At 65.1% G+C, this 56580-nt stretch carries 52 protein-coding genes, 1 tRNA gene, 1 other RNA gene and 1 pseudogene (2 of these 55 cut by a window edge); 40 read left to right on the top strand and 15 right to left on the bottom strand.

The window, feature by feature from the left end:
- Positions 1-21, bottom strand: partial view of an EamA family transporter RarD gene (gene rarD, locus F7P65_RS03270; RefSeq protein WP_275897544.1) — the 5' portion only. It extends 882 nt beyond the left edge of the window; 21 of the gene's 903 nt are visible here — the first part of the coding sequence; the start codon lies at positions 19-21; its stop codon lies beyond the left edge, outside the window.
- Positions 18-239 (bottom strand): hypothetical protein, encoded by a 222-nt coding sequence (locus F7P65_RS22275; protein WP_240334191.1) that lies wholly within the window; start codon positions 237-239, stop codon positions 18-20. Before F7P65_RS22275 ends, rarD begins: the two co-directional genes overlap by 4 nt.
- Before the next feature lie 157 nt (positions 240-396).
- Between F7P65_RS22275 and F7P65_RS03265 the strand changes: the two genes are divergently transcribed.
- The gene (locus tag F7P65_RS03265) at positions 397-1065 is read left to right on the top strand and encodes a hypothetical protein (RefSeq protein WP_150290325.1); all 669 of its coding nucleotides are present in this window, start codon (positions 397-399) and stop codon (positions 1063-1065) included.
- Between the two features lie 78 nt (positions 1066-1143).
- On the opposite strand, the gene F7P65_RS03260 is transcribed toward F7P65_RS03265, so the two are convergent.
- Complete coding sequence (locus F7P65_RS03260; protein WP_150290324.1) at positions 1144-3807, bottom strand: coiled-coil domain-containing protein; 2664 nt, start codon at positions 3805-3807, stop codon at positions 1144-1146.
- Between the two features lie 80 nt (positions 3808-3887).
- On the opposite strand from F7P65_RS03260, the gene F7P65_RS03255 reads away from it, so the two are divergent.
- From F7P65_RS03255 to F7P65_RS03240, 4 genes are all read left to right on the top strand, one after another.
- Entirely contained in the window at positions 3888-4190 is a 303-nt protein-coding gene (locus F7P65_RS03255) for an Hpt domain-containing protein (protein WP_150290323.1), read from the top strand.
- A 77-nt stretch (positions 4191-4267) separates the two neighbouring features.
- Complete coding sequence (locus F7P65_RS03250; RefSeq protein ID WP_150290322.1) at positions 4268-5434, top strand: hypothetical protein; 1167 nt, start codon at positions 4268-4270, stop codon at positions 5432-5434.
- A 45-nt stretch (positions 5435-5479) separates the two neighbouring features.
- On the top strand, positions 5480-6574 hold the full coding sequence (locus F7P65_RS03245; RefSeq protein WP_150290321.1) for a DUF2336 domain-containing protein: 1095 nt from the start codon (positions 5480-5482) through the stop codon (positions 6572-6574).
- Positions 6574-7953, top strand: a complete 1380-nt coding sequence (locus F7P65_RS03240) for a sensor histidine kinase (protein ID WP_150290320.1) — start codon at positions 6574-6576, stop codon at positions 7951-7953. The genes F7P65_RS03245 and F7P65_RS03240 overlap by 1 nt, the downstream gene beginning before the upstream one ends.
- Positions 7954-8007: 54 nt before the next feature.
- Here F7P65_RS03240 and F7P65_RS03235 read toward each other — a convergent pair whose 3' ends face one another.
- Both F7P65_RS03235 and gltX read right to left on the bottom strand, forming a co-directional pair.
- Positions 8008-9294, bottom strand: a complete 1287-nt coding sequence (locus F7P65_RS03235; RefSeq protein WP_150290319.1) for a citrate synthase — start codon at positions 9292-9294, stop codon at positions 8008-8010.
- 18 nt (positions 9295-9312) lie between these two features.
- Positions 9313-10767, bottom strand: coding sequence for a glutamate--tRNA ligase (gltX, locus tag F7P65_RS03230; protein WP_150290318.1), 1455 nt, complete (start codon positions 10765-10767; stop codon positions 9313-9315).
- A gap of 48 nt (positions 10768-10815) precedes the next feature.
- Here gltX and F7P65_RS03225 point away from each other — a divergent pair.
- Positions 10816-12945, top strand: a pseudogene (locus F7P65_RS03225) (ComEC/Rec2 family competence protein); the annotation flags it as partial.
- Between the two features lie 5 nt (positions 12946-12950).
- Here F7P65_RS03225 and lexA read toward each other — a convergent pair.
- Positions 12951-13622 carry a transcriptional repressor LexA gene (gene lexA, locus F7P65_RS03220; protein ID WP_150290316.1) on the bottom strand — a complete coding sequence of 224 codons (672 nt, stop codon included), beginning with the start codon at positions 13620-13622 and terminating at the stop codon, positions 12951-12953.
- Positions 13623-13777: 155 nt separating this feature from the next.
- Between lexA and F7P65_RS21940 the strand changes: the two genes are divergently transcribed.
- Positions 13778-13936 (top strand): hypothetical protein, encoded by a 159-nt coding sequence (locus F7P65_RS21940; RefSeq protein ID WP_162854519.1) that lies wholly within the window; start codon positions 13778-13780, stop codon positions 13934-13936.
- Between the two features lie 89 nt (positions 13937-14025).
- Here the strand turns inward: F7P65_RS21940 and F7P65_RS03215 are convergent, their stop codons facing one another.
- The 4 genes from F7P65_RS03215 to trpD are packed head-to-tail and all read right to left on the bottom strand — an operon-like array spanning position 14026 to position 17448.
- Positions 14026-15207 (bottom strand): molybdopterin molybdotransferase MoeA, encoded by a 1182-nt coding sequence (locus F7P65_RS03215; protein ID WP_150290315.1) that lies wholly within the window; start codon positions 15205-15207, stop codon positions 14026-14028.
- Complete coding sequence (moaC, locus tag F7P65_RS03210) at positions 15204-15671, bottom strand: cyclic pyranopterin monophosphate synthase MoaC (RefSeq protein WP_150290314.1); 468 nt, start codon at positions 15669-15671, stop codon at positions 15204-15206. Before moaC ends, F7P65_RS03215 begins: the two co-directional genes overlap by 4 nt.
- The gene (trpC, locus tag F7P65_RS03205; RefSeq protein WP_150290313.1) at positions 15668-16459 is read right to left on the bottom strand and encodes an indole-3-glycerol phosphate synthase TrpC; all 792 of its coding nucleotides are present in this window, start codon (positions 16457-16459) and stop codon (positions 15668-15670) included. The genes moaC and trpC overlap by 4 nt, the downstream gene beginning before the upstream one ends.
- Positions 16456-17448 (bottom strand): anthranilate phosphoribosyltransferase, encoded by a 993-nt coding sequence (trpD, locus tag F7P65_RS03200; RefSeq protein ID WP_150290463.1) that lies wholly within the window; start codon positions 17446-17448, stop codon positions 16456-16458. Before trpD ends, trpC begins: the two co-directional genes overlap by 4 nt.
- Before the next feature lie 138 nt (positions 17449-17586).
- Between trpD and F7P65_RS03195 the strand changes: the two genes are divergently transcribed.
- On the top strand, positions 17587-19341 hold the full coding sequence (locus tag F7P65_RS03195; RefSeq protein WP_150290312.1) for a chloride channel protein: 1755 nt from the start codon (positions 17587-17589) through the stop codon (positions 19339-19341).
- Here F7P65_RS03195 and F7P65_RS03190 read toward each other — a convergent pair.
- Positions 19338-19928: an anthranilate synthase component II gene (locus F7P65_RS03190; protein ID WP_150290311.1), complete on the bottom strand. Its 591-nt coding sequence runs from the start codon at positions 19926-19928 to the stop codon at positions 19338-19340. The two genes, F7P65_RS03195 and F7P65_RS03190, sit on opposite strands and share 4 nt — an antisense overlap.
- A 76-nt stretch (positions 19929-20004) precedes the next feature.
- The gene (locus F7P65_RS03185; RefSeq protein WP_150290310.1) at positions 20005-20766 is read right to left on the bottom strand and encodes an NRDE family protein; all 762 of its coding nucleotides are present in this window, start codon (positions 20764-20766) and stop codon (positions 20005-20007) included.
- Positions 20767-20788: 22 nt separating this feature from the next.
- Here F7P65_RS03185 and ssrA point away from each other — a divergent pair.
- From ssrA to F7P65_RS03160, 5 genes are all read left to right on the top strand, one after another.
- Positions 20789-21133: a transfer-messenger RNA gene (ssrA, locus tag F7P65_RS03180) on the top strand.
- Positions 21134-21418: 285 nt separating this feature from the next.
- Entirely contained in the window at positions 21419-21802 is a 384-nt protein-coding gene (locus F7P65_RS03175; protein ID WP_150290309.1) for a tetratricopeptide repeat protein, read from the top strand.
- Positions 21803-22091: 289 nt separating this feature from the next.
- A complete protein-coding gene (locus F7P65_RS03170) occupies positions 22092-23684 on the top strand; it encodes a hypothetical protein (RefSeq protein WP_150290308.1) in 1593 nt (530 codons plus the stop codon).
- Positions 23685-23773: 89 nt separating this feature from the next.
- Positions 23774-26458, top strand: coding sequence for a TonB-dependent receptor domain-containing protein (locus F7P65_RS03165; RefSeq protein WP_150290307.1), 2685 nt, complete (start codon positions 23774-23776; stop codon positions 26456-26458).
- A gap of 153 nt (positions 26459-26611) precedes the next feature.
- Complete coding sequence (locus F7P65_RS03160) at positions 26612-28063, top strand: CYTH and CHAD domain-containing protein (RefSeq protein WP_150290306.1); 1452 nt, start codon at positions 26612-26614, stop codon at positions 28061-28063.
- A 9-nt stretch (positions 28064-28072) separates the two neighbouring features.
- Here the strand turns inward: F7P65_RS03160 and F7P65_RS03155 are convergent, their stop codons facing one another.
- Entirely contained in the window at positions 28073-28720 is a 648-nt protein-coding gene (locus tag F7P65_RS03155; RefSeq protein ID WP_150290305.1) for a prolyl hydroxylase family protein, read from the bottom strand.
- A gap of 185 nt (positions 28721-28905) precedes the next feature.
- On the opposite strand from F7P65_RS03155, the gene F7P65_RS03150 reads away from it, so the two are divergent.
- From F7P65_RS03150 to trxB, 19 genes are all read left to right on the top strand, one after another.
- Positions 28906-29736, top strand: a complete 831-nt coding sequence (locus F7P65_RS03150; protein ID WP_150290304.1) for a type II secretion system protein N — start codon at positions 28906-28908, stop codon at positions 29734-29736.
- A complete protein-coding gene (gene gspD / locus F7P65_RS03145; RefSeq protein WP_150290303.1) occupies positions 29733-31919 on the top strand; it encodes a type II secretion system secretin GspD in 2187 nt (728 codons plus the stop codon). Before F7P65_RS03150 ends, gspD begins: the two co-directional genes overlap by 4 nt.
- A complete protein-coding gene (gspE, locus tag F7P65_RS03140) occupies positions 31916-33463 on the top strand; it encodes a type II secretion system ATPase GspE (RefSeq protein ID WP_420853298.1) in 1548 nt (515 codons plus the stop codon). The genes gspD and gspE overlap by 4 nt, the downstream gene beginning before the upstream one ends.
- Positions 33456-34673, top strand: coding sequence for a type II secretion system inner membrane protein GspF (gene gspF / locus F7P65_RS03135; RefSeq protein WP_150290302.1), 1218 nt, complete (start codon positions 33456-33458; stop codon positions 34671-34673). Before gspE ends, gspF begins: the two co-directional genes overlap by 8 nt.
- A 10-nt stretch (positions 34674-34683) precedes the next feature.
- On the top strand, positions 34684-35163 hold the full coding sequence (gene gspG / locus F7P65_RS03130) for a type II secretion system major pseudopilin GspG (RefSeq protein ID WP_150290301.1): 480 nt from the start codon (positions 34684-34686) through the stop codon (positions 35161-35163).
- 52 nt (positions 35164-35215) lie between these two features.
- Positions 35216-35671, top strand: a complete 456-nt coding sequence (locus F7P65_RS03125; RefSeq protein WP_150290300.1) for a GspH/FimT family pseudopilin — start codon at positions 35216-35218, stop codon at positions 35669-35671.
- A complete protein-coding gene (gene gspI, locus F7P65_RS03120) occupies positions 35664-36026 on the top strand; it encodes a type II secretion system minor pseudopilin GspI (RefSeq protein ID WP_150290299.1) in 363 nt (120 codons plus the stop codon). The genes F7P65_RS03125 and gspI overlap by 8 nt, the downstream gene beginning before the upstream one ends.
- Complete coding sequence (gspJ, locus tag F7P65_RS03115; RefSeq protein WP_150290298.1) at positions 36023-36664, top strand: type II secretion system minor pseudopilin GspJ; 642 nt, start codon at positions 36023-36025, stop codon at positions 36662-36664. The genes gspI and gspJ overlap by 4 nt, the downstream gene beginning before the upstream one ends.
- Positions 36657-37646 (top strand): type II secretion system minor pseudopilin GspK, encoded by a 990-nt coding sequence (gene gspK, locus F7P65_RS03110; protein WP_150290297.1) that lies wholly within the window; start codon positions 36657-36659, stop codon positions 37644-37646. The genes gspJ and gspK overlap by 8 nt, the downstream gene beginning before the upstream one ends.
- Positions 37643-38758, top strand: coding sequence for a type II secretion system protein GspL (gene gspL / locus F7P65_RS03105; RefSeq protein ID WP_150290296.1), 1116 nt, complete (start codon positions 37643-37645; stop codon positions 38756-38758). The genes gspK and gspL overlap by 4 nt, the downstream gene beginning before the upstream one ends.
- Positions 38755-39243 (top strand): type II secretion system protein GspM, encoded by a 489-nt coding sequence (gene gspM, locus F7P65_RS03100; protein WP_150290295.1) that lies wholly within the window; start codon positions 38755-38757, stop codon positions 39241-39243. The genes gspL and gspM overlap by 4 nt, the downstream gene beginning before the upstream one ends.
- Entirely contained in the window at positions 39240-39962 is a 723-nt protein-coding gene (gene gspN, locus F7P65_RS03095; RefSeq protein ID WP_150290294.1) for a type II secretion system protein N, read from the top strand. Before gspM ends, gspN begins: the two co-directional genes overlap by 4 nt.
- On the top strand, positions 39959-40714 hold the full coding sequence (locus F7P65_RS03090) for a prepilin peptidase (protein WP_150290293.1): 756 nt from the start codon (positions 39959-39961) through the stop codon (positions 40712-40714). The genes gspN and F7P65_RS03090 overlap by 4 nt, the downstream gene beginning before the upstream one ends.
- Before the next feature lie 101 nt (positions 40715-40815).
- Positions 40816-40892: transfer RNA gene (locus tag F7P65_RS03085), tRNA-Met, on the top strand.
- Positions 40893-41002: 110 nt separating this feature from the next.
- A complete protein-coding gene (locus tag F7P65_RS03080; protein WP_150290292.1) occupies positions 41003-42412 on the top strand; it encodes a circularly permuted type 2 ATP-grasp protein in 1410 nt (469 codons plus the stop codon).
- Between the two features lie 4 nt (positions 42413-42416).
- Complete coding sequence (locus F7P65_RS03075) at positions 42417-43349, top strand: alpha-E domain-containing protein (protein ID WP_150290291.1); 933 nt, start codon at positions 42417-42419, stop codon at positions 43347-43349.
- 11 nt (positions 43350-43360) lie between these two features.
- Positions 43361-44230, top strand: a complete 870-nt coding sequence (locus tag F7P65_RS03070; protein WP_150290290.1) for a transglutaminase family protein — start codon at positions 43361-43363, stop codon at positions 44228-44230.
- 23 nt (positions 44231-44253) lie between these two features.
- Positions 44254-44991, top strand: a complete 738-nt coding sequence (locus F7P65_RS03065) for a proteasome-type protease (protein ID WP_150290289.1) — start codon at positions 44254-44256, stop codon at positions 44989-44991.
- Between the two features lie 98 nt (positions 44992-45089).
- Positions 45090-46052 (top strand): thioredoxin-disulfide reductase, encoded by a 963-nt coding sequence (trxB, locus tag F7P65_RS03060; protein ID WP_150290288.1) that lies wholly within the window; start codon positions 45090-45092, stop codon positions 46050-46052.
- Positions 46053-46125: 73 nt separating this feature from the next.
- Here trxB and F7P65_RS03055 read toward each other — a convergent pair whose 3' ends face one another.
- Positions 46126-46416, bottom strand: coding sequence for an acyl carrier protein (locus tag F7P65_RS03055; RefSeq protein ID WP_150290287.1), 291 nt, complete (start codon positions 46414-46416; stop codon positions 46126-46128).
- 28 nt (positions 46417-46444) lie between these two features.
- Complete coding sequence (locus F7P65_RS03050) at positions 46445-47452, bottom strand: GNAT family N-acetyltransferase (protein ID WP_150290286.1); 1008 nt, start codon at positions 47450-47452, stop codon at positions 46445-46447.
- Between the two features lie 76 nt (positions 47453-47528).
- On the opposite strand from F7P65_RS03050, the gene F7P65_RS03045 reads away from it, so the two are divergent.
- From F7P65_RS03045 to F7P65_RS03010, 8 genes are all read left to right on the top strand, one after another.
- A complete protein-coding gene (locus F7P65_RS03045; protein WP_420853297.1) occupies positions 47529-49043 on the top strand; it encodes an acyl-CoA ligase (AMP-forming), exosortase A system-associated in 1515 nt (504 codons plus the stop codon).
- Entirely contained in the window at positions 49040-50272 is a 1233-nt protein-coding gene (locus tag F7P65_RS03040; protein ID WP_150290284.1) for a pyridoxal-dependent decarboxylase, exosortase A system-associated, read from the top strand. The genes F7P65_RS03045 and F7P65_RS03040 overlap by 4 nt, the downstream gene beginning before the upstream one ends.
- Before the next feature lie 133 nt (positions 50273-50405).
- Positions 50406-51050: an XrtA/PEP-CTERM system exopolysaccharide export protein gene (locus tag F7P65_RS03035; protein WP_150290283.1), complete on the top strand. Its 645-nt coding sequence runs from the start codon at positions 50406-50408 to the stop codon at positions 51048-51050.
- Position 51051: 1 nt separating this feature from the next.
- Positions 51052-52563 (top strand): XrtA system polysaccharide chain length determinant, encoded by a 1512-nt coding sequence (locus tag F7P65_RS03030; protein WP_150290282.1) that lies wholly within the window; start codon positions 51052-51054, stop codon positions 52561-52563.
- Between the two features lie 12 nt (positions 52564-52575).
- Positions 52576-53511 (top strand): P-loop NTPase family protein, encoded by a 936-nt coding sequence (locus tag F7P65_RS03025; protein ID WP_150290281.1) that lies wholly within the window; start codon positions 52576-52578, stop codon positions 53509-53511.
- Positions 53508-55094, top strand: coding sequence for a hypothetical protein (locus tag F7P65_RS03020; RefSeq protein WP_150290280.1), 1587 nt, complete (start codon positions 53508-53510; stop codon positions 55092-55094). Before F7P65_RS03025 ends, F7P65_RS03020 begins: the two co-directional genes overlap by 4 nt.
- A gap of 30 nt (positions 55095-55124) precedes the next feature.
- Positions 55125-56354 (top strand): XrtA/PEP-CTERM system-associated ATPase, encoded by a 1230-nt coding sequence (locus tag F7P65_RS03015; RefSeq protein WP_150290279.1) that lies wholly within the window; start codon positions 55125-55127, stop codon positions 56352-56354.
- A 3-nt stretch (positions 56355-56357) separates the two neighbouring features.
- Positions 56358-56580, top strand: partial view of an XrtA system polysaccharide deacetylase gene (locus tag F7P65_RS03010; RefSeq protein WP_150290278.1) — the 5' end (the start) only. 623 nt of this gene lie beyond the right edge of the window; 223 of the gene's 846 nt are visible here — the first part of the coding sequence; the start codon lies at positions 56358-56360; its stop codon lies off the right edge, out of view.

Raw genomic sequence — 56580 nt, 5'->3', positions numbered from 1 at the left:
CCGGGCGGCTTCTTCGGTCAAAATATGCCTCCGCCCAGAAACAGCCGGAACGCACCGAAGCCCGCCACCATCAGGCAGAAATTGCGCCCGCCGCTTTTGGAGGAAAACAGGCCGACAAAGGCGCCGAACAGCGCCACCGGCACGAGCAGCCAATTGAGCGCGCCCAACAGCGGAAACACCGCCGGGATCATGCAGATCAGCGTGACAAGTCCGATCAGGGCTGACAGGATGTTGAACATGGCCGCACAGATGGAGGTTTCGCCGCGTCGCGGCAAGCCGGACGGCAATGCCAGTTGGCGGAGACTGGCCCCACTGCATTAAGGCGATGATTCACCAAATTCCCTAACGGAAAATTAACCTTTGCTCTTCATCCCTTGTTTACGAAGGAGTGAAGTCATGGCGTCCGTTCGATCTTTCTGTGCCCTCGCGCTTGTGCTGACCCTGCCGCTGACGGCTTGCGGCAAGGGGCAGAAGGAGGCCGATCTGAACGCACTGGACAATGCGCTGACCGGCAATGTGGAAGAGGGGGCGATCGTTGGGGAACGGCAAGCGAAGCTACCCCTGTTGAAGGGCGATGCGGCAAGGGCGCTGGCGCAATCGGTCAAGCTGGCCGGCGGCAAGTTGATTGCGACGCCTGCGCCGACGCAGGGCGAGACGCCGGAATCGGCGGATAGCCTGGCCGCCGTCGCCCGCGAGCAGCAAAAGCCCGGCGGCAACGCTTTCTGTCGCAAGCAGTTGGTTTATGGCGCGCAATGGGCGAGCCGTCTGCCCGAACCCTTCACCCCCTATCCGGGCGCGCAACTGACCGAAGCGGCGGGCGCGGAGAAAAATGGCTGCACTTTGCGGGCGGCGACCTTCGTAACGCCGGTGCCGCGTCAGAGCGTGATGGATTTCTATTACACCCAGGCCCGCCGCGCCGGTTTCGATGCCGAACATAAGGTCATGGGCGCCGACCATGTGCTGGGCGGCACGCGCAAGGACGACGGCAGCGCCTTTCTGTTGCTGTTCTCTGACGCGCCGGGGGGCAGGACCAGCGTGGATGTGATTGCCGATAACGGGCGATAGCGAATTTTCCGTGGAAGACCCGCGTCCCCTGGCCCCCATTGCGCGTAGCGAGGGGGCAAGACGCAACGGGAAACCGCTTTATTGCCGCAGCCGCTCGATGGCCTGAGCCAGCGCGACATAGAGCTTGCCCATGTCGGACGACAGGATCGCCACGCCCAGCGCATTGCCGTCGCGGGCGGAAAGAATGATCCGCAGCATCGATTCGAAATCGTGAATGTAGCGGTTCACATGCTCCTGAAATTCGGGATCATTGTCGTAATGCAGCGCGATTTCGCGGGATTCTCCGGCGTCCAACAGCTTAACCGCGCGGCGGGTGAAGACGCCGCGGTCGCCCTTCAGATAAGATGACCAGGCGGAATCGGTGACGTCGTTGGACAGGATCTTGGTGACGTCGATGGCAGTGCTGTTGAGTGATTCGATGATAAGGGCGGAGCGGCGCGCGAAATGGTCGCGGTCGCGGTCCTCGGCGGCGCGTTCTGCTTCCTCTATCCGGGCTTCGACCGTGGCGCTGGTGTCGGCGATGGTCAGCAACTGTCGGGTGAGGCGATCGGATGCCTGATGGGCGGCCTTGACGGCTTCCTCGGCGACCTTCGCGACCTGTTCGATCTGCGCGGTGATCTTGTCGCCGATGACGCGCTCCATCGCTTCCTCGCTGGCGTCGGCGAGCGACTGGGCAGCGTCGGGTATGGCGCGACTGAGCGCCTGACGCGCGCGTTCGGCGGCCTGATCGGCGGTGTCCTTGACCCGCAGCAGGGCGGTGACGAGCAGCGGACCTGCCCCTTCGGTGATGCGCGTCGCGTCCTGGTGCGCATTGTCGAGCGCGGTGCGCAGCCGTTCAACCAGTTCGCGATTGGCATCCACGCCGCTTTGCGTGCTTTCCAGCCATTCGCTGAGGCGACGGCCCTGACCGCGCAGCAACTCTTCCGCCTCCTGCGTGCGGCCGACCAGCGCTTCGGAGATCGCCTCCAGCCTTTCGATTTCGGGCGCCGCGCTGTCGAGCAGGGTGCGGCTGGTCTCGATCCGCCCGTTGAAGCGGTCCAGCGCGGCGGGGAAGGTTTCGTCCAGTTCGCGCACGCTGGAATCGAGCGCGACCATCAGCGTCTCGGCGCTGCCGATCAGCTTTTCGGCGGTCAGGCCACCGGAGGCGAGGGCGCTGTCGATGCGCTGGGTTTCGGCGGTCAGACGGGTCAGCGCCTCGGCCAGCCGTTCGTTGCGGGCGAGGGCGGATTCCTCCATCGCGGTAAAGCGGGTTTCGGCCGCGATGACCGCGTCGTGGAGGCTGGTTTGCAGCCCGGCGACCAAAGTGCGCTGGCCCTCGACCAGATCGTTGATCTGGTGCAGGCGGCTTTCGACCTCGCCCACATGATCGGCAAGATTGGCGACGGTTTCTTCGCCGATCGCCGCTATGCCGCTGCGGGAACGGGCGATCAGCGCATCGAGCGCCTCGCTCTGGCGGGCGATGCCTTCATCGGTGATCGCCATGCCATCGCGGGCCTGCGCCACGGCGGTTTCGATCCGCTGGCGCAACTCGGCCTCGACCGTCTCCGCATCGCGGGACAGGGCGGTAAGCGCGGAGTGGCTGGTGGCGGCGATGCCGCTCTGCGCGCCTTCGATCAGCGATTTGAGCGACAGCGCCTGGGCCGTCAGATTGGCATCGACCGCCGCCATGGTTTCCTGCGCGCGGCCGTGGGTGGTTTCAAGGCGGTGAAGCACGTCGATCTCGACCCGGTTCAACTCTTGCGTCAGCAGCGCGATGACCGACTGGGTGGTCTCGGTCACCTCATCCTTGGTGCGGCTGGTCAGGCCGCCGAGCGCGACGGATTTCTGTTCAAGATCCTGCCAGCTTTCCTCCATCGCCCGGCGCGCGCTTTCCATCGTCGCGTCGATCCGGGCGGCGGCGATGTCGGCCATGCCGTTCACTTCCTGCGTCGTGGAGCGCGTGGCTTCCTGAAGCTGGGTCAACTGGCTCGACAGGCTCTTGGTGGCGGAAAGGGTGCGGGCGCGGGCATCGTCCGACAGCTCGCCCAGCGCATGCAGCCGCGCCTCCAGCATGTCGATCCGTTCCGACAGCGCATGACCGTTATCGACCATCTGCGCCGACATGCGCGTCGCGCGCTCCTCCAGTTCCGGGATGGAGCCGATCAGCGTTTCCATGCGCTGGACAAGGGCCAGGGTCGCGCGTTCAGCGGCTTCGGCGCGCTCGGCGGTGCTGTGTGCCCGGCCTGCGATCAGTTCGGCCGACGCCTCCATATTGCTGCTGGCGGCGGCGCCATAGCTGTCGAGCAGTTCCGCCTGGTCCTGCATGGCCTGACGCGACGCGTCCAACTGCCCGGCGATTCGACCCAGGCGCAGTTCCAACAGTTCCGCCTCGGCCCGCAGGGCGCTGGCGGTGTCGAGATAGCGGCGCGCTTCGCTGCGGCTGTTGCGCAGCAGCAGGAGATAGCAGACGCCGAGCAGGATCAGCGGGATGAGGATCGTCGCGACCAACCCCGGCCAGGCGGCAGGACCGCCGCGCCATTGGCCGGACGAAACCGTCGCCCAGCCGGCAAAGCCGATCCACAACAGCCCCCCGCCGATCAAGGCCCACGTCGTGCCGCCCATGCCGCCGTCCGGCTGTTCGGCGGGATCTTCCAAATCCATGACGGCCCGTTTCAACAGAAGGCTGTCATCCTCCTGCGATGAGATGTCTGCCGCGCGGTCCTTGTCCCGCCAGAATTCCACTATGGTGCTGCCCCCGGTCATGCTGCTTATCCTAGCAGCTTTTGCGCCCACGAAAATGCCCTGTTACCAAAACTTAACGCAAGCGAGATAGCGTTGACCCCATGTCCTATGATCCAGGCGCCCTGAATACGGCTTTGTCCGCCGCTGTCGGTGAAGACCGGCTGTTGATCGAGGATCTGCGCATTGCCTTCATGGAAAGCGCGGAACGGCAGCTCGATCTGCTCGACCGCGCCCATTGCGACGCCAATTGGCAGCTTGCGGCCTGGCGGCTGAAGGGGCTGGCGGCGAGCTTCGGGTTGACCAGCCTGATGGCGATGGCCGATGAAGCCGCCGATGCGGTACCCGGCGATCCCCGGATTTTGCGCCGGCTGCGTGCCATGCTCAGCGATCTTGCACGGGATTGATGGATAGTCGGCTTGCGTGATCGCATCCGCCTTGCGACAAGGTGGTCTGAACAAAAATCGGGTCGGTTTCATCACGCATGACATTTGCGGCAATTCTGAGCGCCAGCCGGGCATCCCATGATGCGGCTGGATCGCTGCGCGCCAGCCTGCATTTCGCGGGGCAGACGCTGGTGGAATATCAGGCGCGTCAGGCGGCGCGGGCGGGCGCTGACCGAATCATGATCCTGGTGAGCGTGATTACGCCAGCGCTGTCGCAGGCGGTCGACCGGCTTTCGGCGGACGGCATCGCGGTCGCGCTGATCCGTGACATGGTGTCGATGGTGCGCGATGCGCCTCGTCATGCCGATACGCTGCTGGTCGCCGATGGCGCGATTGTCGGTCAGGCCTATTTCGAAGCGATGGCGAGCAGCGAGGGCAATGCCCTGCTGGTGGCGGACGACAGCCGGGCGAGCGCGCCGTTCGAGCGGATCGACGCGGGGCAGCGCTGGGCGGGATTGGCGCGGATCGGCCCGGACCTGCTGTTCAACACGCTGGACATGATCGGCGACTGGGACCTGTCGCTGACCCTGGTGCGCGCGGCGGTGCAGGCGGGCGCGCGGCGGGTCACCGTGCCGCAGGACGATCTGATGGAAGGCCGGGTGGCGCTGGTCGAGGGGCAGGATCAGGCGAATCTCGCGGCGCAGGCGGCGATGGCGCATGGCCCGCGCGGCCAGCGGGTGCGTGGCGCGGCCGAACATTATCTGCTGGCTCCGGCGGCGCGGCTGATTGGACCGGCGCTGATGCGGATGCAGGTGCCTGCCTTGCAGGTGCGGATCGCCGCCATGGCGCTGGGCGCGATTGCGCTGGTGCCGATTGAACTGCTCTGGACCGGAACGGGCTTTTGCCTGCTGCTGATGTCGCTGCTGTTGGCGGAGACGGCGGACCGGCTCGATGAAATGGCGCTGCGGCCCTTGCCCATGGGGTGGCTTGCCTTTGTCGCGCCGGCCTTTGCGGTCGGAGGGATTGCGCTGGCGGGGGAGGGGACGGCGCCTGCCTATCTGGCGCTGTTGCTGGCCATCGTCCAGATGGCGGACCGCTGGCGCCGGGCGGGCCATGCCCGGCCGTGGATGATTGTCACGCCGGCCGGCGCGCTGATCCTGCTGCTGGCGGGATCGTTGCTGGGCGCGCTGGCGCTGGCGGTGGAGGTGGCGATGGTCTGCGTCATCGCCTCTGTCGGAGCGATGATTTTGCTGCGGCGCGATTGAGCGATTTCCTCGTTACGGTTTAGTGCATTTTAACGACGTGGCATTATGCTGACCTGCATGAGCGCCTTTTCGTCCCTGATCGGACCGACCGTGGCGGACAGTTGGCCCATGGCGCAGGTCATGGCCGGCATGTCCGCCGTTCCTGTTGGTCATGCCATTGATCTGGCGTTTTTCTTTCCGGACGAGGGGCGGGGACGGCATGATGCGCTGCTGGCGGAAACGCGGCGGCATCTGGGCGGATGCCTGACCGGGATCGAGATCGGGTTGCGCCTGGCGCTGGAGGACACGCCCGCAATTGCCGCAGCGCTGGAGCCCTGGCCGCAACCGATCTGCTGGCCGACCCTGTGCGCGCAGCCGACGCTGCTGGGACCGGCTTTGCTGGCGCATATGCAGATGCGCGGCGGGATCAGCCTGATGCTGCGGCAGTTCGGGCGGCCCGACGGCGACCATGGCGAGGCGGAGGCCGAGCCGTTGTTCCCCGCCGATGATGCGGCGGTCGGCGATGCCTTGGCCGCGCTGGCGTTGGCGGAAGGGCGCTGGTTGATGACGGGGGCGGAAGAGCAGCCGATGCAGCCCGACCTGCCGGTCGAGCATTTTGCGGAATTGCTGTGGACGGCCACCGCCTGTCTCGCGGCGGCGGCGCAGCGGAGCGGGCTGGTCGAGCCGGAGGCGGCGCTCCCTGCGTTCGAGGCGGCGGGGCGGGTCCTGCTGGCGCGTCATGACGAGGCGGCGGGACCGGTTGCGGCGGCGGACCGGCTGGTCGGGCTGTTGAGCGACCGCGCCGATGGGGCGGAGTTGATGGGCGCTGCGCTGGGGCGGCGGCAGTTCCTGCTGTTCGCAGCGCTCGCCGGGCGGCAGCTGCGCATGGAGAGCGCGCGGGTCGCGGATATTCTGGTGATGGGGCCGGTCGGGCAGGTGGCGGCGCTGTGCCGCGCGCTGGGCGGGTCGGATTCGGATTACCGCCATCTGCTGCTGGCGTTGCGCCCGGTGCGGCCTTCGCTATCCGACGCCCGGATCGTGGAGGAGGCCCTACGCTATCAGGATTTGACCGTGGCGCAGGCCGATGCGGCGATTGGAGCCTTGCGCGCGCCGGCGGCATTGCGCGCGAAGCTGGATCATTTGCGACGGATCGCCGGCTGATGAACATGCCGGCGCATCCTGCCGTCATCCGGGCGACGGTCGCCGCCGACGGCCGGCTGCTGAGCGCGGATGCGCCCTTGCTCGCCTTGCAGCAGGAGGCGGGCGGCGATCTGGGCGAGATGATCGCGATCCCGCAACTGGCGGCGATGGCGCGGCTGGCGGCGAGGCTGGGCGTCACCCTGTCGCGTCCCGTGGCTGCGGCGGCCGAGCGCGGCGATATCGACATGTGGGTGCGTGCCAAGCCGGATGGCCAGAATGTTCAGATGGCCGTCATCGATTGGCATGAGCGCTCTCCGGTCTCCGCGAATATCGACCTGGCGCAGCGGGATATGGACATTGCGGCCCTGTCCGAAGGCTGGACATGGCAGATCGACACGCAATTGCGGTTCCAGATGGTGCTGGAGGGGCAGGGCGGACAGGGCGTTCTGCCCGGCGCGCCGCCGGTGCCGGGAAGCCCCTTCACCAGCTATTTCGAACTGCGGCCGAACGGCGAGGGCGATCTGCCCATCCTGCGCGGCTTTGCCCAGCGGCGGGCCTTTCGCGGGCAGTTGGCCGCGCTGACCGGGGATGGGGAGCAGCATTTTGCCCTGTCCGGCTTTCCGATGTTCGATTTGGGCGGTCAACTCGTCGGGTATCGTGGCAAGGCTCTGCCGATGGATCGGGCGATCATGGCGCCGCTCGCCGCGCCTGAACCGACGGTGCTTTATCCCGCCGAGTTCGGAAAACGACTGGACCGGTCGCTGCGCCAGCCTCTGGGGCGGATCATCGCCAATGCCGATTCGATCGGGAGCCAGTTCGAAGGGCCGCTGCGGCCGGACTATGTCGGCTATGCCCATGACATCGCGTCGGCGGGGCGACACTTGATGGCGCTGATCGACGATCTGGCCGATCTTCAGGCCATTGACCGGCCCGATTTCGCGGTGGTGGCGGAAGAGGTGGATCTGGCGGACATAGGACGCCGCGCGGCGGGGCTGTTCCTGGTCAAGGCGCTGGACCGTGGCATTTGCGTGGTTGCGCCGGAAGCGGAGGTGTCGGAGCTTGCGGTTGGCGAGTTCCGTCGGGCCTTGCAGATCTTGATGAATCTCGTCGGCAATGCCGTGCGCTATGCGCCCGAAGGGTCGACCGTGCGGATCGAGACGGGACGAGACGGCGAACAGGCATGGATCGCCGTGCTGGATCAGGGCGACGGCGTTCCCACCGACAGCCGGGAACGGATATTCGACAAGTTCGAACGATTGGGCCGCAGCGATGCGGGCGGGAGCGGCCTTGGCCTCTATATCTCGCGGCGATTGGCGCGGGCGATGGGCGGCGACATCCGTGTCGACGATGCGCCCGAGGGCGGTGCCCGGTTCGCGCTTCTTCTTCCCGCCCTGGGCTGAAACGAAAACGGCGCCCCATGGGGCGCCGTTTCCTGTTTGGCCTGTCAGCGCCGCTTAGCGCTTGTCGACCGGAACATAGTCGCGCTTGGCGGGACCGGTATAGAGCTGGCGCGGACGGCCGATCTTCTGCGCTGGGTCAGAGATCATTTCGTTCCACTGCGCGACCCAGCCGACGGTACGGGCCAGGGCGAAGAGCACCGTGAACATCTCGGTCGGGAAGCCGATCGCCGAAAGAATGACGCCCGAATAGAAGTCGACATTCGGGTAGAGCTTCTTCTCGATGAAGTAAGGATCGTGGAGCGCGATCTGCTCCAGTTCCTTCGCCACGTCGAAGATCGGGTCGTTGACGCCCAGCTTGGCCAGAACGTCTTTCGCGGTCTTCTGCATGACGGTCGCGCGCGGATCGTAATTCTTGTAGACGCGGTGACCGAAGCCCATCAGGCGGAACGGATCGTCCTTGTTCTTGGCGCGGGCGATATATTCCGGGATACGGTCGACGGTGCCGATTTCGCGGAGCATGTTGAGCGCCGCTTCGTTCGCGCCGCCATGCGCCGGACCCCAGAGGCAGGCGATGCCGGCCGCGATGCAGGCGAAGGGGTTGGCGCCCGAGGAGCCGGCCAGACGCACGGTCGAGGTCGAGGCGTTCTGCTCATGGTCGGCATGGAGCGTGAAGATCTTGTCCATCGCGTCGACGATGACCGGATCGATCACATACTCTTCCGCCGGGACCGAGAAGGTCATGTTCAGGAAGTTGGCGGTGTAGCTCAGGTCGTTGCGCGGATAGACGAAGGGCTGACCCACCGTATACTTATAGGCCATGGCCGCGATCGTCGGCATCTTGGCGATCAGGCGGTGGCTGGCGATCCGGCGCTGTTCGGGATCGTTGATGTCGGTCGAGTCGTGATAAAAGGCCGACAGGGCGCCGACCACGCCGCACATCACTGCCATGGGATGGGCGTCGCGGCGGAAACCGCGATAGAAGGCGGTGAGCTGTTCATGCACCATGGTGTGGCGCGTGATGGTGCGGGTGAAGTCCTCCAGTTCGGCCTTCGACGGCAGTTCGCCGTTCAAGAGCAGATAGGATACTTCCATGAAGCTCGACTGCTCGGCCAGCTGGTCGATCGGATAGCCGCGGTGCAGCAGCACGCCTGCGTCGCCGTCGATATAGGTCAGGCCGGAATCGCAGCTCGCGGTCGAAGTGAAGCCGGGATCGTAGGTAAACATGCCGGTGTTGGCGTAGAGCTTGCGAACATCGATGACCTGCGGGCCGACCGTGCCATTCAGAATGGCATAGTCTTTCGTGTCGCCCGCGACAGTCAAAGTGGCATTATTATCCGACATGGGTGTTCTCCTGATACTTCAATTGGCCGATGCGTGCCTCACAGCGGCCAATCGTTCCAAGCTCTCCGTCTTTCCCAAAAGGAAAAGGACGTCGAAAATTCCCGGCGAAACCGTACGTCCGGTCAGCGCCGCGCGCAGAGGTTGCGCGACCTTTCCCAGCCCAAGGCCGGCATCCTCCGCCACGCAGCGTATTGCATCTTCGATCGCTTCGACCGTCCAGGACTGAACGGGGGCAAGAGCGTCGGCTGTCTGTCCCAGCAGCGCACGCGCGGAGTCGTCTAGCAGAGAAAGCGCCTTCTCGTCAAAATCGAGAGGGCAATTTTTGAACAAAAATTCGGCGCCTTCCGCAATTTCATTAAGCGTCTTGGCGCGCGGCTTCAGCGAGGGCATGGCCTGCGTCAGCAATTTTTCGCCGCTTTCCGCTAGGTTGCGGCCAAGGCGAGCAGCCACGCGCGGCGCCACGAGCGCGGCCAGGCGCGCATCGTCCGCCTCGCGCATATAATGGCCATTCAGATTTTCCAGCTTCTTGATGTCGAAGCGCGAGGGGGAACGGCCGACGCCTGCTATGTCGAACAACTCGATGGCGCGGTCGCGGGAAATGATCTCCTCGTCGCCATAGCCCCAACCGAGTCGCAGCAGATAATTGAGCACCGCTTCGGGCAGCATGCCCATATCGTCGCGATAGGCGTCGACACCCAACGCGCCGTGCCGCTTGGACAGCTTGGCGCCATCGGAACCATGGATCAGCGGGATATGGGCGTAGATCGGCTCTTCCCATCCCATCGCCTTGATGATGCCAAGCTGGCGGAAAGCGTTGTTGAGGTGATCGTCGCCGCGAATGACATGGGTGACGCCCATGTCATGATCGTCGACCACCACGGCCAGCATATAGGTGGGCGTGCCGTCGGAACGCAGCAGGATCATGTCGTCCAACTCCGCATTCTGGACGACGACGCGCCCCTGCACAGCGTCCTCGATCACGGTTTCGCCTTCGCGCGGAGCCTTCAGGCGGATGACATAGGGGGCGCCTGCGGGCGCTTCCTCAGGCGAGCGGTCGCGCCAGCGTCCGTCATACCGCATCGGCTGCTTGGCCGCGCGCTGCTGTTCGCGCAGTTCCGCCAGCTCTTCGGGGGTGGCGTAGCAACGATAGGCATGGCCGCCTTCCAGCAGCTGATTGGCAACCTCGGCATGACGAGGGGTGCGCTCGAACTGGAACACGGCAGGCTCGTCGCCGGCGAGGCCCAGCCATTCCAGGCCATCGAAGATCGCGGCCACCGCCTCCTCAGTCGAGCGGGCGCGGTCGGTATCCTCGATCCGCAGCAGGAACTTGCCGCCATGATGACGCGCGAACAGCCAGTTGAAGAGCGCGGTGCGCGCTCCGCCGATGTGAAGAAAACCGGTAGGCGACGGCGCAAAACGGGTTACTACCTGCTTATTCGAACCCATGGCACTTACCGCTTCATTCCCTGACATTCGGCCTGATATCCACCTTGCCTATCCATGATCGCGACGCCCCCTAGCATGGCTTTCGAGCCACGACAAACGTCCGTTGTCGCTTCTGTCCGGCAAAGGGCGCAGGCGCTTTTGGAGCGCGTGGAAGATTGGCTGGAGCAGGAGCGCGAGCAGCTTCCGCTCTGGGTGCCGGTGGCCTTGGGGGCGGGAATCGCGGCTTGGTTCTTCTTGAATAATCGTTTGGAATGGCTGGTTTTTTCCTGCGTTTCTTTGGCTGTCGCGTGCGGGGCGGTGCTTCTGCCCGCCGGCGGACGGTTGCGACAGGGGCTTGTCATGGGCGGTCTTCTCGCCTGCTTCGGGTGCGTCCTGATCTGGGGCAAGGCGATGCTTTTGGGGACGCCGCCGCTCGCCCAGCCGGTTTTCGTCACGCTGACAGGAGAGGTGCAGGGGGTTAATCCGGTACCCGCGCAGAAGATGAGTCGCGTTCTCGTGCGACCGCTCGACGGATCGGGCCTCCCGTCACGGATCAGGATCAATTTCGATGAGACCTTGCTGCCGGCCGGGGTTGGGAAAGGTGCGATCATCCGTTTCCGCACGCGGTTGATGCCTCCCGCCCCGCCGAGCCTGCCGGGCGGATATGATTTTGCGCGGCGGGCTTATTTCGATGGCATCGGCGCGACCGGACGCGCCTTGCGGCCGATCGCGGTGTTGCGCTCGTCGCGCGGGGCGTCCCCGCTGAGGGGACGGCTGTTCGCGCATATATTGGAAAAGATGCCGGGGCCGGGTGGCGGCATTGCCGCCGCTCTGGCGACGGGCGATCAGGGCGCCATTGCCGAGCGGGATGCGGAGGCGATGCGCCGCAGCGGCCTGGCGCATCTGCTGTCGATCAGCGGGTTGCATGTGACGGCGCTGATCGCGGCGGTGGTGTTCCTGTTGATGCGCGCGATGGCGCTGAGCCAGCGGGCGGCGCTGGATTGGCCGTTGATGTTGATCGCGGCTGGCGGCGGAGCGCTGGCGGGTATCGGTTATACGCTGTTGACGGGGGCGGAGGTCCCGACAGTGCGGTCCTGCGTGGCTGCCTTGCTGGTACTGGGCGGGCTGGCGCTGGGGCGGGATGCGATCACGTTGCGGCTGGTCGCGGCGGGGGCGTTGGTGGTGTTGCTGCTCTGGCCGGAGGCATTGGTCGGCCCGAGTTTCCAGATGAGCTTCGCTGCCGTGACCGCGCTGGTCGCGCTGGGCGAGCATCCGCGTTTCCGGGCGTTCATTGCGGTGCGGGAGGAAGCGGGCTGGCGGCGGATGGGACGCCATCTTGGGGCTCTGCTGGCAACGGGGCTGGTGGTGGAACTGGTGCTCGCGCCGATTGCGATATTCCATTTCCACAAGGCGGGGATGCTGGGATCGATCGCCAATCTGGTGGCGATTCCGCTGACCACGTTCGTTGTCATGCCCTTTGAGGCGCTGGCCCTGTCGTTCGATCTCGTTGGGTGGGGCGCGCCCTTCTGGTGGCTGACTGCGCGGGCGCTCGACCTGTTGCTGCTGGTCGCACATGGGGTGGCGTCCAGTCCTTGGGCGGTCATGCGTTCTGCCGCGCAGTCCGTGGGGATTTTCGCGTTGCTCCTGACCGGCCTGCTCTGGTGCCTGCTGTGGCGGAGCCGCTGGCGCTGGATAGGATTGATTCCGGTGGCGACGGGTGTGGCGATGATCCTGAAAAGCGCGCCGCCGGCTCTGCTGGTGACCGGAGATGGCCGTCATGTCGCGGTTCGCACCGCCCATGGAGGCCTGGCTATTTTACGGGAGAGGGCGGGCAGTTATGTCCGCGATGCACTTGCTGAAACCGCGGGCTATGACGGCGTGCTGGAAACGATGGCAGCGATGCCCGAAGCGCGCTGTTCGGTTGATCTATGCGCGGTTCGGCTTGCAGGCGGGGGACGGAACTGGACCGTGCTGGTGACGCGGAGCAGTGCCGTGATCGGCGGCGATGTGCTGGCGCGAGACTGCGCCCGAGCGGATATCGTGATCAGCGACCGGCGTTTGCCATGGGCCTGTCGTCCGCGTTGGTTGAAGGCGGATCGCAGCCTGCTGGCGCGGACCGGCGGCCTCGCCATCGACCTCGACCGCCTGACCGTGCGCACGGTCAGGCAGGCGGGCGATCAGCATCCCTGGATCGCGCGGCCTGCAACGAGACCGCGCCGACCCAAGGCGGTTCAATTATAGCGGCGCAGCAATCCGGCGAGCTTGCCCTGGATGCGGACCTGCTGCGGATCGTAGATTTGCGGTTCATAGGCGCTGTTGGCGGGATCGAGCCGGACGTTCGGACCTTCGCGCCGAAAATATTTGAGCGTCGCCTCGCTCTCGTCGATCAGGGCGACGACGATCTGTCCTTCGCGCGCGACATCGGTACGCTGGATCAGCGCGAAGTCGCCGTCGAGAATACCTGCCTCCATCATGGAATCGCCCGCAACCTCCAGCGCATAATGATCGCCGGCGCCCAGCAGGGCAGCGGGCACGGAGAGCATATTCTGTCCCTCCAGCGCTTCGATCGGCACGCCCGCCGCGATCCGTCCGTGCAGGGGAATTTCCAGCACGTCATTGGCGGCGATGGGGGGGCTGGCGACCAGTTGCGGCTTGGGCGGAACGACCAGCTTTTGTGGACGATGCATGGCGTCGGGAAGCTTCAGCACCTCCAACGCGCGCGCACGGTTGGGCAGACGGCGAATGAAGCCGCGCTCTTCCAGTGCATTGATCAGGCGATGAATGCCGGATTTGGACCTGAGATCCAGGGCTTCCTTCATTTCCTCAAAGGAAGGGGAAACGCCCCCTTCCTCCAAACGGATCTGAATGAAGCTCAGCAATTCCTGTTGCTTGGGTGTCAACATGCCTGCTTGCCCTCTTTGGAACGGATGAAGAACGCATAGGAAACGAAAAGGGGCAAGTCAAGCGCCGCCAACCATTGGCCGCATTTACGGGAACGCGGGCGCGGACAGGCCGTTTTAACCTCCGCCTTCCCCAAGGAGGTGAATAGGAGAGTCAGATGGCCAACCAGAACAGTCAGGACAAGAACCAACGCCGCGATCAGCAGGGCAGCGACCGCTCGGGCCAAGGCGGCCGGCAGCAGCAGCAGGAGAATAAGCAGGGTCAGATGGGCGATGAACGCCGTCGGGACAAGGCACCTGACAAGCAACAGCGCTGAAGGGTTGGCTGTCATTCAGCCTATCGTCTGAATGTCGGCGAATTTGCATCAGGACTGCACTGGAAGGGGTCGCTTCGCGGCCCCTTTCCTTACGAAAGCGGCAGGACCGTGACGGCATCGCCGGCAGTGGCGGGGGGAGATCCGGCGGGGCGCAGGATCAGGCAGTCGGCCATTGCCATGGCGGCGGTCGCCGCGCTGTCCTGCGACGTGACGGAGACGATGCCCGCCTCGCTGCGATAGGCGCGAAGATAATCGTCGCGCGCTCCGGTCGCGGGAAGGGGCGAGGCAAGCGTCGCGGGCACCGTGCGGGGCAGGGGAGACGTCGAGCCCATGATGTGACGCACTAGCGGCAGCAGGAACAGCGTCGCCGTGACGAAGGCCGACACCGGATTGCCGGGCAGGCCAAGGAAGACGGTGGAACCCAATGTGCCTGCCATCAGCGGTTTGCCGGGCCGCATCGCGATCTTCCAGAAATCGAGTGAGCCGCCCGCACGGGCGAAAGCCGGGCGAACAATATCGTGGTCTCCGACCGACGCGCCGCCGGTCGAGACGATGATGTCGGCTTGCGCGGCGCGGCCGAAGGCGTCGACCATATCGTCCAGATCGTCCCGCACAATGCCGAGGTCGATGATCTCGCAAGGCAGGCTGCCGAGCAGCGCGGCCAGCATCGGCGCGTTGGAGGCGGGGAGCTGGCCGGGTTGGGTCATTGCGCCGGAGGCCACCAATTCGTTGCCGGTCGAAAGCAGCGCAATGCGGGCCGGTCGGGCAACCGGCAGGGTGCCATGACCGCCCAGCACGGCCAGGGCGATCCGGGCGGGTCCCAGCGCGGCGCCCGTCGGCAGAAGAAGGCTCCCTTCCCGGAAATCGGACGCGGCTGGGCGCACATTGTGGCCCTGGGTCAGCGGCCCATCCACGGCGCGAAGGATATCGCCATCCCGCGCCGCATCCTCCTGGATCAAAATGCTGTCCGCGCCCTGCGGCAGCGGCGCTCCAGTGAAGATGCGGCAGGCCTGGCCGGGGGGCAGGGGGTACGGCAGGGGGCCGCCTGCCGCGCTTTCGCCCGTCACATGCCAGGGCCCGGGCCATTCGACGGCGCGGACGGCATAGCCGTCCATGGCGGAAAGATCGGCCCATGGCTGATCGCGCAGCGCTGGAATGTCGCGGGCAAGCCAGCGCCCGGCACAAGCGGGGATCGGGATATCCTCGGTCGGGAGCAACGTGCCCAGCGCCATCAGGCGGCGTTGCGCCTCCGCGACCGGGAGCAGGCTCATGCCGTCCAGTCGCCGGATTTGCCGCCGCGCTTGGCGAGCAGACGGACCTCGCCGATGACCATCGCCTTGTCCAACGCCTTGGCCATGTCATAGACGGTGAGCAGCGCGACCGTCGCGGCGGTGAGCGCTTCCATCTCCACGCCGGTCTGGCCTGCGGTTTTCGCCGTGGCGGTGACGGTGACGCTCGTCGCGTCGAGATCGAAATCTACCGTCACGCTGCTGAGCGCGATCGGGTGGCAGAGCGGAATGAGGTCAGCCGTGCGCTTGGCGGCCATGATCCCGGCGACGCGGGCGACGGCTAGGACGTCGCCTTTCTTCACCAGCCCCTGAGCGATGGCGGCGGCGGCGTCCCCGCTCATGGCGATGTGGCCGGTGGCGACCGCTTCGCGGGCCGTCACCGCCTTGGCCGAGACATCGACCATGCGCGCTGCGCCAGCCTCGTCCAGATGGGTGAGCCCGTTCATTCGCCTGTCAGCAGATTGTGGGTCGCGGCCTCGACATCGGCCTGCCGCATCAGCGTTTCGCCCACCAGGAAGCAGCGAACCCCATGTTCCGACATGGCGAGCAAATCCGCATGGCTGCCGATGCCGCTTTCCGCGACGAAGGTGCAGCCTTCGAGCGCCTGCCCCACCAGTTCATAGGTACGCGCGAAGTCGACGGTGAAATCGCGCAGGTCGCGATTATTGACGCCGATCAGCCGCGAGCGCAGCTTCATCGCGCGCTCCAGTTCCTGCGCATCATGCACTTCGATCAGCGCGTCCATGCCAAGGCCGAGGGCCGCATCCTCGATCTCCGCCATTTGAACGTCGTCCAGCGCGGCAGCAATGATGAGGATGGCGTCCGCGCCAAGCGAGCGGCTTTCCAGCACCTGCCAGGGATCGACCATGAAATCCTTGCGCAGCACCGGCAGGGCGCAGGCCGAACGCGCGGCCATCAGATAATCGTCATGGCCCTGGAAATAGGGCACATCGGTCAGCACCGAAAGACAGGCCGCGCCGCCCGCCGAATAGGCCTGGGCATGGGCGGGCGGGTCGAAATCGGGGCGGATCAGGCCCTTGGAGGGGCTGGCTTTCTTGATTTCCGCGATCAGGCCGAAGCCGGAGCGGGCGGCGTCGTCCAGCGCCTTGCGGAAGCCGCGCGGGGGCGTCTGCTCGGCGGCGCGAGCGTGGAGCGTGGAGACGGTGATCGCGGCCTTGCGGCGGGCGACTTCCTCTTTCTTCACATCGCAGATTTCGATCAGCTTGTTCGTCATGAATAGGCAATCCAGCAATTGAGGAGCGCGTTGGCAAGGCCGCGATCGATGGTTTCGGCAGCTTCTTCAACGCCTTCGCGGAAATCGGACACAGCATCCGCAACAACAAGAGCGGCAGCCGCGTTCAGCAGCACCGCGTCCCGATACGGCCCCGCTTCGCCTTGCAGCAGCGCACGGAGGGCAGCGGCATTATGGGCCGGGTCCCCGCCCCGGATCGCTTCGACCGGGTGGGTGGAGAGGCCGATTTCGGCGGCGGTCAGGCGGCGCATGGCGACCAGGCTGTTGCCCTTCACCTCCGCCAGGTCGTTGCCGCCGGCGAGCGAGAGTTCATCGAGGCCTTCGTCGCCGGAGATGATCATGGCGTGGTCGACGCCCAGTTCCGCCAGCGCTTCGGCATAGATGGGGACATAGGCGGGGCGCGCAATGCCGACCAGCTGGCGGCGAACGCGGGCCGGATTGGCAAGTGGCCCCATCAGGTTGAAGATGGTCCGCTCACCGATCGCCTTGCGAACGGGACCGAGACGTTTCAGCGCCGGATGGTAGTTTTGCGCGAAGAGGAAGCAGATGCCGAGATCGGCCAGCGTCGCTTCGGCGGTCCGCGCCGCGCGGTCGAGGTCGAGGCCGAGCGCTTCCAGCGTATCGGCGGCACCCGCCTTGGAGGAGGCGGCGCGGTTGCCATGCTTGGCGACAGGAACGCCGGCGGCGGCGACGACGAGCGACACGGCGGTCGAGACATTGAGCGTGTGATGGCCGTCGCCGCCCGTGCCGCAGACGTCGATGGCGCCCGCAGGCGCACTGACCGGGATCATGCGGGCGCGCATGGCGCGGGCGGCGGCGGCGATTTCCGTGGCTGTTTCGCCGCGGCGGGCCATGGTGACGAGGAAGGCCGCGATCGCCGTTTCGGGAAGATCGGCATCGAACAGCAGGTCGAAGGCCTCTGCGGCTGCTGGCGCGCTCAGCGGCGTGGCGGGGTCGGGCAGGCGGGTCATCGCGCCTGCCTTAATCATGCCGGGGGCGATGAGTCGAGATCGGGATGCGGGAAAGTCGAATTAAGCTTGCTCGGTTTCTCGGAAACTCTTGAACACACCCCCTTGACGGCGGCGGCAAACGAGCGTTGTCGGGTTGGGATGCGTCGTGGGTGGAAATCGCTATTCTGGTCGTTCGCCATCCGGCAGCGCCGCCGTTTGCGGGAAAGCGAAGCGGCGTTCATCCTGTTGGCGGTGCTGGCCGGCGTCGCCGCCGGGTTGATGACCAATGTGCAGCAATGGCTGGCGCATGGATTGCAGCAATTCTTCTACGGCGTCACGGCCAACCGGCTGAGCGCGCTCAGCGCCATCCATCATCCCTGGCGATTGTTGGCGCTGCCGGCGGGCGGGGTCATGCTGATGCTGTTCGCGTTGTTGCTGAAGGGACGCAAGCGCGCGCCGATCGACGTGGTGGAGGCCAATGCGCTGCATGGCGGTCGAATTCCGGCGAGCGACAATCTCGTCATCGCGGCGCAGACCGTCATTTCCAACGGCATGGGCGCTTCGGTCGGGCTGGAGGCGGCCTATGCGCAGATGGGGGGCGGTTTCGCTTCGCTGCTGGGGCAGTGGCTGAAGCTGCGGCGCAACGATTTGCGGACGCTGGTCGGCGCGGGTGCGGGCGCAGCGGTGGGCGCAGCCTTCGGGGCGCCGCTGACCGGCGCCTTCTATGCTTTCGAGATCGTGATCGGCCATTACACGCCCTCGGCCATTGCGCCGGTGGTCGCTGCGGCGCTGGCAGGAGTGTTCGTGACGCGGGCGCTGGGCGTGGAGCCGTGGCTGATCGCCACCACGGCGGACCGGGTGGTGACGACGGGCGACTATCTGCTCTTTGCGCTGCTCGGCTTGCTGTGCGCGTTTCTGGGCATAGTGATCATGCGCCTGGTGACATTCGCCGAAATTCGGGTGCAGGGTTGGGCGCGGTTGGGACGCTGGAAGCCGCTGATCGGCGGGCTGTTGCTGATGCCCTTGGCTCTGGCCTCGCCGCAGACCCTGTCGGCGGGGCATGGTGCTCTGCACCTCAACCTCGTCCTGCAACCGGCCTTTACGGCGCTGGCGCTGGTGTTGGCCCTGAAGATCGCCGCTTCGGTGATTTCGCTGAGCTTCGGATTCAGGGGTGGACTGTTCTTCGCTTCGCTCTTCCTCGGGTCGCTGGCCGGGCAGATTTTTGCAGGCGCGATCAATGCGGCGCAGATCGGCATATGGGTCGATCCCAATGATGCGGCGCTGGTCGGCATGGCGGCGCTGAGCGTGTCGATTGTCGGCGGGCCGATGACGCTGGCGCTGTTGATGCTGGAAACGACGCACGACTTCGCGCTGATGGGCGTGGTGCTGACCGCGTCGCTGCTGTCGAGCGCGGTAACGCGGGAGATGTTCGGCTACTCCTTCTCAACCTGGCGGCTGCATATGCGGGGATCGAGCATCCGCAGCCCGCGCGACATCGGCTGGGTGATGAACCTGACGGCCGCGCGGATGATGCGGCGCGACTGGGTGTCGGTGCGGGATGATTATACCGTGGCGGAGTTTCGCACGCGCGTGCCGCTGGGGTCCGCGAGCAAGGCGGTGATGATCGACGCCGCAGGGCGCTATGGCGGGATCGTGCCGACAGCGGCCGCCTATGCGCCGGAACTGGAGGGCGACGCGCCGATAGCGCCGCTGGCGGTGCTGCGCGACACGGTGCTGGACCCGGGGGCGGACATCCGCGCGATCCTGCCCTTGTTCGACCGGGCGAGCGCGGATGAACTGGCGGTGGTGGATGTCAGCGGGCTGGTGCTGGGGGTGCTGACCGAGAAACATGCGCGGCGGCGGTATTTCGAGGAAGTCGAAACCTCCCAGCGCGAACTGTTCGGCGAAAGTTAAGCCGGTTCGCGTTCCTTGACCGGGATGCCGGCGATCCTGAGGAAATTCGCCAGCATGTCATGGCCATGTTCGGTGGCGATGCTTTCCGGATGGAACTGGACCGAGTGGATCGGCAGGTCGCGATGGCGGAAGCCCATGACCGATCCGTCCTCGCTGGTGGCGTTGACGATAAGGGTCTCTGGAATATCCTCGACGATCAGGGAGTGATAGCGCGTCGCGATGAAGGGCGAAGGCAAACCTTCGAACAGGCCGCTGCCGTCATGGCTGACCGGGGATGTCTTGCCGTGCATCAGGCCGCCGCGCACCACCTTGCCCCCGAAATGCTGGCCGATCGACTGATGGCCCAGGCAGACGCCCAGCAACGGCGCTTTCGCATCGGCACAGGCGGCGACCAGATCCAGGCTGACGCCCGCCTCATTGGGGGTGCAGGGGCCGGGAGACAGCAGGAAGGCGCTGGCGCCGCTGGACAGGGCCTGGCCCGCGGAAATGGCGTCGTTGCGCACCACCTCCACCTGAGCGCCCAGTTCCATGAGATAATGGACCAGATTCCAGGTGAAGCTGTCGTAATTGTCGATGACAAGGATCATGGCGGGAGGCTTTAGCGCGGGATGCGGGCGGGGGAAAGGGGAGATGGGGGCGGCGGCTGACGGTCCTCCACGATCTTCACGCCGGCCAGCGGAAGCCGATGCTGTCTTCGCCCGCCCGTTCTCCGTCTGGATCGAAGCGGCGTTCCGTGATCGTGCCGTGGCCCTGCGCGTCTATGGCGATGATGGTGCTGCATCGCGTCCCGTAAACCGGATTGCGAATGAAGATCGGAGAGATCGCCGCTTCGTCGGGGGCATCGGAGGGGGCGTCCGGGGTGATGCCGCCTTCCGGCAGGCTTTCGGCGCGCAGGGCATCGAACAGGGCAAGCGGCTGCTGCGCGCCCGCCACCAGCCAGTCCAGCAAGGCCGTCTTGAGCGCCAGCGTCTTGGGCCAGGGCGCGTCGAGCGCGCCGTTGGAAAGGCCATAGAGGCCCGGCGTCAATTGCGTGCGGACGGGGGCGGGCCGGTTGGTCAGGAAATGCGCGTGCAGGCCATCGATCCAGATCAGGTTGAAGGGGTTGAAATCCTCCAGCCGTGCCGTCTCCGGATCGGCATAAGCGCCTTTGCCGGTCAGCAAGTCCGTCACCAGGGCCCCGCGCGAGGCCCGGTCGGGCGAGGGCGCGCCATAGCCGCGCAGATTGGTGACGATCGCAGCACGGCCCCCCTCCGACACGCCGATCCAGGTGCCCCCTGATTGCAGGTCGCGCCCGGCGAGGAGCGAAGGTTCGTCCTGCCAGCGCGCCAGTGGCGCGGCGGGGCGGGCGTGGAGTTCGTCGCGATTGCCGATCAGGATCAGCTTCCAGCGCGGATGCGCTTCCCAGGCCATGGCCATGATGCACATGCTTGCAATGCCCTCCTTCAGGCGGCTTGATAAACGCTTCGGCCCTCTCCATATAGGTCGGTGCCGGGTTCGCCCGGCTATGGTGATAAATCGTATCGTGCAATAGGCGCAGCGGACCCGGGGGCGGTACCCGGCGGCTCCACCATTTATCCCGTCATGACGGGGTGATTGACGGGGCCGAACTAGGATCGACGTGTGTTGAAAAGCGGTGCCTTTACCCGGCCTGAGTACGCCGTAAAAAGGTTCAAAACTCACAAGTGCCAACGATAACGAGGCTCTTGCTCTTGCTGCGTAATTGATGGCCTCACGGCCGGACATTACTCAAAAAGAACGCGGTTGAACCCACCGGGCAACAGAAGGGAATTCAGCGGCCGCCGGAGGGGCCGGGCAACAGAACCCTCCGGACTTCCTGTCATCGATATTTTAGCGGCGTGGCGGTCCAGAGGTCCGGCCATGGGGTTCCGCGATTCGAATCGCGTCCGAAGGTGATGCTTCATTCAATTACAGTTTTGTGACACTATTGCGTAAAACGCATAAGATACTGATTATCAATACATAAAAAACCTATTTTGGGCTTTCCCGAGACCTTGCTGCGAGGTCATCAAAGTGAAATAATTCCCGCTATATTGGAAAGTTTTTCGGGAGAAATCGGATGAGGATGGTGGCTGCGACTCTCGGCCTGGTGCTCGCTTCGCTGGCGCCGACTGTGGCTTTCGCGGCGCCTGATGAGGTGGTCGTGGTGGGCGTGCCCGACGGTCGTCTGGCCGCCGGTGCGCTGGCGTCGGGTGACTATGCCCATGCAGCGCAGCGTTTGGAAGCGGTGCGTCCCGACGCCGCGAACGATCCGGCCCGGCTGATCAATCTCGGCAATGCCTATGCCGGCATGGGGAAGATGAAGGCTGCGCACGCTGCCTATAAGGCGGCGCGTTTTGCGCCGGATTCCATGCTGGTGACGGCGGACGGCAACGAATCCTCTTCGCGGGATATCGCGCGGCGGGCGATGGGCCGTCTGGAAGCGCAATACGCCATGCGTTAAAGCGCGTGGCGAACCCCTGGGTGCAGGGAGAGGGGGCGTCGCCTGCGTAGGGCGGCGCCCCTGCTGCTTTATAAAAGGCCGATTTTAGGGCTGGCCTGTCATCAAAATGCAAGAATAGTCTTAAAACTGTCATTCATCAGTCGCCAATCCGTCATAGAATCAAAATGAGGATGTCATTTGCGCCGCCTAGCTGCCCCCAACGAGGGCGACAGGGGGCGTTGTCCGATTCGCGTTCCCCCTTGCGCTCCGCATCACATCACAAGCCGGCAAGCGCCGGAGCGGAGACGACATGGCCAAGATTAACCGTTTTCAAACCATCCTGATGGCGGGCTGCGCCTGTGCGGCGCTGAGCGCTTGCGGCGCGGACGATATCGCGTCGCCCGGCGAAGGCACCATCGTTCTGCCGACGCCCACGCCCACTCCGACCCCCACGCCAACCCCGACTCCGACACCCACGGCGGTGACGCCGGCTTCGGCCTGCCCCTCGATCGCAGGCTCCGACCAGCTTCAGGATCTCGGCACCATCACCGATGGTTCCAACACCTGGCGCAACTGTGGCTTCCCCGCGCGCTTCACCAGCACCACGGCGATCGCCAAGACCACCGGCGTCATCTACTCGCTGCCCGGCCGCGTCGACGTTGGCACCGATCAGGGCGCGGCGGGCACCGGCAGCACCGTTACCCTGTCGATCGATCCGGGCGTGGTGGTCTTCGCCAGCACCGGCAACGCCTATCTGGCGGTCAATCGCGGCAACAGGATCAACGCGGTCGGGACCGCCACCAGCCCGATCGTTTTCACCAGCCGCGAAAACGTCACGGGCGCTGCCAACGACCAGTCTTCCGGTCAGTGGGGCGGCATCGTGCTGCTGGGCCGCGCGAAGATCACCGACTGCGACGCTCCGGCCGCCGCGCCGGGCACCACGGCCTGTACGCGTGACACCGAAGGTACCACCGGCGCCATCTACGGCGGCGCGGACGATGCCGACAGCTCGGGCCGCATGAGCTATGTCCAGATCCGCTATTCCGGCTTCGTGCTGGCAAACGGCAAGGAACTGCAGGGCCTGACCCCCTCGGGCGTCGGCACCGGCACGCAGATCGACCATATCCAGATCCACAACAGCTCGGACGATGGCATCGAGGTCTTCGGTGGTTCGACCCACATGAAATATCTGGTGCTGACCGGCAACGAAGACGACAATCTGGATACGGACGTCGGCTTCCGCGGCACGGCCCAGTTCATCATCTCGGTCCAGCGCGCCAACAACAATATCGGCGACACCTTCCTCGAAACCGATTCGAACGGTTCGACCACCAACAGCAATGCCAGCGAAGACGCGCTGCCGCGTCAGTATCTGAAGGTTGCGAACTTCACCCATATCCAGCGATCGAACACCGGTGACGATGGCGCATCGATGCTGCTGCGCGGCGGCGCCGATCTGGCGCTGGTCAACGGCATCATCGTCAGTCCCGACCAGAGCTGCCTGCGCATCAACGGCGCCGCTGCGGTTCGTGATGCCGACACCACGCTGCAGGACGCCGGCAAGCCGCGCTACCTGTCGGTCGTGATGCAGTGCAATGCCACCCCGTTCAAGGGCACCGGCACGGGCGTGACCGATGCGCTGGTCCAGTCGATCTTCACCACCGACCCGAACAGCAGCTTCACCTACACGCCGTCGCTGACCAGCCTGTTCATCAACGGAGCGACCGAAACCGCCCGCACCGCGATCGACCCGAAGACCATCGACAGCAACTTCACCACCACCAACTACATCGGCGCGGTGAAGGACAGCAACGACAGCTGGTATGCCGGCTGGACCTGCAACTCGGTCACGGCGAGCTTCGGCAGCACGAGCAAGAACTGCACGGCGATCCCGACCGCCTGATCGGTTCCTGACCTCAACAGGGGCGGGGAAGCGTGCATCCGACGCTTCCCCGCCTTCTTTGCACTTACATTTCCTTGGGGGACATTTGCATGTCACAGCCGCTGAACATGGCCCGCCTGCTCCTGATTTCCACCGCTGTGGTCGCCCCTGCGGCCATGGCCCAGAATAACGCGCCCACGCCGCCAGTGACGTCGGGTACGCCGACGCAGGCTGAGGAAGCCGACGCCCAGGCCGGACGGGTCGATGTTTCCATCCCCGGTTCCGACATCATCGTGACCGGCCGCCGCACCAGCAACATCTCGCAGGCCGCGCCGCAGGTGGTGAACCTTCTGTCCGCCGCTGACATCAAGCGTACGGGCGAAGGCGACATCGCCGGTTCGCTTCAGCGCGTGACCGGCCTTTCGGTCGTGTCCGGCGGATATGTCTATGTTCGCGGCCTTGGCGATCGCTATTCGCTGGCGCTGCTCAACGGTTCGCCGCTGCCCAGCCCTGAGCCGCTGAAGCGCGTGGTGCCGCTCGACATCTTCCCGACCAGCGTCATTGCCTCGACCCTGGTGCAGAAAAGCTATTCGGCGAATTTCCCCGGCGAATTCGGCGGCGGTGTGATCAACCTCACCACCAAGGCGATCCCGGTTGAGAGCTATCTGGAACTGAGCGTCGGCAGCTCGGCCAATACCGAAACCTCGGGCCAGCTCGGCTACACCTATTATGGCGCCAAGTCTGACTGGACCGGCTTCGATGACAGTTCGCGCGACGTGCCGCCGCTGCTGGCGCAGGCGTTCAAGAGCGGCACGCCCTTCGCCAATATGCCGCGCACGGACCTGCAGGCGATTTCGATGCAGTTCCTGAACGCCAAGACGTCGGTTCTGCAACGGACCAACAGCCTGCCGTTCAACTTTTCCGGGTCGCTGAATGCAGGCACGTCGATGGATGTGGGCAGCGATGGCCGCCTGGGCATGATCCTGACCGCCTCCTACAGCAACAAGTGGCGCACCCGCGACACCTTGCAGCAGGCGTCGATCGACTTGAGTCAGGCTCCCGGCAAGAGCGCCCAGCAGGTCAACACCGACAATGAAGTGACCGTCAACGCGCTGTTTGGCGTCGGGCTGGAACTGGGCGATCAGAAGATCCGGTGGACCAATGTGTACATCCGCGACACGCTCAAGCGCGGCGCCCTGTCGCTCGGCCGCAATGACGGCGCGATCGCCGGTGCCGATTATATGAAGCAGAACACCGCCTGGTATGAGCGGCAACTGATCGACACGCAACTGGTCGGCGAATTCAAGCTGGGTGATGCACTCAGCCTCGACCTGCGCGGCGGCTATGCCAATTCGCAGCGCGAGGCGCCTTATGAGCGCGAGTTCGAATATGTGCGGACCAATCGCGACCTCAGCGTCGATCCGGTCGGCGATCGTTTCGTCAATGCGCTTAACCGTCAGCGCGGCGATGCGTCGATCACCTTCAGCGACCTCAATGAGGATCTGTGGTCGGCGGGCGCTGACCTCAGCTATAAATTCTCGTCGGATGTGACGCTGACGACGGGTTACGCCTTCAGCGATACCAAACGTACTTCGTCGCGTTACGAACTGCATTTCGATGCCACCAACCTGCCGATCTCGGTGCAGCAGCTGCGCCCCGATTATCTGCTGTCGGATGCGTCGATCCAGCTATACGACATGACTCTGCTCGACTTCTCCGGCAATTACCCCGTCTATGACGCCGCGCTGCGCGTCCATGCCGGTTATGGCCAGGCGAAGGCCGAACTGGTGCCGGGCCTGACCGTCGATGCGGGCGTGCGTTATGAAAAGGGCCAGCAGTCGGTCACGGGTGTCGACGTCTACAACACGGGCGTGACGCCGGTGAACCGGATCGACAAAAGCTATTGGCTGCCTGCTGCGACGATCACGTTCGAAGCGTCAAAGGGCCTTCAGTTCCGCCTCAGCGGGTCGAAGACCATCGCTCGCCCGCAGTTCCGCGAGTTGATCGCGCAGCCCTATATCGACACCGATTCCAACCGCTTCTATCGCGGCAACCCGTTCCTTCAGGACAGCCGGTTGTGGAATGCGGAAGCGCGCGCCGAATGGTATATGGGCCGTGACGAGCGGCTGACGTTGGCGGGCTTCTGGAAGAAGATCGACAATCCGATCGAAACCTACACCACCATCAACGACAAATATGACGTGACCACCAGCTTCGCCAATGCGCCGGAGGCGACGCTGTATGGCGCGGAAATCGAAGCGCAGAAATATCTGCCGCTGGACGGCTGGTCGGACGGCGCCTTTTTCCAGAGCCGCCGGATCGTGCTGATCGGCAACTATACCTACACCAAATCGAAGCTGAAGGTCGGCGCGAACGACACCACCGTCCCCTATAGCTACACCACCGGCGAACTGCCGGCCGCATCGGACTATTTCCGGGACGGTTCGCCGCTGACCGGCCAGTCGGACCATCTGGTAAATTTCCAGCTTGGCCTCGAGGATACCGACAAGCTGTCGCAGCAGACGTTGCTGCTGACCTATGCCAGCCCGCGCGTGACCAGCCGTGGTCCGAACCTTCAGCCCGATATCAAGGAAAAGCCGGGCTTGACGCTGGACTTCGTCGCGCGACAGGGGGTGAAGCTGCCCGGCGGCATCAACAGCGAGGTGAAGTTCGAAGCCCGCAACATCACCGGCCGGAAATTCCAGGAGTTCCAGGAACTGGACGGCAACAAGGTGTTCTACAACAAGTATAAGATCGGAACGACCATCGCCGCATCGCTGACCGTGGCTTTCTAAAGCTCATCTGACGATATGCGTCGGGTTCATCGAGCGGCCGATCCGTCTCCGGCGGGTCGGCCGTTCCGATTCCGGATCGATTCGCGCGGCAGGCGGGTTCATGATACAGGCGGCGCTCCATCGACCCTGGTCAGGGGTACGCGGAGGTGACGCGTGGGACGGGAAATCGAACTGAAGCTGGAATTGGCGTCCGGTGCGGTAGCTGCGTTCGAACAGTTGGCCTTCCTTCCGGCGAAGAGCGACGTGGCGGCCTTGCAGGCGATATATTTCGACACGCCGGACCAGGCATTGGCGCAGCGAGGGGTTAGCCTGCGTATTCGTCGCTCCGGCGACAGGCTGGTCCAGACCGTCAAGGCCGATAATGAAGGCGAGGCCGGACTGTTCGCGCGGGCCGAGTGGGAAATGCCGGTCGCGGACGAGACGCCGATGCTGGACGCGCGCACGCCCGTCGCCACGCTGCTGGGCGAGGACGCGCGTGCCATTGAACCTGTCTTCCATGTCGATGTCGAACGGCGGACATGGAAGACGGTGGAGGACAAGGCCGAAATCGAATTGGTGTTGGATCAGGGAACCGTCAGCGCGGATGGGCGGCAGTCGGCGATTTGCGAAATCGAACTGGAGTTGAAGAGCGGCGAACCGGCGGCGCTCTTCACCCTGGCGCGGCGGATCGATGCGGAAGTGCCTGTGCGGCCGGGCGTAATGACCAAAAGCGAGCGGGGCTATCGGTTGCGCGATGCCGTCAAGATCGCGGCCAAGGCGGAACCGGTCCCTCTTGTCCGCTCGATGACGGCGGGTGAGGCGTTCCTGCGGATAGCCGGGACCTGCATGCGTCATTATCGGCTCAACGAAGGGCTGCTGCTGAACCATTATGATGACAAGGCTCTGCATCAGGCGCGGGTGGCGATCCGGCGGTTGCGGTCGGCTTTTTCGCTGTTCAGGCCGATCCTGGTCCGGGCGGATGTCGAGCGTTTCCAGGGCGAGCTGAAATGGCTGGCCGCTTTGCTGGGGGAGGCGCGCAATCTGGACGTACTGGTCGGGCGGGTCGAGGCGGAGGATCTGCGCAACCGGCTGGAGACGGTACGGACTGAGGCGCATGACCGGGTCGGGCAATGGCTGCGATCGGCGCGGGTGCGGATGCTGCTGATGGACCTGGTGGAATGGCTGACGCTGGGTGCGGGGCGGGTCGAAGGCGAGGCGCGGGATCGGCGGGACGGGCCAGCGGTGGATTTTGCCGCGCGGCGTTTGCAGCGCTTGCGCAAGCGGATCGCGAAGGACGGCGAGGGCCTGTCCGGCCTGAGCGACGAGGCGCGGCATGAGGTCCGCAAGGATGCGAAGAAGCTGCGCTATGCCTCCGAATTTTTTGCGGGCCTGTTCGATAGCAAGGAGCAAAAGCGTCGGCAGGCGAAGTTCATCGCCGCGCTGGAAGACGTGCAGACCGCCCTTGGTGAGTTGAACGATCTGGTTGCTGCGCCGGGCCTGTTGGCCGATTATGGGCTGGGCACAGAAGAGGCGATGCGGGTTCGTCCGAAGAAGAAGCGGAAGCTGCTTGTCGCCGCGAGCTGTGCCCATGACGCGCTGATCGATGCGCCACGGTTCTGGCGCTGAGATAAGCGGTCAGGCCCAGGGGCGTTCGCGATACCATTTGGTGATGACATGCTTGACCCCGCCGCGGACCTTCATGCCATGATGGATGCTGGCGGCGTTATAGCGGCCCGGCGCGAGGCGGTTGTTCCAGGCGAGCAGTTTGCCGGCTTCGGGCTGGACCGTCTTGCCGATCTTGACGAAGCGGGTTGCGCCACCGGCGGTCGGTTCATTGAGATAGACCATCAAGGTCCATGTACGATTGCCCGCGAGGGCGCAAAAGCGATCGAAATCCGGCCCCTGCGGTTCGAAATAGTCGGTATGTGCCTTGAATTCCTGTCCGGTGGCATAGCGCTGGCCCTGGATCGGTTCGCCATAAGCGGGATCGATGCCCGCGAAGGCGGCAAGCTTTGCGTCGATGGCTGCGATGAACGGGTCGGCCGCGTCGAGATCGCAAGTCTCGCTGGTGCGGAAATAGCCGTCGCCATTGGCGTCGGCGATGGTCGACGGACGACGTTGGGCGTCGATCCGCTCGATCAGGCCGGCGCATTCCTGCGCGGAGAGAAAATCGCGCTGGATGAACAGCGTCAGTTCACGGCTGGGCACACGCTGGATGCGGGGATGTCCCGCGATCCAGGCGGGATCGGCGTCGGGCGCGGAAAGGGGTAGGGCGTCGGCCATCACTCATCCTGGAGAAGCAGGGGCAAGCCATTAAAAGAAGGCGCCTCTAGCTATCGCTGGCCGTGTGAAAAGCAAGCACTGTCGTTTCCGCGTTGCGATTGTCATCAAAGCGTCACACAAATGTCATCCGGCAGTAAAAGCATTTGCCTAGCAGGCGCCGGTATCAAGGGGGACCATCGACGCCTATGCGTGTGCCTTTCGGCGACAATATCCTGAAATTCGGCGGACGGCTGCGGCCCATCGACTGGCTGTCGGTGGTCGAAAAGCTGCTGTTGGGCGTGCTGGCGCTGCAAGGCGCGTGGCTGGTCTGGGCATTGCTGACGCCGGTGGGCAGCTTCGGTCCGTGGGAAGGGCGGCAGGCGCAATTCCCTTCCCTTGCCGAGCGACAGTCGCTTTTTTCCGGCTTCGATCCCTTTTATCGGAGCGGCCAGCCGCAGACGAGCAGCGGCGTGGTCACTTCGCTGGCACTGACGGTCTACGGTATCCGGCTGAATGAAGGGTCAGGGCTGGGATCGGCCATCGTCGCAGGACCCGACGGCGTACAGAACAGCTTTGCCGTGGGGGAGGAGATCATGCCCGGCGTGAAGCTGAAAGCGGTCGCCTTCGACCATATCACCATAGACCGCGGCGGCGCGGAGGAGCAGGTCTTCCTCGACCAGTCGCAGCCCGCGCCGACCGCCGCGCCCGATGGCGGAACATTCGCCGGTTCGCCGCCGCCAACGCCGCAGGGCATCGACAATCCGACCGCCGACAGCCTGAAACGCGATGTCGGCTTCACGCCCCGGATGAAGAATGGGCGCGTGACGGGGTTGATCCTGACGGCCAGAGGCCCCGGTTTCCAGAATGCCGGTTTCCAGCCCGGCGACATCGTCACCCAGATTGACGGCCAACCGGTCGGCTCGGTGGGCGATCTTCAGGCGTTGCAGGGCAAGATGATGCCCGGCGCGCGCATATCCCTGACGGTCGAGCGCGGCGCTGCCGTGTCCTCGGTCAACCTGACACTGCAAGGCCAATGACCAGAAAATTGCTTCTTTCCGCCGCCATGGCTCTCGCTCTGGCGGCCCCCATCGCTTCGCCGGTCATGGCGCAGCAGACGCTGAACGTGCGCGACGCCGATATTCGGGCCTTTATTCAGGATGCCGCGCGGGTGACGGGGCGGACCTTCATCATCGATAATCGCGTGCAGGGAAAGGTGTCGGTCGTCACCGACCGGCCCTTGTCGCGGTCCGAATATTTCGAGATTTTCCTGTCGACCCTGCGCGCCAATGGGCTGGTGGCGGTTCCGGCGCCGGGTGGCGCCTATCGCATTCAACCCGCCGATGGCGCGGCGGGTCAGCCCAGCGCCGTGGGGCGGGCGGCCAATCGCAACCAGTTCGTGACGGAGGTGTTCCGCCTGCGCTCGATCGATGCGGCGAGCGCTTTGGAAACCCTGCGGCCCCTGGTCAGCAAGGATGGTTCGGTGACGGCGAACCGCGCCGGGAACAGCGTGGTCGTGGCTGACTATGCCGACAATATCGGGCGCATCCGGCAGGTGATCGCGCGGATCGACCGGGATACGGCTTCGACCACGACGGTCGTGCTGAAAAATGCGGGGGCGCGGGAGATTGCGACCTCCTTGCAGGCTTTGGTGACGACCGGCGGCGAAGGCGCGGCAAAGCCCGCCACCATCGTGCCGATCGACAGCAGCAATGCCGTCGCGATCCGGGGCGACGCGGGCACTGTGGCGCGGCTGGCGCAGATGGCGCGTGATCTGGACCGGCAGGCGGCAAGCGGGACCGAAATCCGCGTCTATTGGCTGGAGCATGCCGATGCGGAAAAGCTGTTGCCGGTGTTGCAACAACTGATCGGGCAGTCGACCAGTTCGGCGGTGACGGCTTCCACCCCGGCGGCGGGGACGGCGCCTTCGGCTGCGCCGCCCGCAGCTTCGGCGGTGGTTGCGAGTTCGGGCGGATCGGGCGTCAGCGGGATTTCGACGCGTGGCCCGGCCATCGTCACCCGCTATGAGGGCGCCAATGCGATCATCGTCGCCGCGAACAGCGATGTGCAGCGGATGCTGGGCGAGACGATTCGCCAGATCGATACGCGGCGTGAGCAGGTGCTGGTGGAGGCAATCATCGTCGAGATCAGCGATGCCGCCGCCAAGAAGCTGGGCGTGCAGTTCCTGATCGGCAGCACCTCGACCGGCTTTGCCGCGACCAATTACTCCAATGCTTCGCCCAATCTGCTGACGCTGGCGGGGGCCGTGGCCGCCAACCGGCTAGGCACGACCAAGACCACGGTGGTGGCTGCCGATGGCTCGACCACCACGACCGAGACGCAGACCAACAGCGATCTGGCCAGCACCTTGCAATCGGCTGCGGTCAACGGCCTTCAGAGCGCAACCGGCGCCATCGCCGGACTGGGCGGCAGCATCGGCAGCAACGGCATTTTCGGGGCGATCATCAATGCGGTGAAGTCGGATACCGACAGCAATCTGCTGTCCACGCCCTCGGTGATGACCCTGGATAACCAGAAGGCCTCCATTCTCGTCGGCCAGCAAGTGCCGGTGACGACTGGCGAGGCGCTCAGCCAGAATTTCGACAACCAGTTCCGCACCGTGCAGCGGCAGGATGTCGGCATCAAGCTGGAGGTGAAGCCGCAGATCAATACCGGCGGCGCGATCAAGCTGTTCCTGAAGCAGGAAGTGTCGAGCGTCGCCGGGCCGGTTTCCAACAGCAACAGCGACCTCATCATCAACAAGCGCGAGATCGAGACGACCGTGACGGTCGACGATGGCGAGATATTGGCGCTGGGCGGTTTGCTGGACGACAATGAGCGCAAGACCATCGAGCGGATACCGTTGCTAAGCGATATTCCGGGCCTGGGCGAACTGTTCAAGTCGCGCAGCAAGAGCCGGACCAAGACCAATTTGATGGTCTTCATCCGCCCGACCATATTGCGATCCAAGGAGGATGCGCAGAAGCTGACGCAGCAGCGTTACGGCTATATTCGCGGCATGCAGTTGCAGCGCAATCCCGATGCCGAACCCAGCATCGACGAGCTGGTGCGCGACTATATGGGCGCGACGCCTCCCGCCGCTGCGCCTCAACCGGGCGACAGCGTGGTGCAGCCGCCTGCCGAAATCATCGAACCGACCGCCCGCCAGTCGAGCGGCGTGGTGCGTCCCGTCGAAATTCCGGCAAGCGGAGGCAAGCGGTGAGTGAAGCAGCCGCCATCGATCCTGATCCCATTCCCCCGCATGTGGCGCCGCGCGCCGTCGACATACCCTATGTTTTTGCGCGCAAGCATGGCGTGGTCATGCTGCCGCCTGAGGGCGAACGGCTGACCATAGCCGTGCGCGAGGGCAGCGACCCCCGCGTCCTGCTGGAAGTGCGGCGGCATTTGGCGCGCAGCTTCGATGTCCGTTTCGTCGATGGACCGCAGTTCGACAGGCATCTGTCCGACCATTATGCGATGGAAGGCAGCGCCGCCGCGATGGCCGGCTCCCTCGATGTCGGGGCCGATGAGCTGGACATATTGGCCGCCGATATCCCGACGGCGGACGATCTGCTCGACAGCGCGGACGATGCGCCTGCCATCCGCCTGATCAACGGCATCATCGCCGAAGCGGCGCGGCAGGGCGTGTCGGACATTCATATCGAGCCTTATGAAACCGGCTTGATCGTGCGGATGCGCGTCGATGGGGTGCTGCGCGAGACGCTGCGGATGCCGCCGCATGTCGCGCCGGTCGTCGTCAGTCGCATCAAGGTCATGGCGCGGCTCGACATTGCCGAGCGACGGGTGCCGCAGGATGGACGTATCGGCCTGACGCTGGGCGGGAAACTGCTCGACGTGCGCGTATCGACACTGCCGAGCCGGGCGGGCGAGCGGGTGGTGCTGCGTATTCTCGACAAGGAGAATGCGGGCATGAACCTCGACCTGCTGGGCATGGCGGGCGCGACGGACCGGATTTTCCGGGAGGGCTTGCAGGAGCCCAATGGCATCATCCTCGTCACCGGGCCGACCGGTTCGGGCAAGACGACGACGCTTTATGCGGGCTTGCGGCAGTTGAATGACGGAACGCGCAATATCCTGACGGTCGAGGACCCGGTCGAATATGCGATCGAGGGCGTGGGTCAGACACAGGTGAATGCCAAGGTCGGCCTGACCTTCGCGGCCGGACTGCGCGCGATCCTGCGCCAAGACCCCGATGTCGTGATGGTCGGCGAAATTCGTGACCGCGAGACGGCCGAGATCGCCGTACAGGCTTCGCTGACCGGGCATCTGGTCCTTTCCACCGTCCATACCAATGACGCGGTTGGCGCGATCACCCGTATGCGCGACATGCGGGTCGAGCCGTTCCTGCTCGCCTCGACCCTGCGCGCAGTGATCGCACAGCGACTGGTGCGGCGCCTCTGCCAGCATTGCCGGGAACCGGTGCAGGCCGACAAGTCCGCCAGCGCCCTGCTGGGCTTCGATCCGGGCACGATCATCTACCGGGCGCGTGGGTGCGAGGAATGCAATGGATCGGGCTACAAGGGCCGGATCGGTGTGTTCGAGGCGATCCGGGTGGACGACACCATTCGGCGGCTGATCAACGACGGCGGCGATGAATCGCTGATCGCGCGCCACGCCTTCCTGAACGCCCCCAATCTGGGATCGGCGGCGCGGGCGCTGGTGCGCGACGGGCAAACCACGGCGGAGGAAGCCATCCGCGTGTCGCGGCGCGATGCGGCTGAGGTGGAAACCATCGCCGATGGCTGAGTTCGATTATATTGCGATCGACCCCGCAGGGAAGGAGCGCAAGGGATCGGTCAAGGCCGACACGATGGACGATGCTCGCGCCCGGCTGGATGCGCGCAAGCTGTTCATCGTGCGGATCGAGCCGGGGGCGGTGGAAAAGGCTCGCAAGCGCGCGGGCCTGTCGCTGCGCGCGCCGCGCCTGTCGGCCAAGGAGCTGACGCTGTTCACGCGGCAGCTTTCGACGCTGGTCGAGGTCAGTCCGCTGGAAGAGGCGCTGCGCACCATCGGGCGGCAAAGCGAGCAGGCGCATGTCCAGGCGATCGTCGGCAAGGTGCATTCGGGCGTGCTCGAAGGGCGGCGGCTGGCCGATGCCCTGGGCGCGGAGCCGAAGAGTTTCCCGGCGCTCTACCGTGCGATGATCTCGGCAGGGGAGAGTTCGGGCAGCCTGCCGACGATCATGGAGCGGCTGTCGGAATTGATGGAGCGGCAAGCGGTCATGCGGTCCAAGGTGCTGACCGCGATCGCCTATCCCAGCGTGCTGGCGGCCTTTGCGGTGTGCGTGGTCGCGGCGCTGATGATCTTCGTCGTGCCCAAGGTGGTCGAGCAGTTCGATACGGTCGGCCAGCAATTGCCGCTGCTGACGCGGATGGTCATGGGCGTTTCGGCTTTTCTGGCTGGTTATTGGTGGTTGCTGCTGATCCTGATCGGGCTGGCGGGCTTTGGCTTCTGGCGGGCGTTGAAGGTCGAGGGTTTTCGCTATCGCTTCGATTTCATGCTGTTGCGATTGCCGCTGCTGGGGCGGCTGATCCGCGATCTCCATGCGGCGCGAATGGCGCGGACGCTTTCAACCATGGTGGCGAGCCGCTTGCCGCTGATGGAGGGGCTGTCGCTCACCACCCAGACCGTCCACAACCGGGTGCTGCGGCAGGCGTCGGAGGAGATTGTCGAGGCCATTCGCGGCGGCGGCAGCCTGTCGGCGGCGTTGCGGCGGGCGGGCGTGTTTCCGCCGCTGCTGGTCTATCTGGCGGCGAGCGGGGAAAGCGCGGGCCGGCTCGACACCATGCTGGAGCGGGCGGCGGACTATCTGGAGCGGGAGTTCGACAGCTTCACCTCCGCCGCGCTCGCCATGCTGGAGCCGGTCATCATTATCGCGATGGGCGGCATTGTCGCCGTCATCATCCTGTCTATCCTGCTGCCCATCCTGCAGCTGCAGAGCCTCACCGGGGCCTGAAGGAGTGTTTATGAAATTGCCCGACCTGAAACGCATCCGGTCCCTGCGCGAAGGCGCATGTCAGCGGCGCGACGCAGAACATGGGTTCACCCTTGTCGAACTCATGGTCGTCATCGTCATCATCGGCCTGTTGGCGACTATCGTGGCAATCAACGTGATTCCCGCGACCGACACCGCGCGGGTCGAGAAGGCCAAGGCGGACATTTCCACCATCGAGCAGGCGCTGGAGCAATATCGGCTGGACAATCTGACCTATCCCTCGACCACGGACGGATTGCAGGCGCTGATCAATCCGCCCGCTTCGCTGGCCCAGCCGCAGCGTTATCGGCGCGGCGGCTATATCAAGAAGCTGCCGAACGATCCGTGGGGCCGACCCTATAACTACTCCGTGCCCGGCCGGAAGGGCGCGTTCGACATCAGTTCGCTGGGCGCCGATGGCCAGCCGGGCGGCGAGAATGAGAATGCCGACATCTACTCCAGCGAGCTTTGAGCGCTCGCAGCCCGGCTTCATGCCTTTGCGACGTTCCGCTGAACACGGCTTCATGCCTTCGCGACGTTCCGCCGAATACGGCTTCACGTTGATCGAGCTGATGGTCGTCCTGACGATCATCGGCTTCATTTCGGCTGCGGTGGTGTTGGCGATCCCCGATCCGCGCGGGCGGGTGATAGAGGATGCCGACCGCTTCGCCACGCGCATTGCCGCTGCGCGCGACGAAGCGGTCGTGACATCGCGGCCCATGGGGGTATGGGTTTCGGCCTCCGGCTATGGTTTCCAGCGCCGCGATGGAGGGCAATGGGTGCCCCTGGAGGACAAGCCCTTCGTCACCGCCAACTGGAAGGGGGGCACGCGGGCGCTGGTAGGCAAGGACGGGCGGCAGCAGATCGGTTTCGACGGCACCGGCCTGCCCACCGATCCCATGACCGTGACCCTGGCGCGCGAGGGCGAGCGGGTGTCGATTTCGGTCGATATGGCCGGAAAGGTCATGGTCGGTGGATAAGCGCGAACAGGGCTTTACCCTTCTGGAAATGCTGGTCGCGTTGGCGGTGTTCAGCCTCGCGGCGCTGGCGCTGGTGCGCTTGCAGGGCGTGACCCTCCATACGGCGGCTGACCTCGACAGCAAGGCGATGGGGCAGATCGTCGCGCGGAACCTGATGGTGGAGGTGCAGACCGATCCCGCGCCGCCCTCGCTTGGGTCCGGCCAAGGTGAGGTCGAGAATGGCGGCCGCCGCTGGCACTGGACCCGGGAGGTCAAGGCGACGGACGACAAGCGGTTGTTGCAGGTGAGCCTGACCGTCGATGGGCAGCCGGGGGCGTCGCCCGTGGTGCTGAACTTCGTGCGGGTGGTGCAGTGAAGCGGGCATCGATCCCTGACGAAGCGGGCTTCACGCTGATCGAATTGCTCGTCGCCCTGATGATCTTTGCCATGCTCGCGGCGGCGGGCGTGCTGCTGCTCGGCAACAGCGTGTCGGCGCAGGCGCAGATCAAGCTGCGGCTGGACGACATGGCGGCGTTGCAGAGGGCCGGGGGAGCACTGGCGGCCGATCTGGGGCAGGCGGTGCCGCGCATCAGCCGCACCGAATCGGGGACGCTGGCACCTGCTTTCTGGTCGCATCGGGAAGGGGAAGGCGTACCCGTTCTCCAGTTCGTGCGCGGCGGTTGGGACAATCTGGGCGATTTGCCGCGGCCTTCGCTGCAAAAGGTCGAATATTGGGTGCGGCAGGGGCGGCTGGAGCGGCGCACCTATGCGCAGATCGACGGCGCTGCGGGCGATGAGCCGGCGGTGCTGCTGGACCATGTCGAGGATGTGGCGTTGCGCTTTCGCGATGCCGGGGGCGAGTGGCGCGACGAATGGGTGCCGACCCAGCCCGATCTGATGCCGCGCGCGGTCGAAATGACGGTGACGCGAACAAGCGAGCCGCCCGTGACGTTGCGCTTTCTGGTCGGGCCGGGGCCGGTGGAAAAGCTGGAAGGGACGGCGACCAATGGCTGATCCCGGGAAGAAAAATGAGCGGGGCGCTGCACTGTTGACGGTGCTGCTGTTGGTGGCGGTGATGGCGGTGGTGGCCGCCACCGCGCTGGAGCGGCTGGCGCTGGCGACGCGGATGACGGGCAATGGTGGGGCGGTCGATCAGGCGCGCGCCTTTGCCGATGCCGGGGCGGAGATTGCGCGGTTGCGGATCGGCGATCTGGTGGCGGCCAATCCGGGCAAGACGACGCTCGCGGGGAACTGGATGGGCACGCCGCAGGCGATCCCGGTGCCCGGCGGCATGGCAACGGCGCGGGTGACGGATGGCGGCAATTGCTTCAACCTCAACAGCGTGGTGGCGGGCGAGAGCGAAGCGGACTTGAAGGTTCGGCCGGTCGGTGTCTCGCAGTTTCAGGCATTGTTGCAGGCGCTGGGCGTCGATGCGCGGCAGGCGCAGGGGGCGGCCGCCTCGCTCGCCGACTGGATCGACACGGACAGCGTGCCCCAGCCGAGCGGCGCCGAGGATGAGACCTATGCGCAGGCGGCGCGGCCCTATCGCACCGCCAACCGCTTCATGGTCGATCCCAGCGAATTGCGCGCGGTGAACGGGGTGACGCCGGCGATCTATGCTCTGGTGCGGCCGTGGGTGTGCACCTTGCCGACGGCGGATCTGTCGCCGATCAACATCAATACGCTGCTACCGGATCAGGCGCCGCTGTTTGCCATGCTGATGCAGGGGCAACTCAGCGTCGCGCAGGCGCGGCAATTGCTGTCACAGCGGCCAGCGGACGGTTATGGGAGCACGGTAGCGTTCTGGGCCGTGCCGGCGCTGGCGGGGCTGAGCCCGCTGGAAGAAGTGGCCAACCAGGTCAAGTTGACGACGGGATTTTTTGCAGTGGAAGTGTCGGTGGATGTCGGGGGAACGCAGGTGGTCGAACGGGCGCTGATCGATGCGCGGCAGGCACCGGCCCAGCTGATACGCCGCAATTGGGGGACCGGCGCATGAGCGCGGAAGGATTGATCGTCGCGCTGGCCGAGGAGCCGGGCGCGGAGCCGCTGTGGATGCGGGTGGCGAACGGCGCCATCGTGCAGACTGGCGCAGGCGCGAACTGGCTGGCGGCCTGTGGGCTGACGGCTTTGCCGGATGATATGGTGGTGATGCTGGTTCCTCCGGCTGCTTTGGTGACGCTGCATGCGGCGTCCTATCCTGATCTTCCTCCCCGGCAGGGTCGGGCGGCGGCACGGCTGGCGGCGCTGGCCGGGGGAATCGTGCCCGCCGATCAACTGTTCGCGGCGGCCAATGAGAATGACGATCCGGCGAGGCCACATCTGATCGCCGTCGCGGCGCGGGCGGATATGCAACATTGGCTGCTCTGGGCGCAGCATCATGGGCTGGATCCCGACATCATGGTGCCCGCGCCGCTGCTGCTACCCGAAGCGGAGCATGGGTTTCGCCGGGCGATCATCGGCGGCACGCCGGTACTGCGTGGCGCAGACATGGCGCTGGCCGGTGATCTGGCGCTGCCGGAACTGATCGGCGATGCTATGGTGCAGGATGTGCCGGCCGAGCAGGTCCATGCGCGGGCGATTGCCGCCCTGGAACAGCCGCCGCTGGACCTGCGGCAGGGCGATTTCGCGAAAAGGGTGCGGCGTTCCTTCGACAAGAGGGCGCTGGGCCGGATCACGCTGTGGTGCGCGCTGATCCTGTTCGTCGCTTTGGCGATCGCGTTGATCGGGCTGGCGAAACAGCATTTCGCGGCGAACCGCCTCGACGCCGACAGCCTGATCCGGGCGCGGCAGGCGGTGCCCGGCGCGACCGATCTGGTGCAGGCCGAAGCGGAGATGGACCGGCAACTCGCGGCCCGAGGAGCGGGCGGCTATGCCTTCACCGCTCCTGTATCGGGGCTTATGAAGGCGTTGCAGGACGCGCCGGGCGTATCGCTGACGGCGCTGTCGCGCGATCCTGACGGGATGATCCGCGCGACGCTCGCCTCCGCCAAGGCGGATGACATCAATATGGTGCTGCTGGCGCTGCAGGCGGCGGGGTTCACGATCACGGCGACGCCTTCCCAGGACCCGGGGGGGCGGACGCTGGCGGATATTACGGTGCGGTCATGATGGAACATCTGGGCAAGTTGTGGGACGAGCGGTCCCCGCGCGAACAATGGATGCTGGGCGTGATGTTCGCGCTGCTGGCGGTGGTGATCCTCTGGCTGGGCGTGTTGCGGCCGCTCGACATGGCACGGAGTTCGGCGCGCGATGCGCTGCGCGACGCGACGGATCGCAATGCCGCGATCCGGGGCAAGGTGAAGCTGCTCAAATCCCTGCCCCGTTCCGGTGATATTGTGCAGGCGACGATGCCGCTCGAGCAATTTGTCGGGCAGAGCGCGGGCGAGGCGGGTCTGACGCTGGAACGGGCGCAGGTGCAGGGCGCGGATCGGCTGGACATGGCGATGGCTTCGGTCCGGCCGGTGGCGCTGTTTTCCTGGTTGGCGGCACTGGAGGCGCAGGGTGTGCGGGTCGAAACGATGAGCGCGCGGCCCTCCCCCACGGCAGGCAGCGTGTCGGTGCAGGCGGTTCTGGTGCGGGGGGGCGGGCAATGATGGGCCTGACGCTATCGCGCCGGATGCGGATCGCGTTGATCGTGGTTTTCGCCCTGGGCTTCCTGATTTTCCTGCCGATGCGAATCGCGCTGGGCATGACCGGGCTGGAACGGTTGGGCGTGGCCGCGCGGGAGGTGCAGGGCACGGTCTGGAGCGGCGCAATCGACCGGTTGATGCTGGGCACGACCTCTCTGGGGTCGGTCCATGCCGGCCTGTCGCCGGTGCCGCTGCTCGTCGGGCGGGCGCGGTTCGACATCTGGCGACGCAATGGCGCGCCCGATGATCTGGCCGGCGCCATGACCGTTGGATTTGGGCGCATCGGCATCGATGATGTTACCGGCGCGGTGCCGCTGGGACAAACATTTGCGCCTTTGCCGGTCAGCAGTTTCGTCATGGAGGATGTGTCGGCCTGGTTCACCGGCGACCGCTGCGGTCATGCCGAGGGGCGGGTGAGGGCGCAGATGGCGGGGCAGTTTCCGGGACTGAACCTTTCGCAGGGGCTTTCAGGCGCGGCGAGCTGCGATGGCGAAGCGCTGTTGCTGCCGCTGGTGAGCCAGTCGGGACTTGAGAAGGTGAACCTGCGCATCTGGCGCTCCGGCCGTTATGTCGCGGAGATGCACGTCGAGACGGCGGATCCGACCTTGGCCGAAGCGCTGGCGAGGGCGGGCTTCGCCGATGCGGGGGGAGCGCATGTGCTGAAGGTCGAAGGAACGCTGTGATCCATCCGCTGGCTGCTGGCTTGGGCGGCATTGCAGGCGCCATTGCCGGAAGTTTTCTCGCCACGCTGATCCTGCGCTGGCCGCAGGGAAGGGAGGTCGCGCGGGGACGATCCGCCTGCGACGGCTGTGGGCGGTTGCTCGGCGTGCTCGATCTGGTCCCCCTGCTGAGCGCGCTGGTGCAGCGCGGACGCTGTCGGACTTGCGGCGCAGTGATCGATCCCTTGCATGGGCGGGTGGAGGCGGGGTGCGCGATCATTGGTGCGCTGGCGCTGGGATTCGCGCCCGAGCTGGGTGGGATCGGTTGGGCATTGCTGGGCTGGCTGCTGCTGACGCTGGCGGTGCTGGACAAGCGACATTTCTGGTTGCCCGATGCGCTGACATTGCCGCTGGCTTTTTTGGGTTTCACCATCGGGCTGTGGACGACCGATGCGGTGCTCGCGGATCGGGTGGTCGGTGCGGTGACAGGCTATCTGGCGCTGATGATCGTGGCGATCGGCTATCGACAGGTCAGAGGGCGCGAAGGGCTGGGGCTGGGCGATGCCAAGCTGTTGGGGGCGCTGGGTGCCTGGTTCGGCTGGCAGGCCTTGCCCTTCATCTTGTTGCTGGCCGCAAGTCTGGGGCTGCTTGCAATTCTGGCGGCGATGGCTGTGGGCCGCCCGGTGAATGGTGCGACGCGGGTGCCGTTGGGGACTTTTCTGGCTGTAGCGGCGGTGCCGGGCTGGTGGCTGTCGGTGCTGGCCGTTCAGATATGAGCGGAATTTTTCGAAAGCGCATCAAACCCCGTTGACCCATCCGTTCGTGCTGCTTATAGCGCCGCCTCACCGCAGGGCACGACCCGGCGGAATGCCCTTGGGGCGGAGTAGCTCAGCTGGTTAGAGCAGCGGAATCATAATCCGCGTGTCGGGGGTTCAAGTCCCTCCTCCGCTACCACCTTTACAGTCATGATGGACACCGGCGGATTTTCCGCTTGCATTCGTTCGTCCCCGTTGCACTAATGTTGCAATGCACAACCAGCCTTTGGCTGAGGGAGGAACGCCACTTTGCCCTTCCACGAAATGTTTGAGCCTGATGGTTCGATACGCCCCTGCTATGCCGAAGTGCAAAATTGGGTGGAGCGAACCGGCATTGCCGGGCTCAATCGTCGAATGGATGAGGCGGAAGCGATTTTCCGGCGCATCGGCATAACCTTCGCCGTCTATGGCGAAGGTGGCGACCCGGAAAGGCTGATCCCCTTCGATCTGTTGCCGCGCATCTTCATGGCCCAGGAATGGCGGGTGCTGGACCGGGGCATAAAACAGCGGGCGCGGGCGCTGAACGCCTTTCTGCACGACGTCTATCATCGCGGAGAGATTGTGCGAGCGGGCATCATGCCTGCCGACATCATCTACCGCAACAGCGCCTATCTGGCGGAAATGGCGGACTTCACGCCACCGGGGAAGGTCTACAGCCACATTGTCGGCATCGATATCGTGCGCACCGGGCCAACGCGGTTTGAGGTGCTGGAGGATAATTGCCGCACCCCCTCCGGCGTGTCCTATATGCTCGAAAATCGCGAGATCATGACGCGCATGTTCCCGGAGCTGTTCGCGCAGGGGCTGGTGGCGCCGGTCGATGATTATCCGGCGGAATTGCTGAAGAGTCTGAAAGAAGTCGCGCCGCCCGCCTGCAATGGCGATCCCGTGGTGGTGGTGCTGACGCCGGGATCGCTCAATAGTGCCTATTATGAGCACAGCTTCCTGGCCGATCTGATGGGCGTGGAACTGGTGGAACCCGCCGACCTGTTCGTCGATCAGGATCGGGTCTGGATGAAGACCACGCTGGGGCCGAAGGCGGTCGATGTCATTTATCGCCGCATCGATGACGAATATATCGATCCGCTGGTGTTCCGGCCTGACAGCCTGCTCGGCGTGCCGGGCATTTTCAACGTCTATCGCAGCGGCGGGGTGACGCTGGCATCGGCGCCCGGATCGGGGATCGCGGACGACAAGGCCGTCTATGTCTATGTTCCGGAAATGATCCGCTTCTATTTGGGTGAACAGCCAATCCTGGACAATATTCAGACCTGGCAATGTTCGAAGCCCGATGAATGCGCCTATGTGCTGGAAAATCTGCACGATCTCGTCGCCAAGGAAGTCCATGGTTCCGGCGGTTACGGCATGTTGATCGGCCCCAAGTCGACCAGGGATGAGGTCGCCGCCTATGCCGAGCGGATCCGGGCGAATCCCGGCGAATTCATTGCCCAGCCGACACTGGACCTGTCCACCGTGCCGACGCTGGGTCCGGCGGCGGTGGTGGGGCGTCATGCGGATTTCCGGCCCTATTGCCTGGTGGGCAAGCAGATCCGGCTCGTACAGGGCGGCCTGACTCGCGTGGCGTTGACCGAAGGGTCGCTGGTCGTGAACTCCAGCCAGGGCGGCGGGGTCAAGGACAGCTGGGTATTGCAGGATTGAACGGATGTTGAGCCGGACCGCCGAAAATCTCTTCTGGATGGCGCGCTACATGGAGCGTGCCGAGGCCACGGCCCGCCTGCTGACCATGGGGCAGCGCATGGCGATCCTGCCCGGCGCGCACCATCGCGACGAGTGGCGATCGGTGGTGCGGGCGACGGGGGCGTTCAACCATTTCCCGGAAGGCGCGCAGGTGACGGAGAGCGATGCGATCGCCTTTCTGATGCTGGACCTCGACAATCCCTCCTCCATCCGATCCTGCCTGTTGAAAGCCCGCGCCAATGCCAAGTCGGCGCGCACCATGCTGACGCAGGACATGTGGGAGGCTTTGAACGAAGGCTGGCGCAAGCTCGATAGCTATGATGTGGCGGAGGCGCGGCAGCAGTTGCCGGCGCTGATCGACTGGGTGAAGACGCGGGTGATGACCTTCCGCGGCGCGGCGCATTCGGGGCAGCTCCGCAACGAAGGGCATGATTTCCTGCGCGCGGGGTCGGCGCTCGAGCGGGCGCAGATGACGTTGCGGCTGTTGGACGTCAAATATTATGTGCTGCTGCCCGAAACCGAGGTGGTGGGCGGCAATCGGGACCATTATCAGTGGACCTCGGTGCTCTATGCGTTGTCGGGGGCACGGGCCTTTCACCATATTTATGGCGGCACCTACACGCCCTGGCAGATCACCGATTTTCTGATGCTCAACCGCCTGTTTCCGCGCAGCGTCGCTTATTGCTATGACCAGCTTGCCTATCGGCTGAACCGGCTGGCGGGGTGGCATGATGCGCGGGCCTCCTGTCACGATACCGTGCGCGAGATGGTGGCGGATCTGGAGCAGCTCGACAGTGGCGAGATTTTCCGCGTGGGCCTGCATGAAACGGTGCAGAATGGCCTCATGACCACCAACCGGCTGGGAGCGGAAATCGCCCAGGCCTATCATTTCGGCTGAAAGGGCAGCGCATGAAACTGCTTGTCCGCCACCAGACCATCTACCGTTATCAGGTCGCGGCCGGGCAGGTGGCGATGCGGTTGAAGCTGATGCCGGTCGATACGGCCGCGCAGAAAGTGCTGGACTGGCAGGTCAGCGTGAACGGCGAGGTGCTGACGCGCTTCGGTCCCAACGGCTTTGGCGAGATGGAGGCGATCTGGGTTCGGCATGACCGGATGGATCATGCCGTGATCGTGGCCGAGGGGCTGGTCGAAACGCGGGAAAGTCATGGTGTCGTGGGCTGGCCGCGCACGGCCGTAAACCCGCGCTATTTCCTGCGGGAGACGCGGCTGACCAAGGCGTCGGCGGCGATCCGGGACATGGCGCGCGCGCTGCCGGAGAAGGGTGGGGCGCTCGCCCGGCTCCACGCGCTGTCGGCGGCATTGCGCGAGGCGGTCGACTATCGCAGCGGCGTGACCACCGCCACCACCACGGCGGCAGAAGCGTTCGCGCTAGGCGCCGGCGTGTGTCAGGATCATGCGCAGATTTTCATCGCCGGGGCGCGGGCGCTGGGGATTCCGGCGCGCTATGTGTCCGGCTATCTGCTCGCGGATGAAGGCGATGTGCTGCATGAAACCCATGGCTGGGCGGAGGCGTTGGTGCCGGAACTTGGCTGGGTCGGTTTCGATCCGTCGAACCGGGTCTCCGTGACGGAATATTATCTGCGCGTCGCCAGCGGTCTGGATGCGGATGCGGCGGCGCCGATCCGGGGCTCGGTGACGGTGGCGGGCGATATCCGGATTGACGCGGACGTTCGGATCGCGCAGGCGGAGGAAGGGGTGGAACAGCGGCAGCTGCAACGGCAGCAACAACAAAGCGCGCAGGCCACCACGCGGGACTGAACAGTTGAGAGGGCCTTCGGCCGATGACTTATTGCGTCGCGGTGCGCGTAGATCAGGGGCTGGTCATGCTGTCCGACACCCGTACCAATGCGGGAATGGACAATATCGCGCGTTTCCGGAAGAGCTTCACCTACAGTGTGCCGGGCGAGCGCGCGATCACCATGATGTGTTCGGGCAATCTGTCGATCACCCAGGGGGTGAAGGCGATGCTGGGCCAGGCGATCAAGGACGCCACGCTCGATCCCGGGATCGAAACGATCCTCAATTGTCCGACCATGAACCGCGTTGCGCAGATTGTCGGCGACGCGATGTGCACCATGCAGGGGCGCTATCGCAACACGATCGAGATGCAGGGATCGGGGGCGGATGCCTCCATCCTGATCGCCGGGCAGCGCAAGGGCGGCAAGCCGCGCCTCTACCTCATCTATTCGGCGGGCAATTTCATCGAGGCGACGGAGGACACGCCCTTCTTCCAGATCGGCGAGCATAAATATGGCAAGCCGATCCTGGACCGCATCGTCCAGCGCGAAACCAGCCTGGAAGATGCGGCCAAGGCGGTGCTGTTGTCGATGGATTCGACCCTGCGTTCCAACCTGTCGGTCGGGATGCCGCTGGACCTGACGGTGATCGAGCGGGACCAGTTCGACTTCCGCGTCCGCACCCGGATCGAAGCCGATGATGAAGAATTCCAGCTGCTGTCCCACGGCTGGTCGGCCGCGCTGCGCAAGGGGTTTGAGGACCTGCCGAAAGTGCTCGACTGAATCCCAGCTTCTCGCTGTCCAAGCAAATCCATGGCTTGCGCGGGCGGGATGGGGGCCTATCTCATCGCGACAGACGAATCGTAGCCGGAAAGATGTTCATGACCGCCACCCACTCGACCCGCATGCTGATCCTCGGTTCCGGCCCCGCCGGCCTGTCTGCCGCCATTTATGGTGCGCGCGCGGGTCTGGCGCCGATCGTGGTGCAGGGCATGCAGCCGGGCGGGCAACTGACCATCACCACCGACGTTGAAAATTATCCGGGCTTCCGCGACGTCATCCAGGGGCCCTGGCTGATGGAGCAGATGCAGGCGCAGGCGGAGCATGTCGGCGCGCAGATGATGTACGACCAGATCGTGGATGTGGACCTGTCGGAGCGGCCCTTCCGCCTGAAGGGCGACAGTGGGACGGTGTACTATGCCGACAGTCTGGTGATCGCGACCGGCGCGCAGGCCAAGTGGCTGGGCGCGGAGGGCGAGCAGCTTTTGCAGGGGAAGGGGGTTTCGGCCTGCGCGACGTGCGATGGCTTCTTCTATCGCGGCAAGAAAGTGGTGGTGATCGGCGGCGGCAATACCGCGGTCGAGGAAGCGCTTTACCTGACCAACCACAGCCATGACGTCACATTGATCCACCGTCGCGATTCGCTACGGGCGGAGAAGATCCTGCAGCAGCGGCTGTTCGCGCATCCGAACATCAAGGTGGTGTGGAATCAGGCGGTCGAGCGCTTCGTCGGGGGCGGCAATCCGGAAGGGCTGGTCGGGGTCGACCTGATTGACACGGTGACGGGCCACAAATCGCATATCGAGACGGATGGCGCGTTCGTTGCCATCGGCCATCAGCCGGCGACCGAGTTGTTCGTCGACAAGCTGCCGATGGATGAAGGCTATCTTCTGGTCGAGAAGGGCACGACGAAAACCGCCGTTCCGGGCGTCTTTGCGGCGGGTGACGTCAGCGACAAAATCTATCGTCAGGCGGTGACGGCCGCGGGCATGGGCTGCATGGCGGCATTGGATGTGGAGAAATTCCTGGCCGAGGCCGATTTTGAGGCGGTAGCGGCGGAATGAAGTCCGGACGGGCGGTGGCATAGGTTACCGTCCCGATGGCACTTGTGCCTGTCTGCGCAGGCGAAGGACGGATTTAATTCCCGATCTTCGCCTGTGCGAAGGCAAGCAGCGTCCCGAACGTCTCGAACGTATCGCCGTCGATATCCTCGTCCTCGATCAGGATGTCGAAGCGATCCTCCATCTCGGTGAGCAGGCCGGCGACGGCCATGGAATCCAGTTCCGGCAACGCGCCGAACAGCGGCGTGTCCGCATCGAACGCGTCGACGCGCTCCTGCGACAAGGCCAGTACATCGCGCAGCAGCGCGCGCATCATTGTTTCGATGTCCATTGCCCGGTCGACCGGCTGAATATTGTCCGCCCGCATGATGCGCGCCTACCTAATCGCTCGAACGCTATCCGACAAGCGCTGAAATGGCCGTGCGTGCCGCGGGCAGCCAGACAGAGGCGCAGCGCGGGTTGAAGAAGTCGAGCCGGTAGAGCGTCTCGCGCGCCTCCATCCAGTCGGTCTTGTAGCCATTGTCGCCGGTGCCATAGTCGATCAGGGCCACGCCGTCCTGGTCCATGACATGGGCGAACATGGCATGGCTGAGCAGGCTGCCGGGCGAGGCGCCGTCAAAGGCCTGATCATGGGCGAGCTTATGGATCAGCGCCGTGCCGTTTTCGACGGTCCATAGTTGGGCGGCGACCGGCTGATCCTCCAGCCGCGCAAAGCCCAGCCGGAGGGTTCCGGCGGCGCTTTCCCGTTCGGCCAGCGCGCGCAGGAAAGACAGGCCGGGTTCGGGCTGTTTCCAGCTTCGCTCATGAACGGCGGTATAATCGCGCCATAGCCCATCGGTCAGCCGGTCCGCGATGCCGAGCGTGAAGCGGCTCGCGCGGCTCTTGCGGGCGATGAGGGTGCGCAGGCGTCCGGGCCGCTCCGTCCAATAGTCGGCAAAGCCGCGGCCTTCGGGACGCAGCAGATGCCGCCCGCCCATGGGCCGGCGCACGCCGAACCAGCCGGCGCGGCGGAATGCCTCCAGCAGGAGCGAGGCGGTGTCCGTCACTGGATAGAGGTCGACCTGCGTGCTGTCCTTGAGCAATTTCTGGGCGATGACCTCGATCAGGCGTCGCTGGACGATGGGGTCCGGCGCACCGAGGAAGATCGGCGACCAGTCGAAACTGTACCAGTTGGCCAAAGCGCTGAGACGCCCCGCCTTGGGTGAGAGCAGGAACAGCCAAACGGCCTTCCCGTCTTCCACGGCGTTGCAGATGCGGACCGGAATCTGAGGGAAGCAGTGGTCATGGAGCGATTCGAACCAGTCGATCCGGTGGAACAGGGAAGGCACGGTCGCACGGTCGAGCGCGCCGGAAAGCGCATGACGCGCTTCTGCAACGCTGCGATATTCCCTTGCGACCAGCAAACCACTATCTCCCCGGCAACATCATGGCGTTTAGGAAAAAAGTCTGGAGATGGAGTTAAGCGATTCCCCGGGGCCGATGAGGGTCGATGGCGCGGCGGTGCGGCCCATCGATCATATTTTGTTGCGCGGCGATCCGGCGCGGCCTGCGCTGGATGGACGGTCAGGCACGCAGACCTATGCGGAACTGGAAATCACCCTGGGACGGCTGGCCGCGTGGCTGGCGGGATTCGGGCTGGAGAAGGGCGCGCGAGTCGCGAGTTGGATCGCCAAGGGACCGGTGGCGGCGTTGATGCCGCTGGCCGCGCCGCGGGCCGGGCTGGTCCATGTGCCGGTCAATCCGCTGCTCAAACATGCACAGGTCGCGCATATCCTGGCTGATAGCGGGGCGTCGCTGCTGATCGGCACGGCAAGCCGGCTGGCGACTCTGGAGCCGGGCGATGTGCCCAGCGGATGCCATCTGCATCGGGAGGATGATGCCGCTGGCGCGATGAGCGGCGGGGAAGCATGGGGTCCTTCGGACGCGGCGGCGGACGATCTGGCGGCGATCCTCTACACCAGCGGATCGACCGGGCGGCCCAAGGGCGTAATGCTGAGCCACGCCAATCTGTGGCTGGGCGCCGTGGCGGTGGCGGATTATCTGAAGATGACGGAACAGGACCGGACGCTGTGCGTGCTGCCGTTCAGCTTCGATTATGGGCAGAATCAGCTGCTTTCGACATGGGTTGCCGGGGGGTGCGTCTATCCGCTGGATTATCTGACGCCGCGTGACGTGGTGAAATCGGTGGACCGGCGGGACATCAGCACGCTGGCCGGGGTGCCGCCGCTCTGGGTGCAATTGACCGAGCTGGATTGGGCGGCGGAGGTCGCGGGGAAGCTGCGACGCCTGACCAACAGCGGCGGGGCGCTGACCCGGCCTCTGGTGGCGAAGTTGCGGGCGCTGTTTCCCAACGCGGATCTCTATCCCATGTATGGGCTGACCGAAGCGTTCCGCTCGACCTATTTGCCGCCCGCGCTGGTGGAGAGCCATCCCGACAGCATGGGGTCGGCCATTCCCCACGCCGAAATATTGGTGGTGCGGCCCGATGGCAGCCTGACCGACGATGATGAGCCGGGTGAGCTGGTGCATTGCGGGCCGCTGGTGGCGCAGGGCTATTGGCAGGATGCCGCCCGCACGGCGGAGCGGTTCAAACCGGCGCCGGCGGCTTCCCGCTATGGCGGCGTGGCGGTATGGTCGGGCGATACCGTGCGGCGGGACGCGCAAGGCCTGCTCTATTTCGTCGGGCGTGACGACGCGATGATCAAGTCGGCGGGCAACCGCATCAGCCCGACCGAGATCGAGGAAGCCGCCGTCGCTGTCGAAGGCGTGGCCGAGGCCGTCGCGCTGGGTGTCAGGGACGAACGGCTGGGGCAGGCGGTGTTGTTGCTGTTGCGCGGGACGGTTCCCGAACTAAAGGCGAAGGTCGAGGCGCGGCTGAAGGCCGAGCTGCCCAATTTCATGCAACCGCGCGAGATCGTCATGCTGTCCGAATTTCCCCGCAATCCCAATGGCAAGATCGACCGCGTGGCGCTGGCGCGGGAGCATGCCGCATGAAGCCGATGGGACCGATCCCGCCGTTTTTTTCCGGCGAGGAGGGGATGCTGCTGATCGGCGGCTGCGGTGCGGCCAGCCTGGTCGACGATGCGGGCGACACGCCGCTTTTCGTCTATGACATGGGAATCGTGGAGGCGCAGGTGCGCGCCCTGCGTGACGCCATGCCCTCCATCCTGTCGCTGCATTATGCGGTGAAGGCGAATCCTTATGCCCCCTTGCTGGAGCGGATGGCGCGGCTGGTCGACGGCTTCGACGTGGCGTCGGGCGGCGAACTGACGCGCGCGCTGGAAGCGGGCATGAACGCTGCGCATGTCAGCTTCGCCGGACCGGGGAAGCGCGACGATGAACTGATCGTTGCCATCGACAGCGGTGCGACGATCAATCTGGAGTCGGAAGGCGAGGCGCGGCGGGCGGTTGCCTTGGGCGAGCGGCGCGGCAAGACGCCCCGGCTGGCGGTGCGGGTGAACCCGGATTTCGACCTGAAAGGCTCCGGCATGCGCATGGGCGGCGGCGCCAAGCCCTTTGGCGTGGATGCGGAGCGGGCGGCCGATCTGGCCCGCTGGGTGATCGATGCCGGGGCCGACTGGCGCGGATGGCATATCTTCGCCGGGAGCCAGGCTTTGGGCGCGGACGCGCTGATCGAGACGCAGGCGGCGACCATCGGCCTTGCGACCCGACTGTCCGAGGCGGTGGGCGCGACGCCGCCGCTGGTCAATCTGGGCGGCGGGTTCGGCATTCCCTATTTTCCGGGGGACGAGCGGCTGGATATTCGGCCCATCGGGCAGGCATTGGGGACCGTGCTGGACGGATGCGCCGACATCCTCCGGGGCAGTGAGTTCGCCATGGAACTGGGCCGCTGGCTGGTGGGGGAGGCGGGCGTCTACCTGACCCGCGTGGTCGATGTGAAGAAAAGCCAGGGCGAAACCTTTGTCGTGGTCGATGGCGGGCTGCACCATCAGCTGGCCGCCAGCGGCAATTTCGGCACGGTGGTCCGGCGTAACTATCCCATCGCCGTTGCCAACCGATTCGGGGAGGCCCCGGCGCAGGAAGCCGTGACGGTCGTGGGCTGCCTCTGCACTCCGATCGACAGACTGGGCGACAAGATTGCATTGCCGCCAGTGGAAGAGGGCGATCTGATCGCGATCTTCCTGGCAGGGGCCTATGGCGCCTCCGCCAGCCCTGCCGCTTTTCTGGGGCATCCAAGTCCCCGAGAGCTATTACTTGGCTGATTTGCCAATAACTTGACTCCTAACGCTATTTTTACCCTTTGCGGGCAAGAAGGCGGTCAAAGCCCTGTGCTGGCTGACTTGCCTTGTCTCTTTGGCGGTCGTCGGCGCGCGGTCGTGGCAAGAGGTGAAGAACATGCGTTTCGTGTCGGTTTCCCGGGCTTTGATCGGCGCATCGCTGCCTGCCCTGATCCTTTCAGGCTGTGCTTCGGGTGGCGGCGCGCCGAAATTGCCACCGGCCGCCTTCGTCTCGACGCAGGAAGGGCCGGGCGAGGAATATGTGATCGGTCCGCTGGATGACCTCACCATCTTCGTGTGGCGCAACCCGGATCTGGGCGCGAAGGTCCAGGTGCGGCCGGACGGACGCATCACCACGCCGCTGATTTCGGACATGCCCGCTGTCGGCAAGACGCCGAAGCAACTGGCCGACGATCTGAAGATCGCCCTGTCCAAATATATCGAAAATCCGCTGGTGTCGGTGATCGTCAACAATTTCTCCGGCACGTTCAGTCAGCAGGTGCGGATCGTCGGCGCGACGGAAAAGCCCGCCTCGATCCCGTTCCGCGCGAATATGACGTTGCTGGATGCGATGATCTCCGTCGGCGGCCTCAGCGAATATGCCGCAGGCAACAAGGCGCGGCTGGTCCGTTTCAACCGGGATACGGGCAAGCAGCAGGAATATCAGGTCCGCATCGGCGACCTGCTGAAACGCGGCGACAGCAAGGCGAATGTCATGCTGGCGCCGGGCGATGTCATCATCATTCCCGAAAGCATGTTCTGACATGGCGGCGCTGGTCGACGAACTGCTGGTCATCCTGCACGGCATCTGGACCCGGCGCTGGCTGGCGCTGGGGGTTGCCTGGGGCGTGTGCCTGCTGGGCTGGCTGGGCGTGGCGCTCATCCCCAACAGCTATGAGTCCAAGGCGCGGGTCTATGTGAACACCCAGTCGCTGCTGGAGGACAAGGTCGGCATCACCCAGGTCCAGTCGCAACAGGATCTGGACCGGGTGCGCCAGACGCTGGCCAGCACGGACAATCTGGACCGGGTGGTCAGGGAAACCGACCTCAGCCGCACGGTTGACGGCCCGCGCGACGTGGCGGCGAAGATCACGAAGCTGCGCGAAGGCATCACCGTGGTGGCGCAACTCGATCCGAGCATGATCGACATCAGCGCGACCTGGGCGGATTCGGGACTGTCGGACGGCGCCAACGCGCGCATCTCGCAGCAGATCGTGCAAAAGCTGGTCGACATTTTTCAGGAAACCAACCTGTCTTCCGACAAGGTCGAGACGAAGCAGAGCCTTGCTTTCCTCGACCAGCAACTGGCGGGCCGCGGCAAGCAACTCGCCGCCGCCGAGCAGCGCCGCGTCGAGTTCGAGCAGCGCTATGCCGGAATGTTGCCCGGCGCGGGTTCGATCGGACAGCGCATGGATGCCGCCCGGCAGGAAATCAACAATATCGATTCGCAACTCGTGCAGGCGCAGAGCGCTCTGGCGGCGATGAACGGGCAGTTGGCGGGGACGCCGCAAACCTTGCCCGGCATGGGGGCTTCGGGCGGCCCTTCGGCGCTTGCTCAGGCGCAGGCCGACCTGGCGTCGATGCGGGCGCGCGGCTTCACCAGCGACCATCCCGATGTGATCGCGGCGCAGCGGCAGGTCAATCTGCTGCGCGGTCAGGGAAGTGGCACGGCGGCGGGCACGCCCAATCCCGCCTATCTGTCGATCCGGTCGATGCAGGCGGAGCGCGCCGCGACGGTGCAGGGGCTTTCCGCCCGCAAGGCGCAGTTGCAGGCTGACCTCAATGCCATGACCTCGCGCCAGAGCGATGAGCCGGGCTTGTCCGCCGAGCAGGAAAAGCTCGATCGCGATTATGAGGTGCTCAAGACCCAATATGACAAGATGCTCGCCGATCGCGAGGAAATCCGCCTGCGCGGCGATGTGAAGACGGAAACCGGACAGGTCCAGTTCCGCGTCATCAATCCGCCGAACCTGCCCACGGCTCCGGCGGCCCCCAATCGGCCGCTCCTGTTGCTGGGCGTGCTGGTCCTGGGGCTGGGCGCGGGGATCGGCGCGGCCTTTGCGATGGCGCAGTTGAAGGGCGGTTTCCCCAATGCGGCGCGGCTGGAGAAGGCGCTGGGCGTGTCGGTGATCGGATCGATCAGCCAGACGGTCGGCACGGCGGTGGTCGCGGCGGAAAAGCAGCGGCTGAAATGGTTTGCGGGGGCGAGCGGCGGGCTGGCGGCGCTGTGCCTGCTGCTGATCGTCATCGAATTTGTCCAGCGTGGGCTGGCGTGAAGGGGACTGGCGATGAACAAACATAAGTCCCTGTCCGGCGGCTCCCTGATCGAGCGCGCGACCGAGATCTACGATTTCAGCGCAGCCCTGCGTGGCCGCGCCGCGCCTGCGGTGGAAGTGCCGGAGGGTGAGCCGCTCCTGTCGCCGGACGTTGAGATGGCACAGCCCGCGCCGGCCGCCTTCGAGGCACCGGAAACCGGCTATCGCGCGCCGGACTGGACCGGCCCTGTGCAAGCGATCGACCGCATTGCGCTGGTCGAGGCGGGTTATTTGCTGCCCGATGGGCCGGTGAGCGCAATGAGCGAGGAATTTCGCCTGCTCAAGCGCGATCTGCTGGCGGTGCTGGCGGAAGCCGGACGCGGCAATCGCGTCCTCATCTGCTCGGCGCATAGCGGGGAAGGCAAGAGCTTCTGCGCGATCAACCTGGCGCTCAGCCTCGCGGCGGAGAAGGATCGGGACATTCTGCTGGTCGATGCGGATTTCGGCAAGCCGGGCATTCCCGACGCGTTGGGGCTGACGGCGGGGCTGGGATTGATGGATGCGCTGGCCGATCCGGCGGTCGCCATCGAGGATTGCGTGCTGAGGACGGATATCCCCTCGCTGTCCGTGCTTCCCGCCGGGCAGCGGAGCAATAACGACACCGAATATCTGGCGTCGGCGCGGACGGAAATGCTGCTCAACCGCCTTACCGAGGGGCGGCCGGATCGCATCATCCTGTTCGATTCGCCGCCTCTGCTCGCGGCGTCCCCGGCGGCGGTGCTGGCGAGCCATGCCGCCGTCGCCCTGCTGGTGGTGCGGGCCGACAGCACCACCGAAAGCGCGCTGCGCGATGCCGCGAGCCTGCTGAAGGGTGGGCCGCAGGTAAAGCTGTTGCTGAACGGCGTGCGCTTCTCCACCGGCGGGCGGCGCTTCGGCAGCTATTATGCCAAGGGAAATGCCGACGGATGATGTCCCGCATTGCCCTTATTCTTGCGGGGATTGCTCTGACCTCGCCCGCCCTTGCGCGGGACGAGCAGCGCAAGGTCGATGTCACGCCCTATCTCGGCGTCGATCAGGTCGTGGTCGCGCCGATCAAAGGCGGCGGCGATGTTCTCACCTACACCAATGTCACCGCAGGCGTGACGGCCAGCGTGCAGACCCGGCGCATGGAAGCCTCGGCCGACCTGCAATATGCGCGCAGTTTCGGCTGGGGCGGCCAGATCAGCGATCAGGATGTCATCAGCGGCATTGTCAGCGGACGGTATGGCGTGGCGCGGGGGCTGACGCTGAATGCGGGCGGCCTTGCAACACGGGTGCGGACCGATGGGCTGTCGGGCGCAGCGGTGCGCAACGACGGCTATAGCAGCCAAGTCTATGCCGGTTATATCGGGCCGTCCTATACGACACGGCTCGGCGATCTCGACATCAACGCCTCCTATCGGCTCGGCTATGCGCGGGTCGAGGACGATCCTGGCCTTGCGCTTCCGGGCGTGGCGCGGGGAAGTTCCTTCGCGGATTCGACGACCCATGACCTGATGGGGTCGGTGGGCGTCCGCCCGGGCGTGTGGATGCCCTTCGGTCTGGTTGCCAGCGCGGGTTACAGCCGGGAGGATGCGAGCCAACTCGACCAGCGGTTCGAGGATAAGTGGGCGCGACTGGACGCGACGCTGCCGGTGTCGCCCACGGTCGCGCTGATCGGCGGCGCCGGCTATGAGGATATGAAGATCAGCCAGCGCTCGCCCTTGCTCGACGGCAATGGCGTGCCGCTGATCTCCTCGAGCGGCCGCTATGTCACCGATGAAAGCTCGCCCCGCCAGCTGATCTACGATTTCGACGACATTATCTGGGATGTGGGCGTGTTGTGGCGGCCGAGCCGTCGCACCTCGCTGACGGCGCGGGTGGGCGAGCGCTATGGCGGCATGACCTATTCAGGCAGCTTCATCTGGCAGGGGCGGAGCCAGAGTTTCGCGCTGGTGGTGTTCGACGGGATCGACAGTTTCGGGCGGGTCATCACCTCCGACGTGGCCGCACTGTCCGGCAGCAACCTCAATCTGGTGCGCAATCCCTTTACCGGCGATTTTACCGGCTGCGCCTTCTCCTCGACGGGCGGCGGACAGTGTTTCAACGATGCGCTGGCGGGCATTACGGGCGCCAATTTCCGTTATCGCGGCGTGGCGGCGCAATATGCGGCGGAGCGCGGACCCTGGGGGATGGGCATCGGTCTTGGCTATTCGCAGCGCAAATTCGTGACGCCCTCGGGCGAGACGGTGTTCGTGCGCGGAACGCGGGACCAGAACTGGTATGGCAATGCCTCGCTCACCTATCGGATCGACGGCCAGTCGAGCGTCGATGCGGCGGTCTATGCCAATTATTTCGACGCCAGCGGCAACCGTCTGGACGTGCTGAATCTGGGTGCTTTCACCAGCTATTATCGCCTCGTCACGCGCAATCTTCAGGCGTCGGCCTCGGTCGGCATCGACAGTGCCAAGGCGGACAAGCTGGACAGCGTTATCAACGCGATGGGCCAGCTTGGCCTGCGCTATACTTTTTAACCTGGAGCCCCACGGGCTGGAGAAATAGGCATGTACGATCAGTTCTACGGATTGCAGGGGCGCCCGTTCCAGCTGACGCCGGACCCGCATTTCTATTTCGAGAGCGCGACGCATCGCAAGGCCTTGTCCTATCTGGGCTATGGTCTGGCGCAGGGAGAGGGCTTCATCGTCATCACCGGCGATATCGGCGCGGGCAAGACCACGCTGGTCGGGCACCTGATGAACACCATCGACCCGTCGCGGCTGACGGCGGTGAAGATCGTGTCGACCCAGGTGGAGGGCGACGACATGCTGCGTCTGGCCGCGCAGAGCTTCGGTCTGGCGGTGGACGGCATGCCCAAGGCGCAGATCCTGCGCCAGATCGAGGGCTGGTTGCATGCGCAGGCACGGGCGGGGCGCCGTTCTCTGCTGATCGTGGACGAGGCGCAGAACCTGCCGATCTCGGCGATTGAGGAGCTGCGGATGCTGTCCAACTTCCAGTTGGGTGGCCAGTCGCTGTTGCAGATTTTCCTGCTCGGCCAGCCGGAGTTTCGCGACCTGCTGAAGTCGCCGGAACTGGAGCAGTTGCGCCAGCGCGTCATTGCGACCCATCATCTCGACCCGATGATGCGGCGCGAGGTCGAGCCTTACATCATGCACCGCCTGTCGCTTGTCGGCTGGCAGGGCGATCCGCAGTTCACGACCGAAGCCTTTGCCGCCATTTATGCGGCGACGGGCGGCGTGCCGCGCCGGATCAACGTGCTGGTGAGCCGCGTGCTGTTGCTGGGCGCGCTGGACCAGCTATCGGTGATCGATGCCGAAGTGGTCTATGCGGTCGTGGCCGATATGGGCGCGGATGCCGATGTCACGCCCGAACCGATGGCGCACAGCGTGCTGGATGAGGCAGAGGAACTGATCGAAATGCCGGCGCCGGTTGCCGTCGATACGGCGGTATCGGACGAGGTTGCGGCGCTGCGGGCCGAGGTTGAGGCGTTGCGCGCCGCACGGACGGAACCGGCGGTCAATCTGATGGACGAGATTCATTCGCTGCGGGCCGAGATCGATATGCTGCGGGCGGAAAATGACTTTGCGCGCAGCGCGCCGAGCGTCGATCCCGAAGCGCTCAAGGACTGCTTCACCCTGATCGAGGAGCGGCTTTCGACGCTGGAGTTCCGCGTGACCGAGCAGGACACCGCGCTGCGCCGGGTGCTGACGATGCTGGTCGAATGGGTCGAGCGCGAAGAGCGGATGGGTGCCGCGCCGCACAGCGCCGCCGCCTGAACCATGCTGAACGCCCTGTCCGTCGACGTCGAGGACTGGTTCCAGGTCGGTGCGTTCGAGCGCACGATCCGGCGCGAGGATTGGGCTCGCCTGACCCATCGCGTCGAGCGCAACACCGATGCGGTGTTGGAACTGTTCGATGAGGCCGGGGTCAAGGCGACGTTCTTCACGCTGGGCTGGGTGGCCGAGCGCTATCCCGCGCTGATGCGGCGGATCGTCGCGGCGG

The organism is Sphingobium estronivorans (assembly GCF_008692605.1).
In the GTDB taxonomy this organism is placed as follows: Bacteria; Pseudomonadota; Alphaproteobacteria; order Sphingomonadales; family Sphingomonadaceae; genus Sphingobium; species Sphingobium estronivorans.
Note: the sequence above shows the minus strand (reverse complement) of the source record. Positions and strands in the feature narration are given on the sequence as shown.

What these genes read in the sequence shown, in the direction of transcription:
- moaC (WP_150290314.1), bottom strand. Translation starts at nt 15,671, where the DNA reads ATGAACGGGCTCACCCATCTGGACGAGGCTGGCGCAGCGCGCATGGTC.
- trpC (WP_150290313.1), bottom strand. Translation starts at nt 16,459, where the DNA reads ATGACGAACAAGCTGATCGAAATCTGCGATGTGAAGAAAGAGGAAGTC.
- F7P65_RS03055 (WP_150290287.1), bottom strand. Translation starts at nt 46,416, where the DNA reads ATGCGGGCGGACAATATTCAGCCGGTCGACCGGGCAATGGACATCGAA.
- F7P65_RS03150 (WP_150290304.1), top strand. Translation starts at nt 28,906, where the DNA reads ATGCGTGTGCCTTTCGGCGACAATATCCTGAAATTCGGCGGACGGCTG.
- gspM (WP_150290295.1), top strand. Translation starts at nt 38,755, where the DNA reads ATGATGGAACATCTGGGCAAGTTGTGGGACGAGCGGTCCCCGCGCGAA.
- F7P65_RS03195 (WP_150290312.1), top strand. Translation starts at nt 17,587, where the DNA reads ATGCGTCGTGGGTGGAAATCGCTATTCTGGTCGTTCGCCATCCGGCAG.
- gspN (WP_150290294.1), top strand. Translation starts at nt 39,240, where the DNA reads ATGATGGGCCTGACGCTATCGCGCCGGATGCGGATCGCGTTGATCGTG.
- F7P65_RS03045 (WP_420853297.1), top strand. Translation starts at nt 47,529, where the DNA reads ATGAGGGTCGATGGCGCGGCGGTGCGGCCCATCGATCATATTTTGTTG.
- F7P65_RS03175 (WP_150290309.1), top strand. Translation starts at nt 21,419, where the DNA reads ATGAGGATGGTGGCTGCGACTCTCGGCCTGGTGCTCGCTTCGCTGGCG.
- F7P65_RS03020 (WP_150290280.1), top strand. Translation starts at nt 53,508, where the DNA reads ATGATGTCCCGCATTGCCCTTATTCTTGCGGGGATTGCTCTGACCTCG.
- F7P65_RS21940 (WP_162854519.1), top strand. Translation starts at nt 13,778, where the DNA reads ATGGCCAACCAGAACAGTCAGGACAAGAACCAACGCCGCGATCAGCAG.
- F7P65_RS03215 (WP_150290315.1), bottom strand. Translation starts at nt 15,207, where the DNA reads ATGAGCCTGCTCCCGGTCGCGGAGGCGCAACGCCGCCTGATGGCGCTG.
- trpD (WP_150290463.1), bottom strand. Translation starts at nt 17,448, where the DNA reads ATGACCCGCCTGCCCGACCCCGCCACGCCGCTGAGCGCGCCAGCAGCC.
- F7P65_RS03065 (WP_150290289.1), top strand. Translation starts at nt 44,254, where the DNA reads ATGACTTATTGCGTCGCGGTGCGCGTAGATCAGGGGCTGGTCATGCTG.
- F7P65_RS03170 (WP_150290308.1), top strand. Translation starts at nt 22,092, where the DNA reads ATGGCCAAGATTAACCGTTTTCAAACCATCCTGATGGCGGGCTGCGCC.
- F7P65_RS03255 (WP_150290323.1), top strand. Translation starts at nt 3,888, where the DNA reads ATGTCCTATGATCCAGGCGCCCTGAATACGGCTTTGTCCGCCGCTGTC.
- F7P65_RS03245 (WP_150290321.1), top strand. Translation starts at nt 5,480, where the DNA reads ATGCTGACCTGCATGAGCGCCTTTTCGTCCCTGATCGGACCGACCGTG.
- F7P65_RS03185 (WP_150290310.1), bottom strand. Translation starts at nt 20,766, where the DNA reads ATGTGCATCATGGCCATGGCCTGGGAAGCGCATCCGCGCTGGAAGCTG.
- F7P65_RS03040 (WP_150290284.1), top strand. Translation starts at nt 49,040, where the DNA reads ATGAAGCCGATGGGACCGATCCCGCCGTTTTTTTCCGGCGAGGAGGGG.
- gspF (WP_150290302.1), top strand. Translation starts at nt 33,456, where the DNA reads ATGGCTGAGTTCGATTATATTGCGATCGACCCCGCAGGGAAGGAGCGC.
- F7P65_RS03025 (WP_150290281.1), top strand. Translation starts at nt 52,576, where the DNA reads ATGAACAAACATAAGTCCCTGTCCGGCGGCTCCCTGATCGAGCGCGCG.
- F7P65_RS03030 (WP_150290282.1), top strand. Translation starts at nt 51,052, where the DNA reads ATGGCGGCGCTGGTCGACGAACTGCTGGTCATCCTGCACGGCATCTGG.
- F7P65_RS03075 (WP_150290291.1), top strand. Translation starts at nt 42,417, where the DNA reads ATGTTGAGCCGGACCGCCGAAAATCTCTTCTGGATGGCGCGCTACATG.
- F7P65_RS03240 (WP_150290320.1), top strand. Translation starts at nt 6,574, where the DNA reads ATGAACATGCCGGCGCATCCTGCCGTCATCCGGGCGACGGTCGCCGCC.
- F7P65_RS03015 (WP_150290279.1), top strand. Translation starts at nt 55,125, where the DNA reads ATGTACGATCAGTTCTACGGATTGCAGGGGCGCCCGTTCCAGCTGACG.
- F7P65_RS03155 (WP_150290305.1), bottom strand. Translation starts at nt 28,720, where the DNA reads ATGGCCGACGCCCTACCCCTTTCCGCGCCCGACGCCGATCCCGCCTGG.
- F7P65_RS03260 (WP_150290324.1), bottom strand. Translation starts at nt 3,807, where the DNA reads ATGACCGGGGGCAGCACCATAGTGGAATTCTGGCGGGACAAGGACCGC.
- lexA (WP_150290316.1), bottom strand. Translation starts at nt 13,622, where the DNA reads ATGTTGACACCCAAGCAACAGGAATTGCTGAGCTTCATTCAGATCCGT.
- gltX (WP_150290318.1), bottom strand. Translation starts at nt 10,767, where the DNA reads ATGTCAGGGAATGAAGCGGTAAGTGCCATGGGTTCGAATAAGCAGGTA.
- gspL (WP_150290296.1), top strand. Translation starts at nt 37,643, where the DNA reads ATGAGCGCGGAAGGATTGATCGTCGCGCTGGCCGAGGAGCCGGGCGCG.
- gspD (WP_150290303.1), top strand. Translation starts at nt 29,733, where the DNA reads ATGACCAGAAAATTGCTTCTTTCCGCCGCCATGGCTCTCGCTCTGGCG.
- F7P65_RS03125 (WP_150290300.1), top strand. Translation starts at nt 35,216, where the DNA reads ATGCCTTCGCGACGTTCCGCCGAATACGGCTTCACGTTGATCGAGCTG.
- trxB (WP_150290288.1), top strand. Translation starts at nt 45,090, where the DNA reads ATGACCGCCACCCACTCGACCCGCATGCTGATCCTCGGTTCCGGCCCC.
- F7P65_RS03265 (WP_150290325.1), top strand. Translation starts at nt 397, where the DNA reads ATGGCGTCCGTTCGATCTTTCTGTGCCCTCGCGCTTGTGCTGACCCTG.
- gspG (WP_150290301.1), top strand. Translation starts at nt 34,684, where the DNA reads ATGAAATTGCCCGACCTGAAACGCATCCGGTCCCTGCGCGAAGGCGCA.
- F7P65_RS03165 (WP_150290307.1), top strand. Translation starts at nt 23,774, where the DNA reads ATGTCACAGCCGCTGAACATGGCCCGCCTGCTCCTGATTTCCACCGCT.
- F7P65_RS03035 (WP_150290283.1), top strand. Translation starts at nt 50,406, where the DNA reads ATGCGTTTCGTGTCGGTTTCCCGGGCTTTGATCGGCGCATCGCTGCCT.
- F7P65_RS22275 (WP_240334191.1), bottom strand. Translation starts at nt 239, where the DNA reads ATGTTCAACATCCTGTCAGCCCTGATCGGACTTGTCACGCTGATCTGC.
- F7P65_RS03250 (WP_150290322.1), top strand. Translation starts at nt 4,268, where the DNA reads ATGACATTTGCGGCAATTCTGAGCGCCAGCCGGGCATCCCATGATGCG.
- F7P65_RS03190 (WP_150290311.1), bottom strand. Translation starts at nt 19,928, where the DNA reads ATGATCCTTGTCATCGACAATTACGACAGCTTCACCTGGAATCTGGTC.
- F7P65_RS03235 (WP_150290319.1), bottom strand. Translation starts at nt 9,294, where the DNA reads ATGTCGGATAATAATGCCACTTTGACTGTCGCGGGCGACACGAAAGAC.
- F7P65_RS03070 (WP_150290290.1), top strand. Translation starts at nt 43,361, where the DNA reads ATGAAACTGCTTGTCCGCCACCAGACCATCTACCGTTATCAGGTCGCG.
- gspK (WP_150290297.1), top strand. Translation starts at nt 36,657, where the DNA reads ATGGCTGATCCCGGGAAGAAAAATGAGCGGGGCGCTGCACTGTTGACG.